The sequence below is a fragment of the Vibrio sp. SBT000027 genome (assembly GCF_963894355.1).
Taxonomy (GTDB): Bacteria; Pseudomonadota; Gammaproteobacteria; order Enterobacterales; family Vibrionaceae; genus Vibrio; species Vibrio splendidus.
The window spans coordinates 922,744-980,414 of sequence record NZ_CAWQGD010000001.1 but is presented as its reverse complement, the minus strand read 5'-3'; the positions used below and the strand labels follow the sequence as shown (position 1 = coordinate 980,414).

Here is a 57,671-nt window from a genome sequence, read left to right as displayed (position 1 = left end):
CAAAAATTCTATAATTGACTCATATTATATAAACAGCTCACATTCTATAAATAACTAGTTGGAGAAAGGCGTTGAACTGGAGAAGGTTAACCCAAGTAAAAAATGTGCCGCCATCTCAGGCGTCTTTGGCACTTGGTGTTATTGGACTAGGACAAGCTTGGGCATTATATCTGCCTGGGGTTGGTGAGATCATTCGCCCTTACCTTGCTGCATTTGGCGCACTGTTATTGCTACCCGTTTTACTTCGTTATCTCACCAGCTTTAATACTTTCATCAATGACATTCGTCATCCGCTTAGTGGAAGCTTGATGGCACCAATGAGCATGGCGTTATTGATTCTATGCGACTATTTAGCCGAAATCTCTCCAGTCATTGCTTACCCAGTCTGGTTCTGCGCGTTGTTATTGCATTTTACCATGATGGTGTTGTTCTTTAGTTTCCAGATCATCAACTTCAAAATGTCGAACATTGTACCGAGTTGGTTTCTGTATCCGGTTGGGTTAATCAGCAGTTCCTTAGCAGGTTCACAATTTGGGCACACCGTTTTTTCAGAAACACTTGCGGCCACTTGTATCGGTATCTATTTCCTAATGCTGCCAGTGGTATTGTACCGCTTGGTATTCGAAGGAAACCTGCCCCGCCGAGCAAGACCAACCTTAGCCATCATGGCAGCACCGGTGAACCTGTCTTTAGCGGCTTACTTGGTTAACTTCGACAACCCAGACCCGATTCTAACAGGCGCGTTGGCTGGCATTGCTATCACCATGACACTATTGATCTACTTGTGTTACATACGATTGATGCGTCTGAAATTCCAACCTTCGATTGCTGCCGTCACTTTCCCTTCCGTGATCAGCGCTATTGCCATGCATCGTCTAACTACGTTTTTCGGCGCGGAATACCCGCAATGGTATTGGCTGCACAAGTTTGGTTTCTTCGAGTTAACCATCGCAACCATCCTAGTGATTTGGGTTGCAGGTGGATACGTGAAAATGTACTGGCCTGAGTTTTTTGATACTGACTACATGTCTAAAAAGGTCAAACGTTCTTAGACCTAAGCTAGAAGAGCTTAGTTTGCTCGATCGAATTCTCCAATATTCGATATGTCAGACAGCAGAACCAAACAAAAAAAGGCCTCACTATGTGAGGCCTTTGAATAGGCAAGGTGTTAATAGTTCAGGCGAGTGTTAATAGAACTAGTGAGAGCTATTAGAAATTAGCGTGAGGGCCAAATACTTCGTAGTGTACGCGTGAGCGATCTACTTTAAGTGCGTCTAACTGCTCTACGATGTTCTTCATGAAACCAACAGGTCCACAGATATAGAAATCACTCTCTTCAAAGCCTTTAGTATCAGAGATAGACGCTAGATCCATTTGACCTTGATGTGTGTTCTCACAAGCAGACTCGTCTTTGTTCATGTACCACGTTTTCGCTTCCCAACCTTTGTCAGCAACAATATCTTTAACACGAGTCGTGAAAGAGTGTTGGCCTACATTTTCACAAGCGTGAAGGTAAAGAACCGGTTCGTTTTTCTGCTCGTTGTTCAAGAACTCAAGCATAGACTGCATTGGCGTTACACCCACACCTGCAGAGATGAGCGTTACTGGCTTGCTGCGCTCTTGATACATAAAGTCACCTGCTGGTGCGTATAGGCTAACTTCATCGCCGATAGCAACGGTATCGTGCATGTGGTTAGAAACAACACCTTGCGTTTCTTGACCTTGGCCTTCACGCTTCACAGAGATACGGTAGTATTTTCCGTTCGGCTTGTCTGACAGTGAATACTGACGAATTTCGCTGTATTGTGCGCCTTCAGGTTTCACTTCAATACCGATGTATTGACCCGGTGTGTAATCCAAAACCTCACCGCCATCTTTTGGCTGTAAGATGAAGCTTGTTACGAGTGCTGACTCTTCGATCTTGTCTGCAATTACGAATGCACGTGCGGCTTCCCAGCCACCAACAGCCTGCTTGCGCTGTAGATAAAGTTCAGCTTCACGGTCGATGAATACTTGCGCTAAGAATAGGTAAGCGGCAGTCCATGCTTCTTCCACTTCTGGAGTAAATGCCTCAGTAGCTAATTCACGTAGTGTTTCAATCAGGTGCAAACCAACAATTTGGTAGTGCTCTGGTTGAATGTTAAAGCTTGTGTGTTTCTGTGCAATACGTTCAACCGCGGTGGTTAACGCTGCTAGGTTTTCAATGTTTTTAGCATAAGCCGCGATAGCTTCAAACAGCGCCACACCTTGGCGACCTGTTCTTTGGTGAGTCATATTGAAGATATCTTTCAATTCAGGGTTATGCGTGAACATACGTTGATAGAAGTGTTGAGTTAAAGCAGGGCCTGCGCTTTCTAAAAGAGGAATCGTCGATTTGATGATGTTGATATGTAGATTGTTTAGCATTGATTTACTCCGAACACTTAGTCTTTTGACCACTTAAGTCAAATTGACTAGTTTTATTTAAAGATGACTTTATACCAATTCATTCTCAATGAGCTCTCTGGCTGCATTTTTTATGAGAATCACGTGGACTGATAAATGGGCATTAATTGATTCAAATCAACTATAGGTCAGTTATTCAGTCATATAGACAACACGTAATGGACACATTGCACAAACGGTGCCAACATGCGAAAGCTTGCTGTGTCTGGCATCCTTTCAAAAATCCACTTCAAACTTTAGTCAAAAAGACCTTTTTTTTGTGTCATAAAGACTCTACCATGTATAAAAATACAAACAGTATGAGCCCTTTATGCAAGATATCTCAGCATCCACTCTCATGGAAATGACCATTGGTTTAGCCAGCGGTGTGAACGATCAAGACCGTTTTAATCGCCTAATCGATGCCATTCGTAAAACCATAACGTGTGATTGCGTCGCGCTTTTAAGCCTTCAAGGCGACACGCTAGTACCCATCGCAATGCAAGGGCTCAGTCGAGATACATTCGGTCGCCGCTTTATCATTTCGGAACACCCTCGCTTTGATGAGATTTGCGCATCACGTTCTCCTGTTCGTTTTGATGCTGATAGCTCATTGCCTGATCCTTTCGATGGCTTACTGATAGACCACGACGGCGATTTACCAATGCATGCCTGCATGGGTTTGCCTCTGCTGTTTGGTGACAAATTGTTAGGAGTGCTAACCCTAGACAGCCTAAAACCTGATGTCTTTGCGAATATTCCTGCTCGTAACCTAGAAGTTCTCGCTGCTATTGCGGCTTCAACCATGCAGATGGCGATGACTTTCTCGCAACTTGAGCATCAAGCAAAACAGTCAAAGCAATTACTGGAAGAGTTGAACGTAGAAGCGTGGGAACGTGACGGCGGCGAGTTAATTGGTAACAGTGACACCATGGTCGCGCTTAAGAACGACATCGCGGTTGTAGCGCCGTCTGAGTTTAATATTCTGATTCATGGTGATACTGGTGTTGGTAAAGAGCTCGTTGCTCGCACCCTGCACCACCAATCGCAACGTAAGCGTAATCCGTTGGTCTACGTGAACTGTGCTGCTATTCCTGAGAACTTGGTAGAGAGTGAGCTATTTGGTCACGTTCGTGGCGCATTTACTGGCGCAGACAAAAACCGCTTAGGTAAGTTTGCTCTAGCCGACGGCGGCACACTGTTCTTAGATGAAATTGGTGAATTGCCTTTAGCAGCACAAAGTAAGTTACTGCGTGCGCTGCAAAACAACGAAATCCAACCGGTAGGCCAAGACAACATCCAAACCATTGATGTTCGTGTTCTGGCTGCAACCAACCGAGACTTAAAGCAAGAAGTTGAAGACGGTCGATTCAGAGCCGACTTGTATCACCGACTTAGTGTGTACCCTATCGCGGTACCTGCATTGAAAGAGCGTGGCGACGACATCAGCTTATTAGCTGGTTTCTTCCTAGAACAAGCACGCCGTAAGCTTGGTATCAACCAAGTTAAGTTCCGTTCTGATGTTTTGGTATTCCTAAACCGTTACGGTTGGCCAGGTAACGTTCGTGAGCTTGAACACGTTATCAGCCGTTCAGCACTGAAAGCATTGGCTCGCAGCACTAACAAAAACCTCGTGACAATCACTAAAGAAGATTGTGGTCCACTCGACCAAGATCAACCGATTGCGACGACACAGGTAAAAAACACACCATTATCGACACCAACGATCGACCTATCTGCTGGTTTACGTGGCGCGACGGACGATTTTCAACGCAGCATCATTACTGAAGTGTTGGAAGATGCCAACTTTAACTGGGCGCAAGCAGGACGTGTTCTGAAAACAGACCGAGCAAATCTGACTCGACTGTCTAAGCGTTTAGGACTAAATGTGGCTAAGTCTCACACGATCGAACGGACAAAATAGATATTAGCGGTTTGTTGCGAGCATCTAGCAAAACTTGTGTATATAATGCTGCAAATTGTAACGCTAATTTTAAATATGTAGAGAGAGTTATGAAGTTTATCCGTTGGTTCTTAGGTCGTGTCATCTTGTTATTGAATTTTGTATTCAGCCCACGTGGTGTGAAACGTTCTCAAGAAGAGCAAAGCAAAGTGAATGAGCAGGCAAAGACGCACACGTTATACCAATTCGAAGCGTGCCCATTTTGTGTAAAAGTGCGCCGCGCGATGAAACGTCAATCGGTTCAATTTGAACTTCGTGATGCAAAGAACAATGATCAACACCGTGCAGAGCTTGAAGCTGGTGGCGGTCGCGTTAAAGTGCCTTGCCTACGTATCGAAAAAGACGGCAAAACTGAGTGGATGTACGAATCTTCAGATATCGTGACTTACTTAGAAAAGCAGTTTGCATAAGCAATAAAACTAAAAGTGTCAGATACAAAAAATCCCTCAAATATGAGGGATTTTTTATGTCTGTTATTTGGATCTCGTCGCTTTCAATTTAGGGAAGAAAGCTCAAATGACTACTTCGACACAATCAGCATCAATTCTACACGGCGATTACACGCCTTGCCTTGCGGAGAAGCGTTAGTACAAGCCGGAACGTATTCACCAAAGCCGCGAGTATAAATAGCACGACTCGAAACATAGTTACTTTCCAAGCGCGCTTTCACTTCTTTTGCACGTAGCTCAGAAAGCGGATCATTAACACGATCACTGCCCGTATTATCAGTATGGCCCTCAATCACCACATCAATGTCTTGGCGTTGAGAAAGGTAACTGCCTAAAGTATCCAGCCATTGATTGTAGGCTGGCTCAGGGAATGCCGAACCCGTTTTAAAGTTCACGTGCTGTTCCAGCTTTACCATCACATGGTTGCCCGGCAGTACTTCAAAATCGATACGGTTTTGTCTTAAAAAAACTTCCAGTGGGTCATTAGTCGAGACACCACGTCCATAGTTGGTTGTGATGGTTTTTTGTTGATGAGTGCTGTTCTGGACTGAGTAACTGCGATTGCTCGCTACAGATGTCGTTTGAACCACACCCCATTCAGGATGCATAAGGTCGTAATCGGTTTGCGGCGCAGTTTCTAGCAGATCGTCACCTAACATACCCGTTGGTAACGTCGTTTCACACCCTGCCAAAGCTATGCTTAACATTATCGCTAAATATCTCATTACTTCACCAACCACTCATGCAGATAAACCATTCACTAATGTCTATATCGGCATCGAGAGAAAAACTTTAGACAAAAACTTTATACGAAAAAAAAGTACATCCAAAAAAAGTGCTTTTGATCACAGTTAACCGTCAACTAGCCTGTCATCACCCGCTAGTTCGAACTGTTTGCATTTATTTACCTTATAATTGTTTTCCAATTCGTACTAAATAGTTAGAATCTCACGATTTCTCAACGCTAGAGCAAACATTATGTTTAAACCATTTACTAAATTCATCACAGCACTCGCTGCCGTACTTATTATTGCAGGTTGTAGTGAAACAGACGAGCCACAGAAAGGCGTTCAATACGAAGCACTTCCTACTGCTCTAACTGAATTTAACCTGTCTCCGATCACTGAAATCTTCTCTCTAAACTGTGGTCACTGTCGTCAAATGGAAAGTGCAATTCCAGAGATTGAGTCGCTAACAGACCAAACTATTGGCAAGATGCATGTAACGTTCAATGAAAGTGCTCAAATCAGCGCAATGATCTACTACACAGCAGTGATGCAACTTGACGCGACACCTGACCACGCGTTCATGGACGACCTATTTGGTGCCGTTCAAATGGGTGCAGATGCAACGCCAGAACAGCGTCAACAAGCACTAGAGACAGCGTTCACTTCTCGTGGTTTGGTTAGCCCATACCAACTGAACAAAGAACAGCAAGTTGCTCTATTTGACTACGTTAAGAAAGCAGAAGAGATCTCAGTAAAAGGTCAAATCAACTCAGTACCAACATTTATCATCAACGGTAAATACCAAGTACTCACAGCAGGTCACCAAGACGTTGCTGGCATCGCAAAAACGATCAACTACCTTTTGACTCAACCCTAATCACGGCTTTAGCCAATTGATTAACACACTCTGTATTAACTGCGAAATTCTGCGTTAACTACCAAATGCAGCATTAACTATGAAATTCAGCATTAACTATAAATAGGTTTTACTATGTCTAAATTTATCATCCCGGTCATTGTCTTTATTTTGGCTGGCTTCATGATCTACCGCACTTGGATGAATCATAAATCTGGCGAAGAAAATATCGAGCAAGGCCAACAGTTCCTTGTCGAAAACGGCGCTAAAGAAGGGGTTGTTACGACTGAAAGTGGTCTTCAATACCTAGTGCTTGAAGAAGGTACTGGTACAGAGCACCCAACTAAGAACAGCAAAGTAACGGTTCACTACCACGGTACACTTATCGACGGCACTGTTTTCGACAGCTCTGTTGAGCGCGGCGAGCCAATCTCATTTGCTCTTAAGCAAGTAATCAAAGGCTGGCAAGAAGGTTTGACTTACATGGTTGAAGGCCAAAAAGTTCGCCTGTTTATCCCGAGCCAATTGGCTTACGGTAAAGGCGGTTCAGGCCCTATCCCACCATCATCAACTCTGATTTTTGATGTTGAGTTAATCTCTATCAAATAACCGATAGTGACTGATATAAGCCCCAACATACGAGCTATGTTGGGGCTTTTTTATATGTGAGCGTTTGAATAGTTGAAGCCACTTTTGCAACGACTGAATATACCGTCAAAAACCGATCACTAGACGACTGGTCTAATTTAATTTATAGTACTGCCCATGAACGAAAAAACGAATGACACACGCCTGCATGTTTTAGATGTTGGCTACCAATTAATAGTGAACAACGGCTTTAACGGCGTTGGCTTATCGCAATTGCTTAAAGAAGCGGACGTGCCGAAAGGGTCGTTTTACCACTACTTTAAATCGAAAGAGCAATTTGGCGAGGCTCTGATCCAACACTATTTTGAGACCTACATCAGCAGGGTTGAAACTATTTTGGTTCATGGTGAAGGCAACCATTACCAGAGAATTATCAGTTATTTCACTCGATGGTCACAGATTGAAAACGGTACCTGTAACGCTCATAAATGCTTAGTAGTTAAGCTCAGCGCTGAAGTTTCTGATCTTTCTGATCCTATGCGTCAAGCCTTACTAAAAGGGGCTGAAAAAGTGACCTCTACGATACAACACTGTGTTGCTGGTGGTATTGAAGATGGCTCCATTAAAGTTGAAGACAGCCAAGAAACCGCTCAAAATCTATATTCTATGTGGTTGGGCGCAAGCTTATTGAGCAAACTAAGCCAGAGCTCAAGCAGCTTAGAATCAGCTTTAAACCTAACCCAACAGATTTTAAAAGGTAAAAACTAACCACGTACTGTGTTTAGTCTTTATTAACGACAGATAACCCGCCCTCTTATCAATTTGATGACGGCGGGATTTTTAGACAACAAGACTAGACGACTGGTCTAATTCCAAATAAACATAATATAAAATTAAGGATATCCAATGACTCTACAAGACAATCGCCGCATCGTATTGGCTTCTCGCCCAGTTGGCGCACCGACTCAAGATAACTTCCGTTTAGAGTCAGTAGCCGCACCAACAATTAAAGACGGCGAGATGTTACTTCGCTCAGTTTATCTTTCTCTAGACCCATACATGCGTGGTCGTATGAGCGATGCTAAATCTTACGCAGACCCAGTTGCGATTGATGAAGTGATGGTTGGTGCAACCGTATGTCAGGTTGAAGAATCAAACCACGCTGATTACGAAGTTGGCGAATGGGTACTGGCTTACACAGGTTGGCAAGATCTTGGTGTGTCTAACGGTGAAGGCCTCATCAAACTAGGCAAAGAACCAACACACCCTTCTTACGCTCTGGGCATCATGGGTATGCCTGGCTTTACGGCTTACATGGGTTTGCTTGATATCGGCCAACCTAAACAAGGCGACACTCTAGTCGTTGCGGCGGCAACAGGTGCAGTAGGCGCAACCGTTGGACAAATCGGCAAACTAAAAGGCTGTCGTGTTATCGGCGTTGCTGGTGGTCAAGAGAAGTGTCAGTACGCGAAAGACGTGCTTGGCTTTGACGAATGTATCGACCACAAAGCTGATGACTTCGCGGAGCAACTGGCTAAAGCATGTGACAACGGCATCGACGTTTATTTTGAAAACGTTGGCGGCAAGGTTTTCGATGCCGTAATGCCATTGCTTAACACCGGTGCTCGTATTCCTGTATGTGGCCTTATCTCTCAATACAATGCGACATCACTGCCTGAAGGCCCGGATCGCATGTCTAGCCTTATGGGTACGCTGCTGGTCAAGCGTATTAAGATGCAAGGCTTCATTATCTTTGATGACTACGCGCACCGTTATAACGAGTTTGCTGTTCAAATGACCGAATGGTTGTCTCAAGGCAAGATGCACTATCGTGAGCACCTAATTAAAGGTCTAGACGAGGCGCCACAAGCATTCATGGGGCTATTAGAAGGCCAAAACTTCGGTAAGCTTGTTATCAAAACAAACGAAGCTAAATAAATTCAAAAACTGAACCCGTTAGTTAACTAGGTAGAATCATGATTACTTTGCATCACCTGAATAAATCACGCTCAAAGCGCATCATCTGGCTGTTGGAAGAGCTTGGGGTAGATTACCAGATCAAGCCATACCAACGAGACAGTGTCACTTTTCTTGCGCCACCAGAGCTTAAGTCCGTTCACCCATTGGGTAAATCTCCTGTCATTGAAGACGATGGCATCGTGATCACTGAATCAGGCGCTATCACGGAATACCTAATCGACAAATACGGTCAGGGTAAGTTCGCACCAACACGCGGCACAGCTGACTACGTAGAATATTCACAGTGGCTACATTTTGCTGAGAGTTCAGGTATTTTGCCGATGCTGCTTAAAATCTTTGTGATGAAAGACGGTTGCGAGACTAATTTCCTTGGTGGCTACGCTGACGATGAAAACCAAAAGATCTTAACTTACGTGAATAATGCACTTGAAGGTAAAACCTACTTGGTTGCAGACACACTAACAGGTGCAGACTTTATGATGTCGTTCATCGTAGAAATCGTTGGTAACTTTGGTGCAACTGCGCTTTACCCTAACATTGCTAAATACGGTAAGCTTTTGGCTGACCACCCTGCTTACCAAAAAGCAGAGCAAGTAGAGCTAGAACACTCGAACTGATCGAGTTTCACTCAAGCTCGTGCGTTCTTAGAATAAGTACGAGCAACTAAATGAAGCCAAAGCCGATTTATCTTTCGCTTTGGCTTCTCATTTGCCTTCATTTCGACAACAATACCGAACTCTAACTGAATAGCCATAGAGTTTGATCTTCATGTCAGCAAACCTTGCTCAATACACACCACTGCACGCTTTAAACCAATCAGCGAACCAAGATTTATCGCTACCCACTCGGTTTACGTTTCCGTATTACTATACCCCGCACCCTACGTGTGAATTAGCTATGCTGCAGCTTCAACAGTCACTCATCGACTGCGGTGTAAACGAAACCTCGCAAGGTAACCTCTATGCCGTGCTTCTTGTTCAGGATCCAACAACCCAAGAGCTAGGGTACCTTTCTGCATTTTCAGGTTTGCAGTTAGATCCGTCTTTGGCCTCTCAGTTAAACAACATTAACTTTGTTCTACCAGCATTCGATTCAGAACAGTTTCAATCTCACAATAGTGCAAACCTCGCTAGCCAATCACAACTAGCAGATGACATTAAGAAGCTACAACAATCGCACAACCTAGACATATTAGTGGCTGAGCTTGAAGAGTTAACAGTCGAATCAGCACAAGCTATCGAAGCCTTTCAGTTGGCGATGACCGTGAAAAAAGCTCAACGTAGCGAACTCAGAGACCAAGCCAATCAAGAAAAGGCATTGGGTAATCTAGAGTCAGCGGCGAATTTGCTCAAACAACTGGGCAATCAAAGTAGCCAAGAGAAACGCGACCTAAAAGCGCTTCGTATCGAATGGAAGCAAAAGATCGCAGAACGCCAATCACAAGTTGATTTGATCGAAAGCGAACTGAAAAACCGTAAGCAAGATCACCAAGCCATTTCAGAACAGTTGGAAACTCAACGTCTCTCTCACTATCGCTTTATCAATCAAGCTCTCGAATCAAAGAGCCTACTTGAATTGTTAGATGGCAAAGACGCTCTTGAAGGCTCTGGCGACTGTTGCCTGCCCAAGCTGCTTAACTTTGCTTTTGAACACGGGTTTAAGCCATTAGCTTTGTCTGAGTTTTGGTGGGGATTACCGCCTACAGATATCATTCGACAACACGCAAACCTCTACCCGGTTTGTCAGAGTAAAAGCTTTGAGATCCTCGACCACCAGCTAACTCATATTGAATTAGAAGATAATCCGCTTATCGTGAACCCTGCGGTTGGTAAGTCGTTTGATATTGTCTATGAAGACGACGAGATCGTGGTGGTGAATAAACCCGAGGAGTTCTTGTCGGTTCCTGGTAAGTTTATCGAAGACTCGGTTTATACACGCATTAAAGCGCATTACCCGAATGCGACAGGGCCTTTGATCATCCATAGATTAGACATGTCGACGTCAGGCTTGTTGATCTTGGCGCTGACGGCGGAGTCAAACAAGCACATTCAGAAGCAGTTCATTGATAGAACCGTCGAGAAACGATACACCGCTCTGTTAGATGGTGAAATCGACGGTAAATCTGGCGATATCAGCCTGCCTTTGCGCGGTGACATAACAGACAGACCAAGACAACTGGTTTGCCATGAACACGGCCGAAACGCAGACACCTATTGGCAAGCTATTGGCACTCATAATGGCAAAACCAAGGTTCATCTGTATCCGAAAACAGGCCGTACCCATCAGCTGCGTGTGCATTGTGCTCACCCATTAGGGCTTGGTGTACCGATTCGTGGTGACGACTTATACGGATACAAACGCGAACGACTTCACCTTCATGCTGGCTACTTAAAACTGATTCACCCAACAACCGGTGAATGGATGGAATTTGAAGTGCCTTCTGAGTTTTAAATGATTTCTATTTGGTAGGGCTTCGTGCCCTACTCTTATTTTCTTTGCCTCTCACCTCTATCGCTACATACGAATAAACTTAGTACGCTGCAATGACCAAGAAGCCAGAGCCCAACAGAGTAACCATCGCGGGAATACCGTCCTTCCAAGTATCAAAGCGTAAGTGGAAATAAAGCGCCCCTATCGAAGTAGCCCCCAATATTGCACCACCCATCAATTGAGTCTGTGCTGGTGAGATGTCACATAGGGCTAAAATCAAGAGAGCCGCTCCGGTCAATTCGACTAACCCCACGAGAAACATGATCTTTCTATTCAAGCCATAGCTTTTAAAGAAACCAAGCTGAATTTCAAAGACCTTCTTTTGCCAACCAAGCGTCTTGATTGAGCTCGCCAACACAAAGAACATCACCATCAAAATACTTATTACTGTACTCATTCCGCCTACCTCTATAAGAATCATTAATTTCAACGATGTTATTTAATCATTCATAATTAAGGTGATAAATGCTAGTTTCATGATAGTAAAGATTCCAAATTGGAATAGATAAACACAAGGTGAGTAAGATGGATAAGATTGAGTGTATTCGTATCTTTGTGGAAACCGCGCAACTGAATAGCTTCACCGCAACCGCCAATAAGTTAAACATGACACAGGGTGCGGTTAGTAAGAAGATCGCATGGTTGGAAAGTGACTTAGGGATGACTCTGTTTCAACGAAACAGCCGCAAGATATCCCTCACTCATGTAGGGAAAGATTACCTAGAATATTGCTCCCATTTGCTCGAAGAGATGTCTGCCATAGAAAGCAAGCTCAAGCGTGAGACAGAATCCGTAGAAGGCGAGCTCAAGATATCTGCGCCAAGTGCCTTTTCATCGATGTTACTCAGTGAGCCGCTTCAAGCTTTCATTGAACAGCACCCAGGTATCCGCATTAACCTCAGTGTCGACGACCGTATTGTTAACCTCAATGAACACAATATAGATGTCGCCATTCGAGCATCACAACTTGAAGACTCAGGGTTAAAAGCTCGCTTTCTTTTCAACAATAGAGTTCACTACTTTGCATCGCCCGATTACTTAAAAAATCACGGAAAACCTAAACATCCGCAAGATCTTAGCCAGCATAAGTGCTTAACTTATTCTCTGATGAACCCTGCAAACGAATGGCGTTTCAAAGACAAAGATCGCCAATGCACCAGTATGGAAGTAAACCAAATTTTCACGTCAGACAGTCCAGAAATGTTGCTTAAAATGGCGAGACAGGGGTTAGGTGTGGTTGCTTTACCGGATTGGATGGGCAAAGAGTTTGTAGAGACTGGGGAATTAACGCAGTTATTAGAAGATTGGAGCAATGACTACTTACCTATGTACGCGGTGTACCATGCAAGTGATTATTTGCCCCAACGAATTCGAGTATTTATTGATTTTATTGCGGAGTGTTTAAGTTCCACAAACAGTTAGAGCTCAACCAGAAATCAATCAACCAATCGATCAATCAATAACTCATCAAGCCTCTATAAACGACCAATCAAACATTAAGATGGTACTTAGCCCATAACATCTGTGCGTTGTTCCACACACTCGTAAGAGCCCATTTCGAACTCACGGCAGATCCATGGTCGGTTTTCGTAAATAGTACACATCAGTGTTTCTCTATCTACCGCAGAGCACCAACCGTCATCTAATCTCAGCATGGTTTCGGCGCCCCACTCGTCATAAGCAATATGCTCTTCAGGAACGCCGGTATCTGTGATGATCATAACCTCTAAACGACAACAGCATGCCTGACAATTGGCACAAGTTACTTCAGGTTCGGTTACGTTCTTTATCTCTATGGTCATAAGTGACTACACTGCTAAATTTTGCGTATAGTAATCGAAACCGTCCGCTACGGCTAATAAAGAAAGTAGGTGACGGTGTTTTCATGGATGTAGAAATAACAATGGGCGTTGTGATTTGCTCACAACGCCCATTAAGTTTTCTCGTTTTAGCTGAATAACGACCCTATTTAGAATAGGCTCGCGAAAAACAACTTAATGTAATCCATCAGACGTTTGAATATTCCACCTTGTTCAACAGCCTCTAGCGCAATCAATGGCTGAGTTTGCACATCTTCACCATCGACTGTGTAATGAACCACACCTAGTGTTTGACCTTCTGCAATCGGTGCCTTCAACTCAGAATCAAGTTCAATCGATGCCGTTAGCTTTTTACTGTCTGACTTAGGCAGTGTGATAAACGTGTCTTCTGCAACACCCAGCTTCAATGTATCTTTGGCACCAAACCATACCTTTTCTTCAGCGACTTCATCTCCACCTTGATGTGGGTTTAGAGTATCGAAGAAGCGGAAGCCATAGCTCAACAACTGTTTGCTGTCTGACTCACGGCTCTTAACGCTTGATGCGCCCATAACAACCGCGATAAGTCTCATCTCACCTTGTGTCGCCGAACTCGCTAAACTGTAGCCAGCGCCAGAGGTGTAACCCGTTTTCATGCCATCAACCGTCAAGCTTCTATCACGCAGTAAGCCATTACGGTTGTGTTGTGTGATGCCGTTGTAACTGAACGAACGTTCGCTGTATAAGCCATAAACATCCGGTAAGTCACGAATAATCGCACGACCTAATAATGCAATATCGTAAGGAGTCGAATAAAGATCGTCAGCGTCTAAACCATGCGCGTTCGCAAAATGGGTGTTTTCTAATTTCAGAGACGTGGCCCAAGAGTTCATAAGATCCACAAATGCATCTTGTGAGCCCGCAACGTGTTCCGCAATCGCTACACTCGCATCGTTACCTGATTGAATAATCAGTCCGCGGTAAAGGTCCATCATTGCTACATCGGTGTTCACTTCGATGAACATTTTTGAAGAGTCAGGGAAGTTCTTCGCCCACGCGTTCTCGCTGATTCGTACCTGATCGTCAGCAGAGATGTTGCCTCGCTTCATCTCTTGCCCAGCCACATAGCTGGTCATCAGTTTAGTCAAACTCGCTGGGTTTAACTTAGTGTGTGCGTTTTTTTCTACCAGCACATCACCAGAATTAAAATCAATTAACACATACCCTTTTGCGCCTAGGCTAGGTGGGCTTGGTACTATAGAAGGTGCTGCGATAGCTGCATTACTTACCATCGCTGCGTTACTTACAATGAATATACTTAATAGAGGGAGAGAGTATTTGGAAAACAGTTTCATTGAATCAAACCTAAGTTAACGTTTTGAGCAGTATAGACAAATGCTAGCAAAAGAAGCGCGAACTTTACGTTGCTTTACGTATTTGTACCATTCGTTACAAATAAAAAAGTATAATCTGCGATCTGACCATATTTTCAACAACTAATATTGACTCAACGAATGCATCCAACGCCTAATTCTATCGCTCAGGCATGCGTCTAAATAACATTTCAACAAAGCCAGTAATACGCTGTTTGCTCTCGCTTGGCTCTAAATCAGATTGAATGCCAGACTGTGCTAATGCTTGCCATTGTACGACCTGAGAGTTAGGTACGAAAAAAGCAATGTACAGCGATCCTTTCTCGGCGACCTTTCCGTCACCATCATAAAATGGCACCCCCGTTGAAAGCTTAATCGCATCGAAAATCGAGTCATCATTTAACTCTGATTCTTCGGCCAATCCAAAACCGACAACAACATCACCAACTGCACCATTTTGATTCAGTTGATAACCTTTCGTAGCGAGTTGATCTTCAATCGCATCACGCACTAGATCGGTTACTACGGTCTCATCGTATTTTTGAGAAAGGTAAACCTGCTCTGATTCAGGGTGCCACGAGTACGTCGTTACTCCGTGTTTCATGAACTCAAAATCACCGCTGGTGACCACACCATAATTATGCGTTGGCGGCATTTCTTGTGTGGTACATGCTGTCAGTCCAATCGCTATCAAAGCCAATAATGCTGCTTTTTTTATGCTTTTTGTTGCACAAATGGGTCGTTTTATCATTCGCGGCTTCCTTACCTATATAAGAATAAATATCAATTAACCTCCCAACATAAATAGTAATTATGTTAATAGAAAGGTCATTAAACGTTTGCGTAATCGCTAACCTTCACTTCTGCCCGTTTTGGGGGTTTAATCACAAAAACAGAGTTGGTATAGTCTACCTCGTTAAACATAACCAGACCATTCGAGGCACGGAGCTTCCTCAATCATCTCATGAAGAGAAGAATTGGTACCGACAAAGTATCGGCAAATTTAAGAGGGTCAAACAATGGAATTCAATATGGTTGAAATTTTAGGTTACGCGGCATCTATTATGGTCGCAATTTCATTAACAATGAAAGATATCGTTCGTCTGCGTGTCCTTAACTTTATTGGCTGTACTCTCTTTACAGCATACGGCGTTATGATTGACGCATGGCCAGTGGTCGCGACCAACGGTTTCATCGCTTGTGTAAACATCTACTTCCTTGCAAAAATGCAAAAGGAAAAAAAAACGGAAGCGATGAAAGCAGCGAAAGCTTAAATTAGCGATTAGCATTTCAAATATTTCTGAAAAAGCCCAAATAGAGCGATCTATTTGGGCTTTTTTGTGTTTGTCGTTCTCAAGAGCATGATTTCCAATCTTCCAACCTCGAAGACATCGATTCTTTCAACTGATCACATATAAGCAACGCGATATTCGTTCTTTTGATACGTCTGAGTGTTGTTACGTCCCCTCTCTTTTGCTTGATAAAGCGCTTTGTCAGCTTTATCGATCGCTGTTTCAATATCGGTGAGCGCTCGATCGTGACAACAGCCAGCACTGATTGTGACAGGTGACACCAAACCTTGCAGTTGCTCTACACTTCGTCTGAGTTCCTCAGACAATTCGAATAACTCACGCTCATCACAATCAAACGTCACCAAAATAAACTCTTCACCGCCATAGCGTGCAATCAAGCGACGACGATTAACAAATCTCTTCAGTGATTTTGCGACCTCACAGATAACCCTATCGCCTTGAGCATGACCATATTGATCATTCACCCGTTTGAAATGGTCAATATCAAGCAAAATGACACCGACATTTGTTAACGGATAAGGCGACCTCTGAGCAATTTTCAGCTTTAACTGCTCGATAAAACTCCGCCGGCTAGGAAGACCAGTGAGGTAATCAAGGCTCGCAACATCCAAGATTTTGAGATGACGATGCCGAAGGTAAAGCACCAACACGATGATAATGCTCAATAGGCTCACGACCAAAGCCATTAAACTAATGAACAGCAAACTATGATTTCTATTGAGCTCCTGCTCTAAAATACCGGCGGAAATGACCCAATTCAGATAGGGGTAAAACTTATAGAAGACGTTTTTGTTAGTCGTACCATTGTCACTGGAAATTGAATAGCTAAAGTGACCTTCTGGCTGGGTTGCGATTCGATCAATGAGCAGTTCGGACGAGTAGCCTATCAAAGCTTTCAATGACTTGTGTTCATAATCAGGATGAAGCACTAAGTTACCCTGAAGATCAATAATGTACACATATCCGCTATCACCGAACGCGTACTTTCTCAGCTTGTCTTTTAAGCCTTCAAGATCGACCAAATACATCAATTCTTCTTTATAGGTCGTCGCGACCAAAGTATTGCCACTCGGTAGCCTCATCGAATAGGCAACTTTTGCACGCCGACTGATCTCATGAGGATTAGCGTGAAAGTATTCGATCATACCAGAGTCGATACTGAGCTGTTTTTGGATATGAGTAAGATGCCCGCGCTTCTTGCCTTGCAAGAAAGGGTGGTAGAGGTGAACGCCTTGCGGTGACATCAAATAGATATAACCTGATTGTCCAATGTGCAGTTCACTGGCGATCTGGCTTACCTGTTCAATTTCTTGTTCCGGTGTGGCATGCCATACATGGGACGCAACGGTATCGGTAATTCCTTTGAGATATGTCTTTATCGCCTCATTAACTGTTGTGTCGACAATATCGTAACTCGCATTCACAATCGTTCGAAAGAATAGCTGGTTGGATTCCAACAGTGACCTTTCAGTTCGGTTAAATTGAAAGGCCGAAAGAATCATCGACACAATGGCGAGCGCAATGGAAAAACTAAGAATGTATTTACGTCTGACTTTCAAGATTACCCCATAGATTTATAATTTTAGGTAACGCTGTGACTTCTCTTATATACAGACTGTTTTATATCATGGTTTTATTTTTTACTGAACGAGTGTCGATATTTTTAAGGGTTTCTATACGCAATCTGTGACTTAAAGCAAAAACGCCGAACTGGATTCAGTTCGGCGTTTTAATTTTACGTTGAAGTTGATGACTTAAATCACACTAAAACCCTGATAAATAGACTTAAAAGCATTCGTATTTACTGGCTATTACTGCAATCTATTGTCTATAAATGGATTAGTTAGCATTAAATTAAGAACAAACCTGAGTCCAGCTACCATCACTACCCGGTTCAGAACTTGTCCACCAGTTCGCTTGGTAAATACTACCGTTATGAACCACTTGGTCGCCAGTGTTTGCATGGCTTGGGTTACCCGCCCAATCTTTCTGAGGTAAGTCTGGGTAAACCGCTAAACCGGCTGTATCGCATGTACCTGGGTTTGTGCCACCATCGCCAGGGTTACCGCCACCTGAACTGATATCACCTAATGGTAGGTCTGGTTGCTCAAAGCTAAAGGCATAATCGATACCGTTCACGCTTACTGCATAGTTAGCAGGGCCTGAGATTGGCAAGTAATACACCATATCTAGCTCATACACGTCACCAGCTGGAAGCTCTTCCCATGTAGGCAAAGTAAACGCCACTCGGTGCATGGTTCCATCTAATCCACCAATGTTATCCGCACGAGTATGACCCGAAGCAATCACAGTTAAACCACCACCCGATTGATCTTTTGCATTGTCAGGCGCTGACACTGGGATATCGAATTGGAACTCGGTACCGCCCGGAAGTGCTTGACCTGTGTTGTTTGTAAACGTGATCTTAGGGTTAATTGGGTAGTTTTGGTCACCGACTTTGAAGCCACCAACCGATACCGTAATATCTAGCGCTTCTGTCGGGATAGCGCCCGTCGCTACCTTGTTTCCGTATGGGGTCGCAGACTTAAACTTGTCGTAGATAGCTTTCGTCATGGTGTTACCCATGTGGAACTCACCGTTACCGCTGTTACACGCTTGTTCTGTCGTATCGATAGACGTTCGGTTGCCACTTGCATCGATTACATAACAGTTGTAATCCCCTGCCAGTTCCCAGAACATGATACCGCCGATCTCTTTGTCGATAACGTAGTCTGCTTTCACGTTGATAGAATCTTTATCTTCCGTTGAAAGGAATACGCCCTTCTCTGCGTTCCACAACCAAGGGGCAACCGCTACGCTGTCGTAGTTACGCGTGTAAGTTCCCGTTAGAACATCAGATGGATCATTCACAGGATCAAGCTTGTAAGCCTCTGCATAAGAACCCCAAATGCCTTTCTCTAGGTTCTTCGCGTGCCACATTGGGTTAGAGCCCGCGCCCATTTCGTTGCCTTTCGGATCGGTATCGTGCCACATATTGTCGATACCAATTGCGCCATGACCACAGTTATTCTTCTCACCTTCCCCCGTACCTGCTGAACATTCAGCTTGGTTTGGAAGTGCAGCTCGGCCCCAAAGACCATTTTCGCCTCCGGTTACACCTTGCCAACCACGTGTGTAGTAAGGCACACCGATGTTAATACGACCTGCTGGCATAGAACCACGGAAGTAATGGTAAGCCCAATCCGTGTTCAGATAACCGATACCACCGTAAGCCGCAGTGCCGTAAACATTCCACTGTGCTAACTCAGAATCTTTACCGGTATCAAACAACGCTGCGTTATGACCTACGTGATCATTCCACGCACCGTGAAGGTCATAAGACATGATGTTCACGTAATCGAGATACTTAGTCACATCGAATGTTTCCATACCGCGTAACAGGTAACCAGAAGAAGGCGCCGCGATCGTTAACATGTAGTGATTGCCATCTTGCGCAGAGGCAGCATCAAGCTTCTCACGTAGCACTTTCATCAAGACTTGGTACGAAGCCCATAAGTATTGACGACGTGGCTCCATGAAGTCTTTGTCGTACGGATTACCGGCACCCGCCATAGAAGTTGGGTATTCGTAATCGATATCCAGACCATCGAACTGGTATTTACGCAGCATTTCCACCGCGGAAGTGGCGAATGTCTCGATACCTTGATGGTTAATCGAACCGTCGGCGTTGGTCGTCATGGTGTAAAAACCACCATCAGCCACTCGGCTACCGTCTGTCGCGAAATGACCACCGGTTTCAGCCCAACCACCGATTGAGATTAAAGTCTTAACATCGTGTTTTTTCTTAGCGGTCGCTAATGCACCGAAGTGACCTTTGAAGCCTAAGGTAGGATCAACTTCAACGCCCGGCCACTCTTTACCAACCGCTGCGTTATTCGGATCGTTCACATCACCCACGTTTACTTTGCCATCTGAGCCAATGCTCACGAAAGCGTAGTTAATGTGTGTAAGTTGTTCCCAAGGGATGTCATTTACTAGGTAAGCAGCTTGTGGGTCGTCCCCTGCACGCCAGCTGGTGAAGTAACCAATGACACGACGTGGGTGATCCGCGCCCATTTTCTCACGGCCTTCATCATCGTAAATAGTACAGTAAGGAACATCGACACCTTGAGTTTGATATAAGCCATCAGGTCGACAAGTGCTCACCGTTGGTACGCCATTCACCGTCAAAGAAGCCAGCGCTGAATCTGTCGTTGCGCCTTGATTGTCAGTCGCTTTTGCGTAAACCGCTAAAGAACCCGCTTGAGTGGTTGTGTAATCAAGCGTGTAAGGGGTAGTTGCAGCTGTGCCAATAAGAGCGCCTGCCACATAGAAATCTACTTTATCAACCGTGCCATCGCTGTCTGCTGCTGTTGCGGTAAGCGTTACTACACCACCAACATCGACCGAAGCTACTGAAAGCGCAACCGAAACTGTCGGTGCTTCATTTCCTGGCAGAACTGAATCAACAACCACTGAAACTTCACTAGCAAGGCTTGCCGCGCCTTCGTTATCTGTCGCGACAACAGAAACCTGATGATTACCCGACGTTGCAGCCCACGTTGCTTCAAATGGTGCCGCTGTCACAACCGCGACCGAAGAACCATCAACAAAGAATTCTACGGAAGCAACACTACCATCAGCGTCCAGTGCTGTTCCGCTTAATACGACATTGTCGCCTTCAACAATCACATCTGATGCTGTAGGCGTTGTTAATGAAGCCGTTGGTGCTTCGTTTGGTGTACCACCACCGCCATTACCACTACACACATCGACTTTCTTCCATTGTGCGTAATCGCCTTCAAATTGGCTTGGGTTGTTATTTTGATTCCAGTAGTTTGCTGAGTACGCGCTGCCGTCATGTGAAACCTGATCACCACCGGTATATACAGTGGCAGAGTCCCACGTTTCTAACGTTGAGCAATCCACAGCCGCATAGCTATTGAACGCCATTAAGCATGACGCGGTGAGAGTACTGAGTGTAAAAACCTTCTTGGCCACTCTTCCTTGGTTTAGGTGCATGTTAGCTATCCCTTAAGTTATTGTTTCAAGATGTTTAATTTAAATGGGACTTTACTCACCACTTAAATCTCTTCGCAAAACAACTGTAGGTAACAACGCAAATTTAACACCTAAAATATTCTCTATTTATAAAATGACTCGCATTAATTTGTTTATAGCATGCAATGAGTCGACACTTATTTTGCACCAACAACTAATATTAATTTATTTCGGAAAGCTAAAAAATAATGTCTCAAAAATCAGAAATGTGACTCAGCGTTTAGAAAAAAATTCGTATCAAAACTAACCAAAAAGTAGAGATTTACAGTCGATTTGGCTTTCTTTTTGGAATTCGCCCACCTTTTGATAACAAATGTGTTAGTATCTGCGGCTTTTTTGACGAACCTCACACTTCTATGCAAGTGTGGGAGAAATACATAGGCTTGAAAGAGCCAAATATAGCGAAGAAATAATGTCCAACTTGACGCAAGTCGCCAACGAAAACATCAACGCAGAAGCTACTTCTATCGATTTCAATAAAGCTCAATCTTTGGGTGAAAAACTGGAACTCGGAAACCCAGTATTTTGGCTTAGTGGGAGTTTTTTAACCCTCTTTGTCGTCCTTGCTTTCACCAACACCTCCGTGTTGTCCGAACTTGTAAACATCGGCTTTAGTTACTCAACTAAGTGGTTCGGTGCTTTCTGGCAAGTCCTACTACTACTCAATTTCATTATCGGCTTAGTGCTTGCACTAGGACGCACAGGCCACGTTCGTTTAGGAACGCTTGCTCTCCCTGAAATGACCACCTTTAAATGGATGTCTATCGTCCTATGTACGCTGCTAGCCGGCGGTGGTGTGTTCTGGGCAGCCGCAGAGCCTATTGCTCACTTTGTTTCAGCTCCGCCACTTTATGGCAACGCTGATCCTCAAGCGATGGCGTTCAACGCCCTATCACAATCTTTCATGCACTGGGGCTTCCTTGCATGGGCAATCTTAGGTGGTTTGTCTTCCATCGTATTAATGCACCTGCATTACGACAAAGGTCTTCCTCTTAAGCCACGCACGCTGCTTTACCCAGTACTTGGCGATAAAGCAATCAACAGCTGGATTGGTAACGTAGTCGACGCGTGCAGCATCGTCGCTGTAGCCGCAGGTACTATTGGCCCTATCGGTTTCCTTGGACTGCAAATCAGCTACGCGTTGAGCGAACTGTTTGGTATTTCCGACAGCTTTGCAACTCAAAGTGTGGTTATCGTTTTCGCTATCGCAATGTACACACTGTCTGCATTGAGTGGCGTGAACAAAGGTATCCAACTGGTTAGCCGTTACAACATCATCTTATCAGTGTGCCTAATCGGCTACATTCTGCTAGTAGGCCCAACGAGCTTCATCATTGATGGCTACCTACAAGGTATGGGCGAAATGGTGGATAACTTCATCCCAATGGCACTGTACCGCCAAGATACAGCGTGGCTAGGTGGCTGGACGGTATTCTTCTGGGGTTGGTTCTTAGGCTATGGTCCGATGATGGCGATCTTTATTGCTCGTATCTCACGTGGCCGTACGATTCGCCAAATGATCGTTTCTATCAGCATCGTTGCACCGCTAGTAACATGTTTTTGGTTCAGCATCGTTGGTGGTAGTGGTCTAGCGTTTGAATTAGAGAACCCAGGCGTAATTTCTAGCGCGTTCGAAGGCTTTAACCTTCCTGCTGTGCTACTGGCAATTACCGCTCAACTGCCGTTCCCTACTTTGATTGCGATTCTGTTCCTTATCCTGACGACCACGTTCATCGTGACGACAGGTGACTCGATGACTTACACAATCAGTGTTGTAATGACAGGCACTACAGAGCCAAACGCAGCCGTACGTACCTTCTGGGGTATCATCATGGGTGCAGTAGCCATTGCTCTTATCTCAATGGGTTCTGGCGGCATCTCCGCTCTACAGTCATTCATTGTAATCACTGCGGTTCCTGTATCGTTCATCTTGTTGCCGTGTCTATGGCACGCACCGAAAATCGCGAAACAGATGGCCAGAGATCAAGGTCTCGCTTAATGCCTGACCCGATTTAGTTTCGGGTAGCGTATAAAATTAAAAAGCCACTCAAGTGATTCACCTGAGTGGCTTTGTTTTATCTATTCGCTGTCTAATTGATTAGCTGATTAGCGTTTATACGACCAATTACTTCTACCGATATTTCGGCTTATTGAAACTTTTCACCCGCAGCAACCATAAACGACATCTCAACCAATAGCTCAGGGTTTGCCAGTTCTGCTTTCACACATGCACGGCTTGGCGCACAGCCTTCAGGGAACCACGATTCCCACACTTCATTTAACGCGTCAAAATTGGCAAAATCTGTTAGGTAAATCGTTACCGACAATACGCGAGATTTGTCACTGTCTACCAAGCTCATCATTTCTTCAGCTTGATCAAAAATTTGCTGAACCTGACTCTTAATTCCTGCCGTTGTATCCGTCTCTGGTACTTCCACAAAGCTTGCGATGCCATTAAATACAGTTACATCTGACCAACGTTTGGTCGGGTTAATTCTATGGATTTTCACGAGCGATTCTCTTCTTATAATTAGGGATTTGCGTCAACGTAATCTAATCCAAATCGTGAGTATTGAAAACAAAAATTGGAAAGCTCGCTGTACCTTTTGAACAGCACTATCGCCTAAACATTGCTTCGGTTCTCAACATCACCAGTATTTAAGTTCATATCGAGACAATAAGTCTCTACCTGTAAAATCTCTAGATAAATATATTAATTATTATTCTCAATGCGAAATTTAATCTGAACTCCTGCGGTCATATTCAGGGATTTTATTAAATGGAGTACTTTTATGCATGTTCAAACCTATGATTTAAAACAGAGTAATGTCGGATACAACCTAGGCGTGGTTGGCGTAGCATTAGTGCTCGCTTGGATTGGTATTTATAAGTTTACGCCAACCGAAGCGATGCTCATTGAACCGCTAATCGCAAATCATCCTGCAATGAACTGGCTTTACAATCTGTTCTCAGTACAAGCTGTGTCTAACATGGTGGGTGGCGCGGAGATCATTGTCGCGATTGGACTGATCGTTGGATTTAAGAAACCAACAATTGCTTTCTATTCAGGCATTGCTGCAGCGGCCATCTTTGTTGTGACACTCAGCTTCCTAATTACAACGCCAAATGCTTGGAAAGTATCGGATGGCATCTTAGTCACTAACTTCTTCCTAGTGAAAGATATTCTATTTTTGGCGATCGCGATTAGCGTAATCGAACGTAACAAACCTCAGAAGTAACCGTAAATCTATAAGCGGCCGTAACTAGAAGTAACCCTAAACCTTGAAATAAAAAGACTCGAAGCTGGCTAGAAGGACGCTGCCAGCTTCTAATGGATTAGATGTTTCTACTCAACTTTTACTTTCAACTCTTCGCACGCTAAGCCATCCAAAAAGCCAATAATAATATCATTCGTACTTTGCTTCGCGAGATTAGAGCCATAATCACTTAAATCCATATGTTTAGAGTTTGGAATCTCAACAACACAACTACCATATTGCTTTTGCTCTGATTCAGTCGGTAGTACCCCCTCTTTAGTAGGGTATTCAGTTGCTCGAATGGAAAGCACTCGGATACTTTCACTTTTAGGTAACGTGACTCGTTTATGGTCGAGCGTAATTAACTGAGAAACATAACTTTTATTTTCGTTACTCAACCATGTAGAAATATCGCCACCATTCGAATGCCCGACCAAGGTTAACTTGTCAAAATCATAAGTAGGGAAACGACTCGCTAGCTCATGTTGAAGTACGTTGAGAGTTTGTGCCCCTCGCATCCAATTCTCAATTCGTGTCTGATACAAGTCACCAGTCTTCGATAGAGGAGGATCACTTGGTAGTTCGTGATCGACATAAATGGTCATGTACCCCCTATCGTTGAGCATTTCTCCAACAAAACTATATTTGGTGAATAGAACTCGATTACCGGCACTAATAAAAGCCACGTCACACTGTTCTTTCGTTGTGCAACTATCAGAATCCTGCGGTAAAACAATCTCTAGAGGTATAGAGCGATCTCTTGTTGAATCAACAATGACCATTGACTGCGCTGTCGCAGACATAGATAAGGCACCTAAGAAAACACCTATTAAACACTTCATATCACCTCGAACTCATACACATAAGTAATGCAGCCATTAAGACAAGAGAAACTATGCCTCGAATCTTCAAAACTGCCCTGTCAAATTTGCGGCTAGTATTACTCATACAAGTTCACATCCCAAGCTGCCAGTGGCGAGAGTTTAGACTATAAAGCCCAACTAAAACAACAAGTTAAAATACCAATTAACTTCGTAGAGTAAATGTAACCTATAACAAAAACTTGAACTCTTGAGACGCCTTGGTTGGCAACATCTCGATGACTTCATACTTAGCGATATTCTCTCGATGAAAGGGGTCCTCGGTCAAAATCATGTCTAACTGTTCCCTGTTATTAAGCGTGGATAAAATAACACCACCAGTTCGAGGGTTCTTACGACCCGACAACTGAAAGTGCCCGAGTTCATACTGCTTGTTTAAAAACTCAACATGTTCTGGAATGAAGCGATCTACTTCTTCCAAAGGCACTTGGTATTCAAGAGAAACAATAAACATAATCTTTCCTTACTATAAGACGAGTTAACATCGAAAGTATTCAGTTACACAGATAACGCTTTGCGATAATAATGAGCATCTTGAGCCTTCCCTTTGAACACGGCGTAACTTTCAACGCGTTCAACTAAATCAAATCCTGTATTGGATAAGATTTTGTTTGAACCAACATTACCCACTAACGCATAGGCATCAACATATTTAAGGGATGAGTGCTCGGCCAAGTAGATAAGTAACTTCCTCACCGCGTTAGACGCAATACCCTTAGAACCAAATGCGTGACCTACTCGATAACCTAGTTCTCCACTTCCAGCGTTCTGGTCAATATCACGAACATTGATTCGCCCACAAATAGTGCCATTAGCGTCTTTGATCAACATAGGAATCATCTCGCCATTGTCATACTCTGTTAGAAAGCTTGTCACTTGCTCGACGACGCCCGTATTAGAATAGAAACAGCCTTCCCGAGCTGGGACAAATTGCTCAAACCACTCTCTATTTTCGACTTCAAACTCCAATAAAGCACTGGCATCGCTTGGATGAAGTACGTGTAAAAATACATCCATAATAAATACCCTGTCGCTTATCTAAAAAGCCGCACCTAATGATTCATACAGCTCAGCTTGTCTTATGAATCTAAGGTAAGTCTCTTAACTTCTTAGCAGGGTTGCCTGCATAAATACCTTTCTCAGTGATGTCTTTTGTCACCACACTGCCCGCGCCGATTACCACCCCTTCGCAAACACTGACAGGCAACACTGTCGCATTAGAACCAATAGTAACGTTATCAGCGATAACAGTTCGCCCCCAACTGTCTGGGTTTGGATCTGGTTTTCCCTCTTTGAACAAGTCATTGGCAAACATTACTCCATGCCCGACAAAGCAGTCACTTCCGATAGTCACATACTCGCAAATAAAGGTGTGAGATTGAATCTTACTTCTCTCGCCTATCACGGTGTTCTTTTGAATCTCAACAAAAGGACCAATGAATACATCATCTTTTAGCTCACAGCCATAAACGTTGCTTGGCTCGATGATAGTGACATTCTCGCCACAGGTAATGTCAGTAATCTGTACCTTTAACACTCTTGGACTGGCCATACTTCACTTCCTCTCGACGTTAGCGTCACAACTCTACATAAGCGATTGTGCCGTAACCATTTAAGCACAAGCAAGTTGGAGTAGAGAGAGTTGGCAGTGGATCAAACATTCCACGAGTCTGTTTACTAAAACAACCCAACCAGCAAAACTGACAATAACACTCCACTGATAAAACTTGGGGCATGAAATGGGCGAGCTTTAGATTTTACGTACTCTTTCTGAAGATCTTCTTGATAAGTTTTAACAGCGAGTTCTTTTACGTAGTTATTTTGCATAATAAGCTCCTTCTTAATCAGTAAGAGAAGCTTAAGACTTGAAGTTAGGTTGAGGTAAAGCAAAAATTCAGATTAATTGAACACTTTAGTTTTGTTACTCGAGGATTACCCTGAACACATCGTTATTCACACCGCCAACATCCACTAACTCTCCCGGCTCCATATGAAGCGAAGTGTTGAGCTGTCTAGTCGATTGACGCGTTTTATCTTCTCGAATCACTAACATATCGACAAAGTAGCCTGAGTTTTGCTTTGATATTGCGCCCGAGAAAGTAACACTCTCCTTTCTATTGGCTAGCACCGAACTAAATGTTTTATCCTCTAAAACACCTGCAGAGATGGATGTATCACCATAAAATAGCGTGATGGTTGTTGGGTTGGGTACCAACTCTTGATTGGACGAACACCCTATTAGGGTAAGGCATAGCAGTAAAATGGCTCGAAATTGCATAAGCTGGTTTTCTTTATTACGTTAAGCGTCTGTTTTTCATATTAAAACACTTCAACCTTATAAATACCATATTTACGGGATAAGCTTAGGTGTATCGCTTCGATGGACTTGAGTAATGAGGTGAACGGATCAGATCTCGGCCTGTTGAGTTTGCTCCCTATTTGGAAGCTAAACCGAGATCTGATCGATATTATCGAGAAGGGTTCAATTGATTTATGCAACCACGTCTTGTGGTGGCGTGCCTTCGCAGTTAGAAACGACGGCATCAATTTGAATGAGAGCATTCATAGGAATTTCTGAAACTCCTACTACCGTTCTTGCCGGTAAATCAGCATTAAAGAATGTGGTGTAAACCTCGTTCACCGCCTCAATATCTGAAACATCTTTAAGCTGAATATTGATCTTCACGGTATCGTCCATGCTATGGTCAACACTTTCAATTATCGCCTTAATATTTTTTAAACATTGTTCCGCTTGTTCTTTTACCCCACCAGAAACAATTTCATTTGTTTTCGGGTCTAAAGGTAATTGGCCTGAAATATGATTATAGTGAGAGAAAGCAACGGTGTGCGAATAAGGCATAAATGGTGCAGCAACAGTATTATTAGCTTCAATAACCAACAAACGAGTGTCTTCAGGCAATTGCGGCGGTGTACCGTCGCCATGTGAAACGGATGTATCAATTTGAATTAAAGCGCCCATTGGTAGTTCAGCGGCATTAACAACCGTTCGCGCTGGTACATAACTTGGGAAGAACTTAGCGCAAACTTCATTTACCTTTTCAGCATCTTCAACATTTTTAAGGTAGATAGTGGTTTTAACCACATCATTCATGACATGACCGATACTCTCTAGAATCGTCTTAATGTTTACTAAACATTGTGTCGTTTGCTCTGTGATACCACCTGAAACCAACTCACCTGTATTTACATCGATAGGCAATTGAGCCGAAAGGTTGTTGTAGTGAGAAAAAGCCGCTGTCTGCGTCGATACAACACTCTGAGGTGCATTATCTGTATTTCTTGATACCTTAACTAGTGCGCAAGGTGCTTGTGGTTTAGTGCCTTCGCCGTTAGAAATCAGAGCATCCATTTGCACTAGCGCGTCGTTGTTTGGCAGCGCAGCTACACCCACAACGGTACGTGTAGGCAGGCTGTTGTTAAAGAAGCTTTTGTAAACTTCATCGATAGCATCAATATCAGAAATATTCTTAACGAAAACATTAATCTTCACCACATCATCCATAACATGGTCGATGCTCTCAACAATGGCTTTAATATTATTTAAGCATTGTTCTGCTTGGTCTTTAATATTACCGATTACGACTTCACCTGTTTTAGGGTCAACAGGTAATTGAGCTGAAAAGTTATTATAATGAGAAAAAGCGACCGTTTGTGTAGATACAGAATTAATTGGTGCGTTTTCAGTATTTCTTGAAATTTTAATGATATCGCTACTCATCGGAGTGATCCTTTTAATAATATAGGAATACGTATTTATATTTAACAATCGTATTGGAAAGAATGATTAAAGTAGCGCCATGTTAAGTGAATTATTTTAGGGTGAACGTGATATCCATCAGACTCTCAGTTGACTATAAATCAGCAAGTTACAGAATAATTAGTCATCAAACGACTAATTATCCGTCATACTAGGCTTTATCAACTGCTAAATTCTCTTTAATTTCAAGTCTATTCAATAATCCTGAATACTCTCTCTGAGAATACGGTGAGTAATTACCGAATTTTAGATAATATTTGATAGGTTGTTCACACTAAAACTTCGTTATTAGCTGAATTAGTTAATTTTTCCCTATACCCGTGCATAAACTTTTAGGCTATTTAATTAATTATTTTAGCGGACTCATCACACATAAAACCGGTTAATAATATATTCGACAATCCAATACCAACAAACTGACAATACCTATAATTAGATACATTTACTCATATATTTAAACAAGTGTGAGGTTGAATGGTGTCTACGTGATGAAGATGGCATCAAAAAGAACGATCGACGCCATAGACATTTGTTGGTTGTACTACTCAACACCAAATGGTTTAGTCGAAGACTGCATATAATTCATTGAATCGATGAACCGCTGTGCCTTTTCTAAGCTTCTCGTATAAAAACGCTTAGTAACACGTTTCTCATCATTTTTTAACTGGATGATAAACCAGTCCCTTTTGCTATAGAGTTCTAAAGCAGATATCGAATTGAAATAATACCTTGAATTTATGTCTGATAACTTTACGTTTGCAGATAAGACCACCAAATTTGAAGCGTCACTATAATTGCCAACTGCCACAACTTTAGAATTATAACCTTCAGATAAACCTAAATAAGAATTGGTAACAACAAGGCCTTCAGGTCTAAACTTTGTTGGCTGCTCCATCACAACCTGCTCAATCACATTCGCAGCAACCTTTTTGTTTACCACATCTAAAGGTGAATAAGGCACCTGCTTAGCAGCACACCCTGTTAACAATAAAACTATAAATATAAAGCATTTTTTCATTTACAAACGACCTATTTTTGTAGCAATTTTCTCGTGGTTTTTATATCGCAGTACAGCTAAAAGCATTAGAAAGAAAGTTTCTATATTGGAGTGAAGGTTTCTATCTAGTTTCTCAAGACCATTTGATAGTATTCTGTTCGGTCTATAAATAACAGTGATTTAGATTGTATTTCTCTTAGTAAACAAGAAAGAGCAGAAAGAATCGACACAACATTAATGCCGCACGTTTCGGGACATAAATATTGAGTAAGGGCTAAACAGCTCTTGGAGTAGTATTGAAGTGGCGCTTAAATTCGCGGCTGAATTGGGATGGGCTCGAGTAGCCGACTCGGCGAGCAGCATCGCTGATGCGAAGGCCTTCTAGCTGAATCAGTTCTTTGGCTTTGTTGAGTCTTACCTTCTTCAAATATTGAAGAGGTGATTCAAAGGTGACATTACGGAATGCATTGTGGAAGGCAGACACGCTCATGTTGGCTTCGTCGGCAAGCGATTGAACAGTGATGGTTTGGTCGTACTCTTCATGCACTTTAGACAGTGCTTTAGCGACACGTGCGTAGTGACCGTCGTGATGAGCTAAATCAAACAGCACACGCCCTTCTGAACCTGTTAGTGCGCGGTAGACAATCTCGCTGACCATGGCATCGCCCAATATATTGGCTTCAATGTCACAATGTAGAGTTTTGACCAATCGAGTAAAGCTCTCCAGCATTTGCTCTTCCATTGGCGTCGATTCTAAGCCGCTCGAATTCTGCTTGTGCTTGTTGCAATAGCTCTCAAGAAAACCTTGGTCTTCCAGCTTTTTGACTAAGCTGTGCAAGCGCTGAGAATCGATGCTTATCGACAAACCAAGCAATGGTTCGCCATTTACAGGCAAGGCTTCACACTCCAATGGCATTGGCACGCCTACCACAAGATAATCACCAGCAGCGTAAGTAACGGGTCTGTCGCCAATATAGATGTTCTTTTTGCCCTGCCCGAGCATGATAATACCCGACTGGTAAGTGAATGGCTGACGCTGATTCCCACCACTGCTTCTATACAACCACACACCGCCAATTTCAGTTTCTCTGATCCCTTCGAGATCATCCCAACCTTTGTGTTCTACATAAGACTGTAACAACTGCGCGAGTGTTTTCATAAGTGGCGACTTTCCATTCCAAGTGCTAAGAGTAAATAAGCTAAAGCAGAGAAAGAATATCAACTTTGTAGAAATAGGCAATTTATTTGGAGGATCAGCTCTTCATCACCCTAGATTACTGTACTAATATGCAAATATAGAAATTGAGCAATCAAATAAAATAACAAATTGAGCTTTACACAAGGAATCTCTAATGCAATTCACTTATGTTAACCCTACAGTTATCCACTTCGGCCAAGGCCAAATCAACGCTATCAGCCAAGCGGTTGATACTTCGAAGAAAGTACTAGTCATCTACGGTGGCGGTTCAATCAAAAGCAACGGTGTTTACGACCAAGTTGTCGCTTCTCTAAAGGATCACGCTTGGATTGAGTTCGCTGGTGTTGAAGCTAACCCAACGAAAGAGACGCTAGATAAAGCCGTCGCTCTTGTTAAAGAAGAAAACGTAGAGTTCATTATCGCTGTTGGCGGTGGTTCAGTAATCGACGGTTCTAAATACGTTGCTGCGGCAGCTAAATACGACGGCGACGGTTGGGATATCCTAGCGGGCAAACACCAAGTTACTGAAGCAACTCCTATTGGTGCGGTACTGACACTTCCTGCGACAGGTTCTGAATCTAACATGGGTGCGGTAATCACTCGTAAAGAAACTCAAGAGAAACTGGCATTCATGAACCCTGCGGTACAGCCTAAGTTTGCGGTTATGGACCCAGACGTAATGAAGTCTCTGCCAGAGCGCCAACTGATCAACGGTCTAGTTGATGCGTGGGTTCACGTATGTGAGCAATACATCACAATGCCAACAGACGCGATGGTTCAAGACGGTTACGCAGAAACACTGCTTAAGAACCTATTTGTACTGGGTAAGCAATACGACGAGCGTGACAACGACGCATGGCGTGCAAACCTAATGTGGACTGCAAACCAAGCGCTTAACGGCCTGATTGGTACTGGCGTTCCTCAAGATTGGGCAACACATATGATTGGCCATGAGTTCACAGCACTATGGCACGTAGACCACGCGCGTTCTCTTGCGATTGTTCAACCTTCACTACTTCGTAATCAAATCGAAGCGAAGCGTGGCAAGCTAGAGCAAATGGGTCGTAACGTATTTGGCCTAGAAGCGGGTGCTGATTTAGCCGAGCGTACAATCGCGGCAATCGAAGCCTTCTACCACAGCCTAGACGTTCCAACCATGTTCGACGGTTACGAAGCAACTAAAGCGGCAGCAATCGACAACGTTGTTGCTCAACTTGAATCACACGGTTACCTGCAACTTGGCGAAAACCAAGCAATCACGCCAGAGAAAACGCGTGAGATTTTAGAGTCTGCGATTCACTAAGAATTGCTAAAGTGGAGAGAAAGCAAAGACAATAGTCACACAAAGATGATTTTTTACATCTGACTGAACCCGTTACTTATTTCTTTCGTATAAACAAAGCAGCGTTCATTTTGGGCGCTGCTTTTTAATTTGCCCTACAAGATGCTATTAAATTCTCATAAGTCCTTAATTTTATGTGCATTCAGATTTCTATATTGGTAAGGTAAACCTGTCTCTTTACTAGGTATGAACAACGATTTGAACAATCTCAAGGAAATGGTTAAGTTTAAGTCACTTAACAAGTGGTATGGTGATTTTCATGCCCTAAAGGATATCGATTTAAATATTGAACAAGGAGAGATAGTGGTGATTTGCGGACCATCAGGTTCGGGTAAATCAACCTTAATCCGTTGTATCAATCAGCTAGAACCTTTCGAAAGCGGCGAGCTTTGCGTGTTAGAACAAGTGCTTCCGAGTAAATTCAACACACCTGGCCAAGTCGGAATGGTGTTTCAGCATTTTCATTTATTCCCCCATCTTACCGTGCTCGAAAACCTAACTCTGTCGCCGATTCGTACGCTTAAAAAAAGCAAACGAGAAGCCGAGAAGCTTGCAATGCACTATCTCGAGCGCGTACACATCGCTGAACAAGCCAACAAATACCCAGTGCAACTTTCTGGCGGTCAACAACAACGTGTAGCTATCGCCCGTTCGCTGTGCATGAAGCCTGAATTACTGCTTTTTGATGAACCGACTTCAGCGCTTGATCCGGAGATGATCAACGAAGTGCTCGACGTGATGGTTGAACTGGCGAGCGAAGGTATCACCATGGTGTGCGTGACCCACGAAATGGGCTTTGCGAAACAAGTGGCCGACCGCGTTATCTTCATGGATGAAGGACAAATTGTGGAATCGAATACGCCACAAGCGCTCTTTGAAAACCCTCAACATGAACGTACTCAAGCGTTCCTAAATCAGATCCTGACTTATTAATGTTGATTCGAATTATTAAACCCGCCCTATCTGCTTTGGTACAGATTGTTGTACTGGTGGCTGCTGTTGTTTGGATTCTCGACTCTGGTGCACAAACCATGGGATACAGCTGGCAATGGGAGCGTGTGCCGGACTATATTGCTTTCTATGAAGATGGTGAATGGTGGCCTGCAGAATTAGTTGAAGGGCTACTGGTTACCATCAATATCTCTTTGATTTCTTTGGTTGCCACACTGATCATTGGTTTAACGACAGCACTATTGAGAAACTCAAATTCGGTGGTTGGACGCACCTTAGCCACCAGCTATGTTGAGTTGATTCGTAACACGCCGTTATTAGTACAAATTTATTTGCTCTATTTTGTATTTGGCCCCGTATTAGGGCTCGATCGCTTTAGTACTGCCGTTTTAGCCTTAGCACTTTTCCAAGGCGCTTACACCGCCGAGATATTTCGTGCCGGTTTAAATGGTATTGCGAGAGGACAATTTGAAGCAGCTCAATCCTTGGGCTTATCAAAGACCTATACTTACTGGGATGTGATTCTTCCTCAGGTGGTGCAACGTACCTTGCCACCTTTGACCAATGAAGTGATCTCTCTTATTAAAAACTCTTCAATTGTAAGTGTCATGGCTATTTTTGACCTGACGACTGAAGCCAGAAACATCGTTTCTGAAACCGCGATGCCATTCGAGATTTGGTTCTCTGTGGCGATCATTTATCTTGCTCTTACACTTTCACTTTCTGCCGTTGCTGCTTGGCTTGAGCATAAGCTCGGGGCTAACTGGCGAACACAATAAGGATTTATCAGCATGAAGCTATTTAAAACCGCGATTACAGCCCTACTTGCGCTTGCCGTAAGTTTGCCTGCACTTGCTTCTGAAACGCCTAACCTCGATAAAATCAACGAACGTGGCTCACTGCGCGTTGGTATGTCGACATTTGTTCCTTGGGCGATGCGTAACAAACAAGGCGATCTCGTTGGCTTTGAAATCGACGTGGCGAAACGCCTTGCCGAAGATTCTGGTTGGAAAGTCGAATTTGTACCTACGGCATGGGACGGTATTATCCCTTCTCTATTATCGAAAAAATTTGATGTAATCATCGGCGGTATGTCTATCACTGAAGCTCGTGCTAAAAGCGTATTGTTCACTGAACCTTACTCGCACTCTGGCGTTCAACTGGCGGCTAACAAAGAGCTAGCGGAAGGTTTTACTCAGATCTCTGATTTTGATTCTCGCCGCGTAAAAATTGCAGCACGTCGTGGAGCATTCACGGTTCAAGTCGCTCGTGAAACCTTCCCTAAAGCGAAAGTTCTACAGTTCGATGACGATGCTCAAGCATTCCAAGAAGTATTGAACGGCAACGCACACGCGGTTATCGCGTCTAGCCCGAAACCAGAACACGAAACGATCAAAAACGCAGACACGCTATTTATTCCATTTGAAGAGCGTCTATCAAAAGGTAACGAAGCATTTGCAGTTCGCCTAGGTGAAACTGACAAGGCAGAATTCTTCAACGAATGGATCAAAGCACGTACTGAAGATGGTTGGTTGAAAGAGCGTTACGAGTACTGGTTCTCTACTCTAGATTGGCAAGACCAGATTGCTCAAGGTCAGTAATCTGAACTTTTGCTAGTGAATCGAGGCAGTGCGTTGTCTGCACTGCCTTCTCGTCGGCAACTTGATTCGCTTTATTGATGATCTAAAACTCAACAAAACAGCCTACTAATTATTATTGTTTAAACAGGAATGACGTGAGTAGTACTAGCGCATTAACAACACCTAAGCCCAACGTTTATATGAAGCCTTGGTATCAACGCCTTAACCTTTTGGATGGCGTGTTACTCGCTGTCATTTGTGTGTTTGCAGGCTGGCTTTATTATCGTTCCGCTGTTGGTATTAACTACCAGTGGCGTTGGGAAGATGCGTTTACCCTGATTTTCATTCCGCCTTCTCAAGGCAATATTCCTTACTTTTTCCAAGGCTTGATCGCTACACTGCGCTTGAGTGTCTGGAGCATGGTGTTAGCTCTTTCTTTTGGGACATTGTTAGGTGTGGCAAGACACTCAAAGATCGCTTTCTTCAAAACACCGGCACTGATTTTCATTCAGTTGGTTCGTAATATTCCGCCGCTGGTGTTTGTCTTTATCTTTTACTTCTTTGTTTCTAACCAGCTGATCCCATTGCTTGGTTTAGAAAGCATTTTACGTGAACACAACGGCGAGATTAATGCTGTTAAAGATTTCCTGTTCGGCCCAGCTAACCTTTGGGAAAACTTGGCGTCTGGTGTTATCTGTATTGGCTTGCTCTCTTCTGCTTATATTGCTGAAGTAATTAGAGCTGGCTTAGAAGGTATTCCTAAAGGCCAATGGGAAGCGGCCGATTCACTCGGTCTGTCTGCATTGTCTAAGTATCGATTTGTGGTCGGCCCGCAAGTATTAACGGCCATTACACCGCCATTGGCTGGCCAAGCAATATCTTTGGTTAAAGACACGTCGATTGTGTCTCTGATTTCGATCCAAGAGATGACGTTTGTTGGAACTGAAATGGCAAACTCCTCAGGTTTGATCTTCGAGATCTGGCTGATTGTAGGCTTCGTATATTTTGCTTTATGCTTTGCGCTTTCGCGTCTGTTCAAAGTGATTGAGCAACGCTCTAGTGCTTACCTTAACCATCAGTGACGTCATTAATAGTACCGACTCGCCCGACCATTCATTGCCCTTATCAATCTCACCTGATTGGTTTAAGTTGTTGACCAATCGGGATTTATCCCTTCATATTTCTTCTTAGAAACACAGCAAAAAACTCGTCTAATCACTATACTTAACGTATCGAACTACGTTGATTCTTCTCAAGGACATCACTCAACATGGACAATCATAAAGAAAGAGCTTTTTACGCCGTTGTCGGCGCCTTGGTTGGAGACGCCGCTTCCATGGGGTTGCACTGGCTGTATGACCAAGAGAGGATCTTACACGTGGCTGGTTTCGAGCCAGAATTTCGCTCACCGAATCAGTTCGATTATCAAGACAAGGGCTACTTTGCGCACCAAGGAAAAACCGCTGGCAACCAATCGCAATACGGTGCTCAGTTATTGGCTATGGTCGATAGTTTAGTCGACAACCAAAAATACGATGAAGCGAGCTACATTCAACATTTCCGCAACTGGTTTGATTTTGGCGGCAGTTGGCAAGGCTACATTGATAAAGCGACGCGCATGAGCTTGCTGAATATCCATCAATTAGAACTAGAGGACGCCCCGATTACTGCCAGTGGTGCAGATGACACGCAGCTCCCCGCAGTTTCAAAGATCATTCCATTAGTAGCCTGTACTTACACGTCTCACACTTTGCCAGCCATGGTAGAGAGTGCGGTACGAGTTACTAACAATAACGACAAAGCCGTGGAATGGGCGCAAGCCATCACCCTTTTGATTCAAGCAGCAATTCAAGGCAACTCACCATTGCAGTCAGTAGAAATGGTGCGACAAACTTGCAGCAGATTTATACATGATCAAATCGATGAAGCATTGGCTGAACCTGAGCTTTCAATAACAGATGCCGCGAAGAAGTTTGGATTGCATTGTGAACTGAGTGCTGCGTTTCCACTGCTGATTCGCATCATTGCGGGTGCTCAAAATTATAAGCAAGGCATTCGCGACAACATCTTATGTGGTGGTGACAGCTGCGGGCGTGCGATTGTGATTGGCGCGGTATTAGCGGCGTGTTTCTACGAAGAAGATGGCGGAATTCCAACCGAATGGCTAAAACAAGTCGAACTCAATGGTGGTGTGCTGTCTTTGCCTATTGAGTGATTCAAACAATAATAAATAAAACTAAAGCGCCTCTCGACTTCTTGCTCAAGAGCTCGAAAGACGCTTTTCTTTTCACTAGCCACCTAAAGTAATCAATTAAAAGAATGCTTTAAACGACTGACTTAAAGGAATAGCTTCAGTTTTGGGCGCTAAACTTTGCGGATCCCTACGACCGCCAGTTTATTGCGCTAACCAAACCTAAACGCTAAAGCCTTCTCTAGAACTGATAAGCAGCAGAAAGCTTGTAGTTACGGCCTGGTTCATAGTCATCCAAGGTAAAGCCTCTTGCCGTACCTGAACGAGAAGCGTGTGAGGTGTATTGCTCATCAAACACGTTATCGATACCAAAGGTGACAGACAATCCATCCACATTTGATGGCACCCACTGAGCATACAGGTTATGAACGTCATAGCCTTCTTTGATCGGCTGACCATCGAATACGTTGTCTTCGTCTTTAACAAACATCGAATTCCAACCAAAGATAGTCTCAAGCGCTTCAGACTGATAATCGAGTGTCAGCGTAATGCTGTCACCCATATCAATACTTCGACCATTGCCACCTGCGACTGCACCGCCTGTATCTTTATTTTTAGTCTCTGAAAGCGCATAGGACAGCTTACTGTTAAACATCTCGTAGCCATAAGATAGGCTAGCCTCGAAGCCCTTTATCTCAACGTCACCTAGGTTATAAATCAAATAACTCTTACTTGCACGTTGATACTTTTCGGCAATATAGTCATCAATATTAGTTTGGAATACTGTCAGGTTGGCACCAATAAAGTGATTATCCAAGCGTTTATCGAAACGGACACCACCTTGCGTGTTCTGCCCTGTCTCAGCCTTCAGATCGTTAGCCAAATAAGCGACATCTTGGTAAGCAATAAAGCTCTCCATCAACTCAGGGCCTTTGAACAACGAACGTGTACTCGCGAACAGCGTCCAATCTTGAGTAACATCCCATTGAGTGGCCAACGACCAAGTTACATCGTCAAAATCTTCGCTACCGACTTCTGCTTTACGTTGGTAATCATCAAAACGAAGCCCTGCCGTGACCGAGAATGCTTGAGTAAAGTAGAACTGATCTTCAACAAAAAGTGCGGTAGAGATTGCTGACTCGTTCATAAACTTGCTGCTGCCGTAATAGCTGCTCGATGACTTGTCCATGTAGTCAAAGCCATAAGTCGCGATGTTATCAAACGACATCAGGCGATAATCGGATTGGAACTTTGCGTTGAGACCAAAGTTTTGGTTTTTAGCCGTGTTTTTGGATAAGCGATTAGAAGGCCAACGTGGTGCCATAACACTTTCATCTCGCTGAATCTCAGTTTCCGTGTTGTATAGAGTCACGTTACCTTGATGACTTTCACCACGCAGCTCATAGCTGGCCGTGATGGTGTCACGGTTGTAATCGGTGGGAATGAGGATGTTTTTAGACAAACCCACGTTCGTACCACCCGACATATCAGGGCGTGGACTGTAATCACCGTTATCACGGTACATATCATAAGAGAGTTCAAAACGGTGTAAGTCACTTGGCTCAAAACCAATCTTACCTAGAATATTGTATACATCCCCTTCTGAGCCAAAGGTTTCAGTACCATCACCATCTTCAAAGTTGTCACGGCTCATGTAATGACTGTAAAGCATGGCATCGACGTTATCTGACAACAAACCATACACAGTAAGTGAACCTTGCTGGCTTGCATTCGTGGTATACCCGCCATAAACACGAGCGCCAAAAGTCTCGTCGTAGCGAAGTAGATCTTTGGCATCTTTGGTTTCAAACAGCACTGAACCGCCTAACCCATTTTGCGTCACCGAGTTGTTACCTACTTGGATATCAGCTGATTTCAATATGTCAGGGTTAAGAGTCAAATTACCAATATGATGGAACATGTTGGCGTGCTGAGAAGCGCCATCTAATCGAATGTCTAAGTCAGTTTCGCTTAGGCCGCGAATCGTAATTCGCTGGTTGATCGAGTGCGTTCCCCCAACATCAACACCGGGGATTTCGCGCAGCAAATCTGACATATGGTCAGCTTGCTTCAGTGACATGTCATCTGCAATGATCGATTCAGTGTTGCTTGAGACTTTCGTTCCCCAAACCACAACTTCATCGAAGTGCGATGTACTTTCTTCGGCCATAACAGAGCTACTAAACGTGCTGGCAATTGCGATATAGAGGGCTGAAAGCTTAATTGTTGATCTGACTGGGCTTTCCATAGATTCAATCCTAGATGTAAATGATAATAATTATCAATCATGATAGAGTTGTAACCTATAAATGCACAGATGATTTGCTTATGCAAAAACGCACAGATGTTATGAGGAACGGTCAAATGGGTGAAGTAACATCAAAGCAGACTAAACTTGCCGAAACGGCTGTGGCAAAAGCAAATGTAATAGCCAAAAAGTCGACATTAACTAAGAAAATAGCCCTGACCAAAAAACTAGAACAGACGGAAAAGCAGATCATCGTGACGCAAGGCCAAACTAAGCAAACGTCACTTGCTGAGGGGAAATTCCTTTCTTACCAATACAATGACCAGATTTTTGTACATGGCGGTCGTTGTGTTGAATTGGTCGACAGCAATATCGTATCGACCGCCCACTCCGCCATCCTGATTACGATTCTTCTTGAGGGAAAGCTCACCTTTGGTTACGACGATCTCGAGTTCGATCTCGATGCCAACTCTGGCCCACAAGGTGTGGTGGTTAACCTTGCCAAGCCTGCCAACTTTAGGCGCTCTTTAATCCAAGATAATAAAATAAATAAGATCAACATCTTGGTTAAGCCGCAATGGGTCGAGACTCGTTTAAGTGACCACTGTTCTAGCAAATCATTCCTCGATTCACATAAGGCGTTTTACAACGTAAAGATTAACGCTGACATCATTCAACTCACGAACGCACTTACCAGCCAAGCCACACCAACCAACTTCCAAGACAAGTTAGTAGTCGAAACGCTCACCCAACAATTGCTCGCTCAAACCCTGTCGCAGATGCCGATTCAATGTTGTCAGCTATGTACTTCCGATGATGACCTCACAAATACAGAGAGCACAGATCCAGTCATCGCCTCACACAATACAAACTCGAGTGTAAACCTTGATATGGCCAGTACATCAAAGAGTTTCGATGCCAAGATTGAAGACATCATCAGCTACATTGAAATCAATCTGGATCAACAACTCAGCCTTGAAAGTATCGCAAGTAAGTTCTCGATGAGCATTTCCAATCTTCAGCGTCGATTTAAGCAATCTTACAACCTGACTATTAACGGCTATATCCGCTACCGACGTCTGGATATCGCGCGCCAACACTTAGAGCGTGGCTTGGTTTCAATAACCGAAGCGGCCTATGAAGCGGGTTATCAGCACCCTTCTAACTTCACCAGCGCCTTTAAGAAAACCTTTGGTGTTCCGCCCCATGAACTTGCCAAAAACTTTGTATCCAAAACGAACTAGAGTCTGACATAAGACAAGCCAACTTCTAGGTCGGAGGCTATCGTTCCTATAAGGTTGGAACACACTGCGATAACTCATTTTTCAGCCAAACCACAAACGGACTTTCTGGCTCATCGCAGTTGTCATCTTTTGTGAGCAATATGTACTGATGACCGGAAGGTACAAAGCCAAACGGTGCGATTAAGTTGCCTCTGTTCAAATCATCAACCACTAATGGATAAGAACCAAGAGCTGCTCCTAGCCCATCAACGGCCGCTTGAAAGCAAAAATAGAAGTGTGCAAATGTCTGGCTTGAAATAGCTTGCGACACCATTCGGCTATCAAATTCACTATCTTTGGTGATGGATGCCCAGTGGCTCCAAGCGTTTAGTCGCGTGCTGCTGTGCAATAATTTGACATCGGCTAGCTTGTCTTTGACCTGTTGCCAATAATCAGGTGAGAACACAGGGCCAACCCATTCTTCGACTAACGGAATCTGTTTGTAGTGCTCGGTTACGTTGAAGTCGTCTCGGCGAATGGCCATATCTAATCCAGTTGCGCCTAATGTCACAGGCCCACCTGCGGTAGACAAGCGAACATCAATTCCGGATTCGTTATAGAAATCACCGAGCCGAGGCATTAACCAACGCATGGTCAATGTGGGTTCGCATGAAACTTCCAACGCTTGATGATTGAGCTGATTAAGCTTATGGACTCCAGTTTCCAAGGCTTGGAACGCTTGTTCTGTGTAACCTTTGAGTAATTCCCCTTCTTTGGTGAGACACACATTCCTACCCTGTTTGTAGAACAAAACTTGGGATAAGTGATTTTCCAATACCTTGATCTGCTTACTCACTGCGCCATGTGTGATATTGAGTTTATCCGCCGCATCACTGTAACTGCTCGAATGCGCTGCTACGTGGAAAATATGAAATGCTTTCAAATGTCTCATGTGTGATTTTTTCTCACAGATAGGTGGAATTCATTTCGATTATAGGCAGCAATAAAAAACCATACAATGCTGGCTCATCAAATATAAAGAGTTGGAGTCATTATGGAGTGGTTAAGCCTAGCAGTATTGGGATTATTGATTGTTATTAGTCCAGGCGCTGATTTCGTTTTAGTTTTGAAAAACAGTGTCAATCAAGGAAGACAAGCCGGGATTTGGACTGCAATAGGTGTGAGTTTAGCCATTTGTGTTCACATCAGTTATTCAATGCTTGGGATCAGTTACTTAATCTCACAGAATGAACAGCTGTTTGACATGATCAGATACGCAGGTGCAGCCTACCTTATTTATCTAGGACTAAAAGGTATCTTGAGTGCGGACAACAAGCTTGCACCTATGGAAGGTGCAAAGCAAAGCACCAGTGTTTGGCGCTATTTAGCCCAAGGTTTTTTATGTAACGTGCTCAACCCAAAAACCATGGTGTTCTTCTTGAGCATCTTCAGCCAAGTCATCTCACCTGATGCAGAGAACCAACATGTCGCACTCGGCTATGGGCTTTACATGATCGTTCTTCACGGCTTGTGGTTTGGCGTTGTCGCTATGCTGTTTACTTCGAGTACATTGCAAAAGCATCTATTGAGAGCAAAGAAAAGGCTTAATCAAGCGTGTGGGGTTGGATTGGTATCTTTTGGCTTAGCGCTAGCATTAAAATAACCCGATGGGTCACAGTATCTATGGCAGCAATAAAAGCTGCCATAGTGATGAACTTATTTAGCCTTCAAAGCCACCCACTTCCCATTTATTACTCACTTCGTTCGTTAGTAGATTCTGGAAATGCACAACATCTTGCGATTGCCAAATACCAACGTTTAAAGCAAAAGACCGATCTTCATCTTGAGTCGCTTGAATGAAGTTTGAAGACATCGTTATTGTGTTCGCCTTGATGGTATGTTCAGTTTCTAGGTCAAGACTGAGATACGACCTGCCATCGTTAGCAACAAGGCCACGACGCATATTGCATCGAAACTGAGTTAATACATAGTCGCCCGGTTTGATACCATCAAACAGTGCGTACTTCGTGTCTTCATACACAAATACACGTAAGGTTTGTGGTTCAGAGTCAACTAATTTACCATCAACTTTTTCTTGTATGTCAAACGAAAATGTTTCGCATGGGTAACTTGAGTCGTACTTAGAAATGTTGGTCGCAATAGCTAACGCCCCGTTACCTTGAGGTTCTGACAATGTGTCCGTAGCCGAATTAGGAATACTTTTGCACCCTGAGATACTCGCAGCCGCAGATAACGCAACAATCAGAAACTTTTTCATATAAAGCCTTAATTCTTATCAATATAATTATTCGGCGACCCTATCATTAAAAAACCGGACCGAAAACACAGATTCATAAAATATTGATATGGTTGGCATTATTTTATAATTCAACTGACAATTCTCTTATTTACATGACCTCTGTTGGCAGATTATGGCAACTATCTGATAGAGATACAGGCTAAAAGGAATGAGTTCATCTCTATTATTACTAACTATTTGCGACACATATAGACAAACTGATCGTTTTGCGAGGTGATTTCGAAGCCAAACCTCAAGTACAACTCCCCAACTCGATTACCTTGCAGGTAACAAAGTTCGACGGGTTTATTGAGGCTGTCAGCCTTAGTTAAGCAATCTTTCAATACTTGGCTGCCAATGCCCTTTCCATGATACTCAGGTAGTAAGAAGAATCGGCAAAAATAGAAGTGCTCGCCTTTGTCTTGCAACAACACACTACCAATCGCTTTACCTTGATATTCAATGATTTCAGGGCGCTCTTCTGCCCACTCTTCGGCGTGTATATCTCGTTGAATTTGTTCATCCCAGCCAAATACGGCCTTGATTGGTTCAAACTCAGCGGCCTTCTTAAGCTCGAACAGAAATTCATAATCTGATGACTGAGCAGATCTTGTTGAATAATTCAAAATACCTCCAACAATAATTGGCTATGGCTTCATTTTCGTTTAAACCGGGACATAGTAACCCCGATAAAACCCAAAAATGCCACGCTTAAATGTTCATTTTGGTTCTAGTTGGTAACGTAAGACTTCGTGTTTATCTTGCTCTGAATAAAAGGTACTCAGAAATTGTCCACCGCACTTCTCAATGACCTTTTGCGAAGCTATATTGCCCCTCTCACACGTAATAATAGCGCTTTCGGACAATACGTGCCGTTGAACCCAAGACAACATATGACTTGCGATACCCCGCCCTCTCGCTTGTGGCAAAGTCTCGTAGCCGATATGTCCTATGACATCGTGAATGTACGGACTGGTGCCATGACGAACTCTTATCACTCCAAGAATACGCCCAGACTCGAAACAAAAATAAGTAGAAGCAGGCGTCCACCCTTCTGGCAAGCCCTCACCTTTTGAATAAGCAATTCGTTTTTCCAAATAGGCATCACTGCCATCAGAAATGCCCGTGTAAATATCTAACCCATCTTCAACACAGGCGTTCACATAGTGATGAAAGGCAGTTGAATGCGAAAGAGCAGCTTTAACCATGTCCATATAATGTTGATTCTCCAACGGCTTCTACGCTATTTAATTCAGGAGAAACTCGCAATTTTGACCTATTATCGACTATTGCTTCTTAACGTACTTCGCGGTAACGAGCATTTCACCGCCACCATCCAGCTTGCAATCTAGCTGATGATCTTTGCCTTCATTAATTCGTCTAATTACCGCTTTAGTACCAATTTTCAATACGCTAGAACTTCCTTTAATTTTTAGATCTTTAATGAAGGTAACTTTATCGCCACTTTCCAATACAACGCCATTCACGTCCTTAACACGCGCGGCTTCTCTTTCTAAACGCTCTTCTTCTGGGTTCCATTCGTAGGCACACTCAGGGCAGATTAGATTGTTTTGGTCTGGGTAGACATATTCAGATTGGCATTGCGGACAAGGAGGTAGAGACATACGTTAATACTTCATTAAAATAGAATTTGTTCCATTTTAATGGCTCTTGTTAGGCTTAGCGAGCATAAATCTAACAAGTTTTACGAAGAGTTAATTGTCTTAAAAAAGATCCGTACCTAAAACGAACAAACACAACCGCTAAGCTGTGTTTGTTTAAAAATTTGAGAAGCGGAATTTAACGTTCGACTTTTGGTGAGTAAATCGAGTAAGCGGTGATTTGCCCTGCCACGATTGCAGAGAACATGAATAACGCCGACAAACCAATACTAGGAATAGGCAGAATCGACTGTTCAAACACCGACTGGCTGGCACTTACTAATACTCGGCTACCCGGAACCAAGATGATGATCCCTTGCACGATATAAATAGAGCCCGTGAGCTCCATCTTCTTGGCAATCCAAGTCCCGTACAAAGTAATAAGAACCGTCGTAACCCAAGTACCGACAACCCAACCACTATCAAAACCTAGATAGAACGGGCCCCACATACCGAGAACCGCTACTGGTAAACCAAGTAAGATGTCTTTAGGTCGCGCATTGAACATCACACCGATAGAAACAGAGATCAGCACCAAGCCAGATATGTGCATCCACATTGGTACCGCATTGGTATAGTCGATGGAAACCGCTTGTCCCCATATCGCTTCACCGATGTTGAGACCCATGATAATCCCAACAAACAGCTTGATCAGCGTTAACGCACTCTGTCCTAGTAAACTAGTACCAGAGACGAGATCATTAAACGCCAAACATTCTAATGCGTTGGCTATGGATAACCCGGGGACAAACAAGACAATCGAGGCGATACACAACGCCCACACCGGAATCGGCAACCCTGTGCTTGCCAAAAACGCCACGAAAATACCCGTTAACAGTGCCGAGATGAATTCAACCGCGATAGCACGACGTGAATGAAGGACTTGCTGACAGACCCAAACCATCAAACCCAATAACGCAGAAAAACCCACCGCTTCCAACGTACTGCCCACCAGCATCAAATACGCAGGCGGAATCCCCATATTGGCTAGTGCAGTCACAAATTTAGAGTAACCGACAGGCTCTGGTACAGGCTCACTGCTCGGTTGGTTAATACGAATGATCGTATTGGCCAACAAACTCAGGTTAATTGAAGCAGGCTTTAGACGCTTTAGAATCACAGCGTTGTTATCGTCTGGAAACTGATAATTAATCGCGGTTGGCGTTGCTTGGATCATCACATCCACACCATGCTTTTTAGCATAATATTGTGTATATTTTTCAAGCTTATACGGAGCGCAACCACTGCGGTGAAGAGTATCACCAATTTCAACAATTTTGTTAATTCGGAACTGAGAAGGCATGGGTATTTTAGCGGAGACAAAATGTGCGGCAAATGTACCAAACGACAGACGGAATGACGAGGCTTTTGCGTGAATTATCAACTGAACTCGTTACTTTTTTCTGCAAAGGCTTAGAAGTCTCTATAACTCTACTCATTTGGGATTAGTTTACTGAATGTTTTGACCGGTTGATAAGTTAAATTTATGCATTCAGATTGTTATTAACGGATGCTAAAACACGAATAAAAATCAGTTTATGTTAACACTCCAAATTCCTTAATTTTCATGAAATTTATGACAACCAAGCACTACTAAAGCATTTTTATAAATTGACGCGGGTTTATCGCCAAAAGCAGCATGACATTTACTAATATTTCTCGCCCTCCTTTTAACGAGATTTTAGTCACGTTTTATTCACTCTGAAAACGCCGAACATGATTGAAAAACTAGCGGTGTGGTGGTTATGCGAGCACTTAGAATAAAAATGAAAGAAAAAGGTTTCGTTTTCAGTTAGATGTGGCATTATCAATCTCGTTAAGACGATGTGCGTACATCGTATAATGGCTATTACCTCAGCCTTCCAAGCTGATGATGCGGGTTCGATTCCCGCTGTACGCTCCAGTCTTCTTGATGCCTCAGTCTTACTCTTAAGACAGTGTGCGTGCATCGTATAATGGCTATTACCTCAGCCTTCCAAGCTGATGATGCGGGTTCGATTCCCGCTGCACGCTCCAACTTCTCCTTAAGCTCCATGACATGCTTTCTTCCAGCGATATCCTATTCAAAAACTTTCTCCGTTCGATAAATCCATAGTCATTAAATCTATACTGATTAAACTAATTTGGTTTAAGCTTAGATTGACGAATCAACGCTAAGTGACCAACCAAAGCTATTAACTCCTTAAATCGCTTCGTATTTCTGACACCTATCCAAATCACACATTGCAGTTCAGCTTTTAATGATTTTCAAAATTGTTCCAATTTAATAATCTTGGTCAATATCCGAAAAAACAGTTGTGTTAATGTGCGCGCATTAGCAACAACCCATAAATAATAAAAATGTTTAAAAGCAATGAGTTAACAATTAATATCGATGCAATTAATATCGCACTGTCAAAAGTAGAAAATGCGAACAAAATTCAGCTAGATACATTGAAAGGTTATGTGAACAGCGAGCCTGAACAGGCTGTACTGGCTTTTCGATCGCTGAATGAAGCAGAGTCAATCGATGACAAGTTTAAAAAGATCATGGCAGAGCTACCGCACCTGAGCGGCGAAGCACACCACCTGCTTGAAACTTCTATCTTGCTACAGTGATTCTAACTACAGATAAGCCTCAGCCAATACAAGTTAGTTCATGTATTCCTGAACAGGTTGAGACTTATCTTTAACTGGTCACAATGTTTAACCAATGACTTAGCTGCCACACAAAGCTGTGCTGATAGGTTGAAATGAGTTGGTGATGTAACGCCCTCGTATTACTCCCAGAAGTTCCACCACTTTTTGCTGTTTTCTTCACGCTGCTGTTGGCCTTTCTCTGACCCTTTTCCTTCTTCTTTACTCTCTTGTTCCGCTTTCTTGTCTTTCTGCTTTTCTAATCCCGACTTTTCTTCTTCATTATCCATATCATCTTCAAGCTTTTCTTTCTTATCTTTGAGCTTCTCTTTACTCTCTTCGAGGGCTTCTTTCTCGTCTTCCAAATCGTCGAGTTCTTTATCTAGTTTCTGCTTATCTTTTTTGTTCTTACTTTTTTTCGCTTTCTTATTTTTCTCTTCGATCATTGAATCAAGCTGCTTCTCACGATCATCAATTTCGCCTTCAACTTTTTTAGCCTCAGCGAGCGTTTTCACTTCTTCTAAATCGGGCTTACCTTTACCAGCCCACTCAGGTTTAGCAGCAATGCTGTGGGTCGACCACGTTATTAAAGCACCCGTTACTGCAAGTACTAGAACTGTCTTATTCATCCTTAAACTCCTATTCCTATAGTCTTTTAAAGCTAATACCTAACTAGCACTAAAACAAGGTAGCCATACCTAGCACTCATCCCTTTGAACTAGATATGGCTTGTGTATCACCTTATAGCGTTAACGACTTCACCATACCCGCTTCAGCGTGACCAGGAATATTACACGCGAACTCTACGTTATTATCACCATGGAAATGCCACAATAATTGCTTCGCTTTACCCGGCTTAACCGTAACTGTGCTACCCGAGTCATGAGCGTGATTACCCATCTTTTTCATCATTTCTCGATGATCTAACTGCTCTGAGACAGAACCAATCGAGAATTCGTGATCAATCTTGCCTGTGTTCATCACAACGAACTGCACCACGTCGTTCGGCTCAATATCAACCTTGTTCTTAAATGTGATTTTCATATCGTCACTTAGCAGAACATGAACCACTTTATCCGGCTTTGCGCCTGTCGCAGGCATACCCACTTCAGACATGCCTTCCATATTCATCATCGAATGGTCCATCTTTCCACCCTTCATCATGTTGTGATCCATCTTCGAGTGGTCCATTTCTCCACTCTTCATCATCGAATGATCCATATTTAAGTGATCCATTTCAGCAAAAGCCGTTGCAGTGGTCAGTGTTAGAGCGATAGCAATTAGTGTCTTTTTCATGATCGTTCCTTAGATTAATTCTGTTTTTTTGTTAGTTTCACATGTTCATGTGGTGCGCCCTTACTCACTCTGTTTTGGCAAGTAAGGGCTAATAATCAATACGTTATTTTTTTGTCTCGTTTTGGCTATGCGTAATCTCACGCTGTTTCCAAAGCTTAAAGATTGCAGGCAAAACCAGTAGGGTAAGCAACAGTGCAGACGCCATTCCGCCTATCATCGGCGCAGCAATTCGCTGCATCACTTCAGAACCCGTTCCCTCGCCATACATAATTGGAATGAGGCCAATAATCACCGTAAGTACTGTCATCATAACTGGGCGAACACGCAGTCCTGCACCCTCACGAATCGCATCCGTTAAGTCTTCACTCTGAAGTGCTTGCTGGTTCTGCTCCGTATCCAATTTTTTGTAGTGCCATGCTTGATTTAGGTAGACCAACATAATGACGCCTATCTCAACAGCTACCCCGGCAAGGGCGATAAAGCCCACACCCACCGCAATCGAGAAGTTGTAATTGAGGACATGCATCAGCCATAGGCCACCAACCATCGCGAGTGGCAATGTCAGCATAATCATCATCACCTCACCGACACGGCGGAAGCTGAGGTAGAGCAATAACATGATGATGGCGATGGTAATTGGCACAACGACACTTAAACGTTCTTTGGCGCGCTCCATGTATTCGTATTGACCAGACCATGCCAGTGAATATCCGGCAGGCAAGACGATTTGATCGGTAACGACTTTTTGCGCCTCTGCCACATAAGAACCAAGGTCGCGACCTTCGATGTCAACGAACACCCAGCCATTAGGACGCGCGTTCTCCGTCTTAATCATTGGTGGCCCATCTTCATAGCGAATATCCGCGACATCAGACAAAGCAATTCGCGCTCCATTTGGTGTCACTAACGGCAGGTTCTGCAGCTTAACGACAGAATCACGATAGCTTTGTGGGTAACGGACATTGATTGGGTAACGCTCTAGCCCCTCAACGGTTTCGCCCACGTTCATGCCACCAACCGCAGTCGAAATAACCTGTTGCACTTCTTTAATGCTCAAACCATATCGCGCAGCAGAACGACGTTTGATGTCTATCGTCACATAACGACCACCCGCAACACGCTCGGCGTAGACAGAGGCCGTGCCATTGACACCATTCAAGATAGGTTCAAGTTGAGAGCCAATATCCTCAATCACGCTCAGATCTGGGCCGGCGATTTTGATACCAATTGGCGTTTTAATACCGGTCGCCAACATGTCGATACGCGTTTTGATTGGCATGACCCAAGCGTTGGTCAAACCGGGGAATTGAATCAGATCATCAAACTCTTTACGCAGAGACTCCGTAGTGACACCGTCACGCCACTGTTCTCGCGGTTTAAGCTGAATAACCGTTTCAATCATAGTCAGTGGCGCAGGATCGGTTGCTGTCTCTGCTCGGCCAATTTTGCCCCACGTGGTTTCGACTTCTGGAATGGTTTTGATGAGCTTGTTGGTTTGTTGCAACAACTCACGAGCCTTACCTATTGAGATACCCGGATACGTGGTTGGCATGTACATCAAATCCCCTTCGTCCAAAGGAGGGATGAATTCACTACCAAGCTTACTGGTTGGGTAATAAGCAGACGCCATTAAGCCAAGTGCGATAACAATCATCACCTTTGGATATTTTAGGCTGAGATTTAGAAGCGGCTTGTACATCGCCACTAGGCTGCGGTTTACTGGGTTTTTGTGTTCAGGTAGCACGTTGCCACGAATGAAGTAACCCATTAGCACAGGCACAAGCGTGATAGCCAAACCGGCTGCAGCGGCCATTGCATACGTCTTGGTAAACGCAAGTGGCGAGAACATCTTGCCCTCTTGCCCTTCTAGCGCGAACACAGGCACAAAACTCAAGGTAATGATAATCAGAGAGAAGAACAGCGGCGCGCCAACTTCTTCTGCTGCCTTACCAATCACTTGCCAACGGTTTTTGTCAGTGAGCGGAGTCCGTTCAATGTGTTTATGAACGTTCTCAATCATCACTATGGCACCATCCACCATGGCGCCAATCGCAATCGCGATCCCGCCAAGAGACATAATGTTGGCGTTAATACCCTGCCAATGCATAACGATGAATGCGCCTAAGATACCGACAGGCAGACTTAGCGCGATAACCAGTGATGATCGGATATGGAACAAGAACAGCGCACACACGACGGCGACCACGATGAACTCTTCAGCCAGCTTCTTCCAAAGGTTTTCAACGGCTGAATCAATCAAAGTAGAACGGTCATAAGTTGCGACAACCTCGACACCATCAGGTAAGCCAGCTTGCAGTTCAGCGAGCTTGGATTTGACTGAGTCGATCACTTCACTGGCATTTTCACCAAAGCGCATCACGATAACGCCGCCAACCGCTTCTCCTTCACCATTAAGTTCAGAGATACCACGACGCATTTGCGGGCCAAGGTTAATGTCAGCAATGTCACCCAGTAGCAGCGGAGTCCCTTTGTCGGTCACTTTTAGCGGCAGAGATTGAATATCTTCAATGCTTGTCAGGTAACCGGTTGTACGAACCATGTGCTCGGCTTCAGCAATCTCGACAACAGATGCACCGGTTTCTTGATTACCATCTTGGATTGCCTTGTTGACTTGCTGAAGCGTCAGGTCATATGCACGTAACTTGGCAGGATCAATCTGTACTTGATACTGCTTCACCATGCCGCCAACGGTCGCCACTTCAGACACGCCTTCTACGGTTTGCAATTCATACTTCAAGAACCAATCTTGCAAACTACGAAGTTCCGCTAAGTCGTGCTGACTTGTTTTATCTTGCAACACGTAGCTGTAAACCCAGCCCACACCGGTTGCATCTGGTCCTAGTGTTGGCTTGGCACTCGATGGCAAGTTAGGTGCAACTTGGCTTAAGTACTCCAACACTCGTGAACGCGCCCAGTACATATCGGTATCGTCATTGAAGATGATATAGACATAGGAATCACCAAAGAACGAGTAGCCACGAACCGTTTCAGCACCCGGTACAGCTAACATGGCGGTGGTTAATGGATAAGTCACCTGATCCTCGACTACTTGCGGCGCTTGCCCCGGATAACTGGTTTTGATGATCACCTGAACATCTGACAAATCAGGAATGGCATCGACAGGTGTATTTTTAACGCTGTATAAGCCGCCAAATACGATGGCTGCAGTAGCAACCAGCACTAAGAAACGGTTGCTAATAGACCAGCGAATCATTGCATTGATCATAGTTCGCCCTCACCCGTGCTATTCGTCGGTTCGAGAGATTTGAGCACATAATCAGAACCTTGCTTCGCCACTAGAAACCGAATGGTTTGACCCTCGGCAAACTCAGATAAATCAAGGTCATCACTGGCTTGGAAATTCATTTCACCCGCTTTCCAATTCCACTCAGGGACTGGCTGATGTTTTACAGTGATCATGCCAAAATCTGCCATCAACATGGTGATATCACCCGTTACCCAAACTTCGCCGGCGATCTTGTGTTTGTTGACCTTGTAATCAACAACCTCGTACTGCCCTGACTCTGACTTTCTCATCTCAAAATCAATCGCCTTACCACGTTTCACATCACTCATGTCTAAGCCTTCCGCAAAGGTGAAATTCATCACCATACCCGGCCAATCCCATTCAGGAACAGGCTGATGGTTAATCGTCACCATGCGACTGCCTTGTATAACATCGGAAATTTCGCCATTTGCCCACACGGTTTCAGCTTCTTCCTCAACACCATTGATGCGTGACAGATCAGCAGATTGGCTCGATTCAGAATCCAACATGAAGTGCGCAGAAGTGACAATGTTTTCGCCTTGCTCTAGCCCTTGAAGCACCTCTATTTTTTCGCCAGCTTCACGACCAACCTCAATACGAGCAGAACGATACTTGCCAGAACCTTCTGACATCACCACTCGAGTCATACCACCGGAGTGAATCACCGAAGATCTTGGGATAGTAAGAACGGCTTCATCACTAATAGGTTTCAACGCAATATTGGCGAACATATTTGGCTTAAGCTCGCCATTTGGATTGGAGAACTTCAAACGAACGCGCAAGGTTCGAGTTTTTGGGTCAAGGATTGGGTACACGTAATCGACATTACCCAACCACTCTTTGCCGGGAATGGCATCTAGCGTCATCACCGCATTGCTGCCTGACGAGATCCAGTGCGCTTGACGCTCAAACACCTCAGCATCAACCCATACTTCGCCTAATGGGCCAGCACTGATCACCGCTTGTGCAGGTGAAAGGTAACCACCTTCTCGGATATTCAAACTTGCGATGACACCATCGGCTGGCGCTTTGACTTCAATGGTTTGTGAGGCTTTGCCTTTGCGCGTAATAGCGCGGATTTGAGTCTTATCAACACCCAAGGTAATTAAGCGTTCAGTCGAACCCTTGATCAAACCTTTACGACCCGTTTTATAAGCACTGATCAACTCTTCTTGTGCTTTAACAAGGTCTGGAGAATAGAGTGTGAAAAGCACATCACCTTTGTTTACCTTCTCACCCACTGCGTTGATGTAGAGCTTCTCAACCCAACCAGAAACACGCACGTTGGTTTGCCACAATGTACTTTCATCGAACGCCACATAACCCACGGTTTCAATCCGAGGAGACAGCGCTTCGAACTTAACTTTCGCTGTTTTGACACCCAGATTATTTTCTACCGACGAATCAATGAACACGGTACCGGGCTCATCTTTAGCACCACTTGAGTCATCCGCGTAAACAGGGATTAAATCCATCCCCATAGGTGACTGACCCGGCTTGTCTCGCTGATAATTTGGGTCCATCGGAGCCACCCAATACAGAGGTTCATCCTTGGTTTGTTTACTTACTTCGGCGTCAATACTCGTTGCCACTGCTGACATGTTATGTGCTGACCCAACGACAAAGTGATTCACACTAAAACCCAATGCTCCACCGACCAATAAAGCGATAGTCGCTACTTTTACTGTATTCATTGTCTATTCCCTTATTGATTGGCTGTGTGTTTAGTTGCGCTTGAGTTGAGTTGTGGTTGGTTTACTTGGTATTCAAAGCCACTGACTAACGCCGCCAGTTTGCTGTTAACGATATTGAGATCGGTGGTCAAACGTTGTTGCTCTAACTTAAGCGCTAGCTCATCGGTCGTTGCTAAAATGACATCGTTAAACTGAGCGGTATTGTTTTGATAGCCCCTCTCAACCGCGCTGATTCGCGCTGCGGTTTGAGGAAGCAAGGACGTTTGATAGCGATCTAATCGCTGGAACAGATTTGATCTGTCCACCAGCAATGCGTTCACTTGCGCGTTCATTTGGGAAAGTAAGGTGTCTTTTTGAGATTTAGCCGCACCAACTTGATACTGAGCAGCCGATAAGTTTTTATCTTGTCGGTTCCCTGTAAACAGCGGGATGTCGACTGTCAGATAAGCACTCACCAGATCAGAAGCTGGTTCACCCGCCATGTTATTGGCTTGACGGTGTGCATACATCACTTCCACCCCAAATTGTGGGGTATAAGCTTGCTCGGCTAACTCAACCTGAGTTTGATTAGAGGAAATACTGACATCGGAGATCTTAACCAAAGGATGGTCAGTCAGTAGCTGGTAGTGCTTGGTTGAATCGATATTGGTCGCTAATTTGCTTTCCAACAATGACCAATCGATTTGGTTAGTTGCATTCAGTGTGCCCTGAGAATCAAGAACCTGAGAGCCTAGCCAATCAGAACCCAACCATTCAGAAAGCTGAGAGATTAGACGACGCTGAACCTGCTGGTTTGCCTGAAGTTTCTCATCAAGCTTGCTCACTTGGAGCTGAGCATTAAGCAGATCTTGCGCTTCGCTTTTACCAATCGAGTAATTGGTTTGTACATAGTTTTCAAGCTCAACCAACAAACGACGATTTTGACGAATCACCGACTCAGCCTTTTGCTGATAACCTAACTCAAGCCAAAGCTGCGTCATGCTATTCGCAACCGTCAATTCTCTTGCTTGCACCTGCAAAGCTAAAGCATCAGCCTGCTGGCCTGCCTTTTTCTGTTGGAGGTTAAGCGTATCGCCACGCTCAAACTGCTGCATCAGCCCTACCGATATATTAGTCATCGGGTCTTCGTCGAATTGAAAGCTATCGACAGGCAAACCGCCAAATCCAACTTTCAATTTCGGGTCCATTAAGGTCGAGCTGGCAATGCCCGTTTCTCGCATCGCTTGAGACTGAGCAAAGTACTGTTTGCGATTTCCATCTTCGCTTAAAGCAATCTCAATCAGTGTATTGAGTTGCTGCGTCGAGCTTGCTTGGTTATGTGCTGAAATGTGTTGAGCATTTGAAGCTGACGCCGTGGTTGCCGCGAGCGTAGCACTTGAAAACAAGGCTATAGGCAAGGCAGCAGCAACCACTAAGATCGTGTTCGTGACAAACACAGAGGTTGTTGGTTTCATATTCACAATGAATGTCCATATCTAGCGCTAATTAGCGCATAAAAAAGAATGGCTTATCAGATTTATCTAACTGATAGAGCTGTATTTTTAGATATAGATTTATGCGGAAGGTGGGCGTAGCAAAGATTGAGCGCGTGCGACTTTCTGGCCAATCGTGACCGATTGAAAACGAGCTAATGAAAAGGAAAGTTGATCAACGGCTTGAACAGCCTGAATTGGATAGGGACTTGCAGAACACATTGAGGCACAGCAATCGGCACTCGAACAATGGTTACCCATCATCGGACTGCCGTCTTCGCTCATTGAAGACATATCGAATTGAGCCATCAAAGCATGGGCACTCATGTTAGAGTCTTCAGCGTGTACTTCTTCACTCATCACATGACACCCTGCCATTGAATCATTAACCGAAGTATCGCTGTGGTAACAAGCCGACTTGCTCGACCCCATTTCCATCATCATTACTTCAGTCATCAAGGCTGAGGAGCTTGAGGCATAGCTAGACATCAACATCGCAATGATGCTGAAAACAATAATCCAAGTTTTTCGGAATGTGTTTGTCATAGCTTACCTTTGAATTTACAACGCAACTATAAACGTTCCCCTTAGGGTAAGGTCAATGCCATTGTGCCGATATTTACCTGACCGTTGAAAAAGTATTCAGCCTATCTTTCATCAAAATGAGATAATTCTTCGACTTTGCAGTTTTTTCTTTAAAAATTATCCAATTAGCTAGCGAAACCTCTATCTGTGTATTTTACTTAAGATAGTGCAACCACGATTCACGGATGATAAAAATGGCTAACAAAAAAAACGTCGAAGCAAACAAGAAAAATACAGAAATCAAAAATAAGAAAAGTAACAAGCTAGAACAAAAGAAACCAACACAAAAAAAGAAGCGCAGACTGCATTCACATCTAAAAGTGAATATCCCACTTTTTCAGTCACTCATGATGATTTTGCCATCATTGGCTAAACACGCTGCTGCAGAAAGTATAGACAATGCCAGCGACGCTGCAGATCAAGTAACCGCAAATAACGTGACCGAAAAAGATGTCACCGATGACCATAGCAAGGCGGACTCATCAGCGGTTGCTCTCCAAGAAGCTCAGACGAGTGACAGCGACGTAAACTCCACCTTAAGTGCAAGTCATGCCGCCCATGGTTCGAGCTCTCACTTGGTTCCTTCTCATCATTTATCGACGCTTTCTCACCCGCAAGTCCATTACATTCCTTCGGTATCGATGCCGACTATCTCCTCAGGAAGTAACGGTCAGCCGATTCATTCGAATGCGCCTACGACGCCCGCTTTACCCGTCACCTTTATGCCAGAAGTCATAAAAGGTACGTACGGAGAGCTTCATGTTGATGCAAATGGTCAATACACATTCGTATTGAATCCAAATTCTCCTCAATACATCCTGTTAAATCAGCACCAACCAGGTACTGACCATTTTGCGTTACATCTATCTAATGGCTCGAGCATCATTGTCCAGATACCAGTAACAGGTAAGCAAGACACGCCAAGTATTTCTGGAGACTTAACAGGTGTCGTAACAGAAGATCACAATATTGATTCACAAGGCTTGTTACATGCCAACGGCAAAATCGATGTCATAGACCCTGACCAAAATGAAAGTTCGGTTACACCGGAAGTTATCTCAGGTAAATATGGTTCATTAACTATCGGTGCTGATGGACATTGGCAGTATCAAGTTGATAACTCGCTCTCTAATGTTCAAGCTTTAACCGCAGCCACTTCACTGCACGAAAGCTTCACTATTCACACCAAAGACGGCACACCGCAAACCATCGATATGACGATTGGTGGGAACGACGACAACGCCGTTATCACAGGTGTGGATGCAGGCACGTTAACTGAAGATTTAACGACACAAGTTCAAGGGCAGCTTTCGGTAACAGATTCAGATCTTGGAGAAGATCATTTTCAGGCATCACAAGTAACTAGCAATTTCGGTACGCTAAGCATCACCAAAGACGGTGCGTGGACATACAATTTAGACAACAATAACCCAGTAGTTCAAAGACTTGGCCAAGGTTCAACTGCGACAGACATCGTCACTGTTCACTCAGCTGATGGTACAGCGCATCAAGTTATGGTTACGATCAATGGCACCAACGACCATGCAGTAATCACGAGTAGTACAGCAAATTCACCAAGTTCGTTTTTCGCTATCGGGAAAAGTAATGGCTCAAGCCAAGTTACTGAAGATAAAGACCTAACGGTTTCGGGCCAACTCAACATCACCGATATCGACTCAAAAGAGGCGCATTTTTCTAATTCCGACCTCAAGGGGACACTGGGTACTTTACACCTTAAAGACAATGGCGATTGGAGCTACGACCTAGATAATAAAAAACCACAAGTTCAGGCTCTTGGTCAAGGTTCTTCAACAACAGATATCATAACCATCCACTCCGCCGACGGCACTCCTCATCAAATTGTAATTACCGTTAACGGCACCAATGATAAAGCCGTGATAAGCGGAACCAGTGCCGGCGTGGTAACCGAAGAGTCCCAACTTCAGACCTCGGGCATACTGACTGTTACGGATGTGGATACCGGTGAAGCGCACTTCGCTACTTCATCCACAGGAAGTACCGATATTGCAGGCTCGTTTGGTACGCTTCATCTGACCGATACTGGTTCTTGGACGTACGATCTTGATAA

General features: G+C 43.9%; 54 protein-coding genes and 2 tRNA genes (1 of these 56 running past the window's edge). 25 read left to right on the top strand and 31 right to left on the bottom strand.

Features of this window, described 5'->3' with window-relative positions; translation table 11 throughout:
- Window positions 1-104: 104 nt before the first annotated feature.
- Window positions 105-1,052: a TDT family transporter gene (locus AACU28_RS04130; RefSeq protein WP_004731381.1), complete on the top strand. Its 948-nt coding sequence runs from the start codon at window positions 105-107 to the stop codon at window positions 1,050-1,052.
- Between the two features lie 157 nt (window positions 1,053-1,209).
- Here the strand turns inward: AACU28_RS04130 and hmpA are convergent, their stop codons facing one another.
- A complete protein-coding gene (hmpA, locus tag AACU28_RS04125; protein WP_017078299.1) occupies window positions 1,210-2,406 on the bottom strand; it encodes an NO-inducible flavohemoprotein in 1,197 nt (398 codons plus the stop codon).
- A gap of 349 nt (window positions 2,407-2,755) precedes the next feature.
- Between hmpA and norR the strand changes: the two genes are divergently transcribed.
- Both norR and AACU28_RS04115 read left to right on the top strand, forming a co-directional pair.
- Window positions 2,756-4,348, top strand: coding sequence for a nitric oxide reductase transcriptional regulator NorR (gene norR / locus AACU28_RS04120; RefSeq protein ID WP_004731373.1), 1,593 nt, complete (start codon window positions 2,756-2,758; stop codon window positions 4,346-4,348).
- Between the two features lie 89 nt (window positions 4,349-4,437).
- On the top strand, window positions 4,438-4,797 hold the full coding sequence (locus AACU28_RS04115; RefSeq protein WP_004731371.1) for a glutaredoxin family protein: 360 nt from the start codon (window positions 4,438-4,440) through the stop codon (window positions 4,795-4,797).
- 110 nt (window positions 4,798-4,907) lie between these two features.
- Here AACU28_RS04115 and AACU28_RS04110 read toward each other — a convergent pair whose 3' ends face one another.
- On the bottom strand, window positions 4,908-5,543 hold the full coding sequence (locus tag AACU28_RS04110; RefSeq protein ID WP_029222001.1) for an OmpA family protein: 636 nt from the start codon (window positions 5,541-5,543) through the stop codon (window positions 4,908-4,910).
- A gap of 271 nt (window positions 5,544-5,814) precedes the next feature.
- Between AACU28_RS04110 and AACU28_RS04105 the strand changes: the two genes are divergently transcribed.
- From AACU28_RS04105 to AACU28_RS04080, 6 genes are all read left to right on the top strand, one after another.
- Entirely contained in the window at window positions 5,815-6,441 is a 627-nt protein-coding gene (locus tag AACU28_RS04105) for a thioredoxin domain-containing protein (protein ID WP_004731367.1), read from the top strand.
- A gap of 114 nt (window positions 6,442-6,555) precedes the next feature.
- The gene (locus AACU28_RS04100; RefSeq protein WP_004731366.1) at window positions 6,556-7,029 is read left to right on the top strand and encodes an FKBP-type peptidyl-prolyl cis-trans isomerase; all 474 of its coding nucleotides are present in this window, start codon (window positions 6,556-6,558) and stop codon (window positions 7,027-7,029) included.
- A 156-nt stretch (window positions 7,030-7,185) separates the two neighbouring features.
- Window positions 7,186-7,776: a TetR/AcrR family transcriptional regulator gene (locus tag AACU28_RS04095; RefSeq protein ID WP_029222534.1), complete on the top strand. Its 591-nt coding sequence runs from the start codon at window positions 7,186-7,188 to the stop codon at window positions 7,774-7,776.
- A gap of 138 nt (window positions 7,777-7,914) precedes the next feature.
- On the top strand, window positions 7,915-8,946 hold the full coding sequence (locus AACU28_RS04090) for an NADP-dependent oxidoreductase (RefSeq protein WP_121602414.1): 1,032 nt from the start codon (window positions 7,915-7,917) through the stop codon (window positions 8,944-8,946).
- A 38-nt stretch (window positions 8,947-8,984) separates the two neighbouring features.
- Window positions 8,985-9,605, top strand: a complete 621-nt coding sequence (locus AACU28_RS04085; RefSeq protein WP_004731417.1) for a glutathione S-transferase family protein — start codon at window positions 8,985-8,987, stop codon at window positions 9,603-9,605.
- A 151-nt stretch (window positions 9,606-9,756) separates the two neighbouring features.
- Entirely contained in the window at window positions 9,757-11,439 is a 1,683-nt protein-coding gene (locus tag AACU28_RS04080) for an RluA family pseudouridine synthase (RefSeq protein WP_121602413.1), read from the top strand.
- 79 nt (window positions 11,440-11,518) lie between these two features.
- Here the strand turns inward: AACU28_RS04080 and AACU28_RS04075 are convergent, their stop codons facing one another.
- Window positions 11,519-11,899, bottom strand: a complete 381-nt coding sequence (locus tag AACU28_RS04075) for a DoxX family protein (protein ID WP_121602412.1) — start codon at window positions 11,897-11,899, stop codon at window positions 11,519-11,521.
- Between the two features lie 104 nt (window positions 11,900-12,003).
- Here AACU28_RS04075 and AACU28_RS04070 point away from each other — a divergent pair, with 104 nt between their 5' ends.
- Window positions 12,004-12,900: a LysR family transcriptional regulator gene (locus AACU28_RS04070; protein WP_017091845.1), complete on the top strand. Its 897-nt coding sequence runs from the start codon at window positions 12,004-12,006 to the stop codon at window positions 12,898-12,900.
- 86 nt (window positions 12,901-12,986) lie between these two features.
- Here AACU28_RS04070 and AACU28_RS04065 read toward each other — a convergent pair whose 3' ends face one another.
- The 3 genes from AACU28_RS04065 to AACU28_RS04055 form a co-directional block, all read right to left on the bottom strand.
- Window positions 12,987-13,280, bottom strand: coding sequence for a YkgJ family cysteine cluster protein (locus AACU28_RS04065; RefSeq protein ID WP_121602411.1), 294 nt, complete (start codon window positions 13,278-13,280; stop codon window positions 12,987-12,989).
- 167 nt (window positions 13,281-13,447) lie between these two features.
- Window positions 13,448-14,632 carry a D-alanyl-D-alanine carboxypeptidase family protein gene (locus AACU28_RS04060; RefSeq protein ID WP_102487314.1) on the bottom strand — a complete coding sequence of 395 codons (1,185 nt, stop codon included), beginning with the start codon at window positions 14,630-14,632 and terminating at the stop codon, window positions 13,448-13,450.
- A 178-nt stretch (window positions 14,633-14,810) separates the two neighbouring features.
- Window positions 14,811-15,401: a DUF4136 domain-containing protein gene (locus AACU28_RS04055; protein ID WP_121602410.1), complete on the bottom strand. Its 591-nt coding sequence runs from the start codon at window positions 15,399-15,401 to the stop codon at window positions 14,811-14,813.
- A gap of 268 nt (window positions 15,402-15,669) precedes the next feature.
- Here AACU28_RS04055 and AACU28_RS04050 point away from each other — a divergent pair, with 268 nt between their 5' ends.
- On the top strand, window positions 15,670-15,924 hold the full coding sequence (locus AACU28_RS04050) for a YgjV family protein (RefSeq protein WP_010430226.1): 255 nt from the start codon (window positions 15,670-15,672) through the stop codon (window positions 15,922-15,924).
- Window positions 15,925-16,058: 134 nt separating this feature from the next.
- Here the strand turns inward: AACU28_RS04050 and AACU28_RS04045 are convergent, their stop codons facing one another.
- Both AACU28_RS04045 and AACU28_RS04040 read right to left on the bottom strand, forming a co-directional pair.
- Complete coding sequence (locus AACU28_RS04045) at window positions 16,059-17,522, bottom strand: sensor domain-containing diguanylate cyclase (protein WP_017082077.1); 1,464 nt, start codon at window positions 17,520-17,522, stop codon at window positions 16,059-16,061.
- 295 nt (window positions 17,523-17,817) lie between these two features.
- Window positions 17,818-20,985 (bottom strand): chitinase C-terminal domain-containing protein, encoded by a 3,168-nt coding sequence (locus AACU28_RS04040; RefSeq protein ID WP_121602409.1) that lies wholly within the window; start codon window positions 20,983-20,985, stop codon window positions 17,818-17,820.
- A 451-nt stretch (window positions 20,986-21,436) separates the two neighbouring features.
- Between AACU28_RS04040 and AACU28_RS04035 the strand changes: the two genes are divergently transcribed.
- Complete coding sequence (locus tag AACU28_RS04035) at window positions 21,437-23,023, top strand: BCCT family transporter (RefSeq protein WP_004731433.1); 1,587 nt, start codon at window positions 21,437-21,439, stop codon at window positions 23,021-23,023.
- Window positions 23,024-23,171: 148 nt separating this feature from the next.
- Here AACU28_RS04035 and AACU28_RS04030 read toward each other — a convergent pair whose 3' ends face one another.
- Window positions 23,172-23,534 carry a RidA family protein gene (locus AACU28_RS04030; protein WP_004731436.1) on the bottom strand — a complete coding sequence of 121 codons (363 nt, stop codon included), beginning with the start codon at window positions 23,532-23,534 and terminating at the stop codon, window positions 23,172-23,174.
- A gap of 282 nt (window positions 23,535-23,816) precedes the next feature.
- Here AACU28_RS04030 and AACU28_RS04025 point away from each other — a divergent pair, with 282 nt between their 5' ends.
- Entirely contained in the window at window positions 23,817-24,263 is a 447-nt protein-coding gene (locus AACU28_RS04025) for a DUF417 family protein (RefSeq protein ID WP_076646849.1), read from the top strand.
- A gap of 107 nt (window positions 24,264-24,370) precedes the next feature.
- Here the strand turns inward: AACU28_RS04025 and AACU28_RS04020 are convergent, their stop codons facing one another.
- The 9 genes from AACU28_RS04020 to AACU28_RS03980 form a co-directional block, all read right to left on the bottom strand.
- On the bottom strand, window positions 24,371-25,123 hold the full coding sequence (locus AACU28_RS04020) for an alpha/beta hydrolase (RefSeq protein WP_121602408.1): 753 nt from the start codon (window positions 25,121-25,123) through the stop codon (window positions 24,371-24,373).
- 208 nt (window positions 25,124-25,331) lie between these two features.
- Window positions 25,332-25,616 carry a YciI family protein gene (locus tag AACU28_RS04015; protein WP_054543156.1) on the bottom strand — a complete coding sequence of 95 codons (285 nt, stop codon included), beginning with the start codon at window positions 25,614-25,616 and terminating at the stop codon, window positions 25,332-25,334.
- 44 nt (window positions 25,617-25,660) lie between these two features.
- A complete protein-coding gene (locus AACU28_RS04010) occupies window positions 25,661-26,179 on the bottom strand; it encodes a GNAT family N-acetyltransferase (RefSeq protein WP_121602407.1) in 519 nt (172 codons plus the stop codon).
- Window positions 26,180-26,249: 70 nt separating this feature from the next.
- Window positions 26,250-26,714, bottom strand: a complete 465-nt coding sequence (locus AACU28_RS04005) for an acyltransferase (protein WP_121602406.1) — start codon at window positions 26,712-26,714, stop codon at window positions 26,250-26,252.
- Between the two features lie 125 nt (window positions 26,715-26,839).
- Window positions 26,840-26,989 (bottom strand): hypothetical protein, encoded by a 150-nt coding sequence (locus tag AACU28_RS04000; RefSeq protein ID WP_004731446.1) that lies wholly within the window; start codon window positions 26,987-26,989, stop codon window positions 26,840-26,842.
- A gap of 94 nt (window positions 26,990-27,083) precedes the next feature.
- Window positions 27,084-27,440: a hypothetical protein gene (locus tag AACU28_RS03995; protein WP_121602405.1), complete on the bottom strand. Its 357-nt coding sequence runs from the start codon at window positions 27,438-27,440 to the stop codon at window positions 27,084-27,086.
- A 213-nt stretch (window positions 27,441-27,653) separates the two neighbouring features.
- Window positions 27,654-28,901, bottom strand: coding sequence for a RidA family protein (locus AACU28_RS03990; protein WP_102454549.1), 1,248 nt, complete (start codon window positions 28,899-28,901; stop codon window positions 27,654-27,656).
- 580 nt (window positions 28,902-29,481) lie between these two features.
- Window positions 29,482-29,958 (bottom strand): hypothetical protein, encoded by a 477-nt coding sequence (locus AACU28_RS03985; RefSeq protein WP_017082065.1) that lies wholly within the window; start codon window positions 29,956-29,958, stop codon window positions 29,482-29,484.
- Window positions 29,959-30,211: 253 nt separating this feature from the next.
- Complete coding sequence (locus AACU28_RS03980; protein ID WP_009845512.1) at window positions 30,212-31,096, bottom strand: AraC family transcriptional regulator; 885 nt, start codon at window positions 31,094-31,096, stop codon at window positions 30,212-30,214.
- A gap of 193 nt (window positions 31,097-31,289) precedes the next feature.
- Here AACU28_RS03980 and AACU28_RS03975 point away from each other — a divergent pair, with 193 nt between their 5' ends.
- The 6 genes from AACU28_RS03975 to AACU28_RS03950 all read left to right on the top strand — a co-directional run bounded on the left by AACU28_RS03975 (window position 31,290) and on the right by AACU28_RS03950 (window position 37,223).
- Window positions 31,290-32,438, top strand: coding sequence for an iron-containing alcohol dehydrogenase (locus tag AACU28_RS03975; protein ID WP_121602404.1), 1,149 nt, complete (start codon window positions 31,290-31,292; stop codon window positions 32,436-32,438).
- A 225-nt stretch (window positions 32,439-32,663) separates the two neighbouring features.
- The gene (locus tag AACU28_RS03970) at window positions 32,664-33,410 is read left to right on the top strand and encodes an amino acid ABC transporter ATP-binding protein (protein WP_017082064.1); all 747 of its coding nucleotides are present in this window, start codon (window positions 32,664-32,666) and stop codon (window positions 33,408-33,410) included.
- Window positions 33,410-34,207, top strand: a complete 798-nt coding sequence (locus AACU28_RS03965) for an amino acid ABC transporter permease (RefSeq protein ID WP_009845515.1) — start codon at window positions 33,410-33,412, stop codon at window positions 34,205-34,207. The genes AACU28_RS03970 and AACU28_RS03965 overlap by 1 nt, the downstream gene beginning before the upstream one ends.
- Before the next feature lie 12 nt (window positions 34,208-34,219).
- Window positions 34,220-35,029, top strand: a complete 810-nt coding sequence (locus tag AACU28_RS03960) for a transporter substrate-binding domain-containing protein (protein WP_012600468.1) — start codon at window positions 34,220-34,222, stop codon at window positions 35,027-35,029.
- A gap of 134 nt (window positions 35,030-35,163) precedes the next feature.
- Window positions 35,164-36,090, top strand: a complete 927-nt coding sequence (locus AACU28_RS03955; protein ID WP_121602403.1) for an amino acid ABC transporter permease — start codon at window positions 35,164-35,166, stop codon at window positions 36,088-36,090.
- Between the two features lie 188 nt (window positions 36,091-36,278).
- A complete protein-coding gene (locus tag AACU28_RS03950; RefSeq protein WP_121602402.1) occupies window positions 36,279-37,223 on the top strand; it encodes an ADP-ribosylglycohydrolase family protein in 945 nt (314 codons plus the stop codon).
- Between the two features lie 217 nt (window positions 37,224-37,440).
- On the opposite strand, the gene AACU28_RS03945 is transcribed toward AACU28_RS03950, so the two are convergent.
- Window positions 37,441-39,447, bottom strand: coding sequence for a TonB-dependent siderophore receptor (locus tag AACU28_RS03945; protein ID WP_121602401.1), 2,007 nt, complete (start codon window positions 39,445-39,447; stop codon window positions 37,441-37,443).
- Window positions 39,448-39,467: 20 nt separating this feature from the next.
- Here AACU28_RS03945 and AACU28_RS03940 point away from each other — a divergent pair, with 20 nt between their 5' ends.
- On the top strand, window positions 39,468-40,691 hold the full coding sequence (locus AACU28_RS03940; protein ID WP_121602400.1) for an AraC family transcriptional regulator: 1,224 nt from the start codon (window positions 39,468-39,470) through the stop codon (window positions 40,689-40,691).
- Between the two features lie 46 nt (window positions 40,692-40,737).
- On the opposite strand, the gene AACU28_RS03935 is transcribed toward AACU28_RS03940, so the two are convergent.
- Window positions 40,738-41,622, bottom strand: a complete 885-nt coding sequence (locus tag AACU28_RS03935) for a LysR family transcriptional regulator (RefSeq protein ID WP_017082058.1) — start codon at window positions 41,620-41,622, stop codon at window positions 40,738-40,740.
- 102 nt (window positions 41,623-41,724) lie between these two features.
- Between AACU28_RS03935 and AACU28_RS03930 the strand changes: the two genes are divergently transcribed.
- Window positions 41,725-42,333 carry a LysE family translocator gene (locus AACU28_RS03930; protein ID WP_121602399.1) on the top strand — a complete coding sequence of 203 codons (609 nt, stop codon included), beginning with the start codon at window positions 41,725-41,727 and terminating at the stop codon, window positions 42,331-42,333.
- 57 nt (window positions 42,334-42,390) lie between these two features.
- Here the strand turns inward: AACU28_RS03930 and AACU28_RS03925 are convergent, their stop codons facing one another.
- The 5 genes from AACU28_RS03925 to AACU28_RS03905 form a co-directional block, all read right to left on the bottom strand.
- A complete protein-coding gene (locus AACU28_RS03925; protein ID WP_121602398.1) occupies window positions 42,391-42,948 on the bottom strand; it encodes a hypothetical protein in 558 nt (185 codons plus the stop codon).
- Window positions 42,949-43,163: 215 nt separating this feature from the next.
- Window positions 43,164-43,595 carry a GNAT family N-acetyltransferase gene (locus tag AACU28_RS03920; RefSeq protein WP_121602397.1) on the bottom strand — a complete coding sequence of 144 codons (432 nt, stop codon included), beginning with the start codon at window positions 43,593-43,595 and terminating at the stop codon, window positions 43,164-43,166.
- Window positions 43,596-43,688: 93 nt separating this feature from the next.
- Window positions 43,689-44,183, bottom strand: coding sequence for a GNAT family N-acetyltransferase (locus AACU28_RS03915; protein ID WP_121602396.1), 495 nt, complete (start codon window positions 44,181-44,183; stop codon window positions 43,689-43,691).
- 72 nt (window positions 44,184-44,255) lie between these two features.
- Window positions 44,256-44,594, bottom strand: a complete 339-nt coding sequence (locus tag AACU28_RS03910; protein ID WP_004731484.1) for a zinc ribbon domain-containing protein YjdM — start codon at window positions 44,592-44,594, stop codon at window positions 44,256-44,258.
- 175 nt (window positions 44,595-44,769) lie between these two features.
- Complete coding sequence (locus AACU28_RS03905; RefSeq protein WP_017058966.1) at window positions 44,770-45,933, bottom strand: threonine/serine exporter family protein; 1,164 nt, start codon at window positions 45,931-45,933, stop codon at window positions 44,770-44,772.
- 525 nt (window positions 45,934-46,458) lie between these two features.
- Here AACU28_RS03905 and AACU28_RS03900 point away from each other — a divergent pair.
- The 3 genes from AACU28_RS03900 to AACU28_RS03890 all read left to right on the top strand — a co-directional run bounded on the left by AACU28_RS03900 (window position 46,459) and on the right by AACU28_RS03890 (window position 47,228).
- Window positions 46,459-46,533: transfer RNA gene (locus AACU28_RS03900), tRNA-Gly, on the top strand.
- 38 nt (window positions 46,534-46,571) lie between these two features.
- Window positions 46,572-46,646, top strand: a tRNA-Gly gene (locus tag AACU28_RS03895).
- Between the two features lie 324 nt (window positions 46,647-46,970).
- Complete coding sequence (locus AACU28_RS03890; RefSeq protein ID WP_121602395.1) at window positions 46,971-47,228, top strand: hypothetical protein; 258 nt, start codon at window positions 46,971-46,973, stop codon at window positions 47,226-47,228.
- A 161-nt stretch (window positions 47,229-47,389) separates the two neighbouring features.
- On the opposite strand, the gene AACU28_RS03885 is transcribed toward AACU28_RS03890, so the two are convergent.
- The 6 genes from AACU28_RS03885 to AACU28_RS03860 form a co-directional block, all read right to left on the bottom strand.
- Window positions 47,390-47,875: a hypothetical protein gene (locus AACU28_RS03885; protein ID WP_121602394.1), complete on the bottom strand. Its 486-nt coding sequence runs from the start codon at window positions 47,873-47,875 to the stop codon at window positions 47,390-47,392.
- A gap of 112 nt (window positions 47,876-47,987) precedes the next feature.
- Window positions 47,988-48,542: a copper-resistant cuproprotein CopI gene (gene copI / locus AACU28_RS03880; RefSeq protein ID WP_121602393.1), complete on the bottom strand. Its 555-nt coding sequence runs from the start codon at window positions 48,540-48,542 to the stop codon at window positions 47,988-47,990.
- Window positions 48,543-48,645: 103 nt separating this feature from the next.
- Window positions 48,646-51,789 carry an efflux RND transporter permease subunit gene (locus AACU28_RS03875; protein ID WP_121602392.1) on the bottom strand — a complete coding sequence of 1,048 codons (3,144 nt, stop codon included), beginning with the start codon at window positions 51,787-51,789 and terminating at the stop codon, window positions 48,646-48,648.
- On the bottom strand, window positions 51,786-53,525 hold the full coding sequence (locus AACU28_RS03870) for an efflux RND transporter periplasmic adaptor subunit (protein WP_121602391.1): 1,740 nt from the start codon (window positions 53,523-53,525) through the stop codon (window positions 51,786-51,788). Before AACU28_RS03870 ends, AACU28_RS03875 begins: the two co-directional genes overlap by 4 nt.
- An 11-nt stretch (window positions 53,526-53,536) precedes the next feature.
- Window positions 53,537-54,979, bottom strand: coding sequence for a TolC family protein (locus tag AACU28_RS03865; protein WP_121602390.1), 1,443 nt, complete (start codon window positions 54,977-54,979; stop codon window positions 53,537-53,539).
- Window positions 54,980-55,078: 99 nt separating this feature from the next.
- Window positions 55,079-55,543 (bottom strand): hypothetical protein, encoded by a 465-nt coding sequence (locus AACU28_RS03860; protein ID WP_017059270.1) that lies wholly within the window; start codon window positions 55,541-55,543, stop codon window positions 55,079-55,081.
- 233 nt (window positions 55,544-55,776) lie between these two features.
- Here AACU28_RS03860 and AACU28_RS03855 point away from each other — a divergent pair, with 233 nt between their 5' ends.
- Window positions 55,777-57,671 carry the 5' end (the start) of a VCBS domain-containing protein gene (locus AACU28_RS03855; protein ID WP_183091172.1) on the top strand. The gene runs 12,379 nt beyond the window's last position, so only the first 1,895 of its 14,274 coding nucleotides appear in the window; the start codon lies at window positions 55,777-55,779; its stop codon lies off the right edge, out of view.

Coding starts and splice junctions, on each gene's coding strand:
- hmpA (WP_017078299.1), bottom strand. CDS start 2,406: ATGCTAAACAATCTACATATCAACATCATCAAATCGACGATTCCTCTT.
- AACU28_RS04025 (WP_076646849.1), top strand. CDS start 23,817: ATGCATGTTCAAACCTATGATTTAAAACAGAGTAATGTCGGATACAAC.
- AACU28_RS04055 (WP_121602410.1), bottom strand. CDS start 15,401: ATGATAAAACGACCCATTTGTGCAACAAAAAGCATAAAAAAAGCAGCA.
- AACU28_RS03945 (WP_121602401.1), bottom strand. CDS start 39,447: ATGGAAAGCCCAGTCAGATCAACAATTAAGCTTTCAGCCCTCTATATC.
- AACU28_RS04095 (WP_029222534.1), top strand. CDS start 7,186: ATGAACGAAAAAACGAATGACACACGCCTGCATGTTTTAGATGTTGGC.
- AACU28_RS04090 (WP_121602414.1), top strand. CDS start 7,915: ATGACTCTACAAGACAATCGCCGCATCGTATTGGCTTCTCGCCCAGTT.
- AACU28_RS03960 (WP_012600468.1), top strand. CDS start 34,220: ATGAAGCTATTTAAAACCGCGATTACAGCCCTACTTGCGCTTGCCGTA.
- AACU28_RS03990 (WP_102454549.1), bottom strand. CDS start 28,901: ATGAGTAGCGATATCATTAAAATTTCAAGAAATACTGAAAACGCACCA.
- AACU28_RS03995 (WP_121602405.1), bottom strand. CDS start 27,440: ATGCAATTTCGAGCCATTTTACTGCTATGCCTTACCCTAATAGGGTGT.
- AACU28_RS03925 (WP_121602398.1), bottom strand. CDS start 42,948: ATGAAAAAGTTTCTGATTGTTGCGTTATCTGCGGCTGCGAGTATCTCA.
- AACU28_RS03965 (WP_009845515.1), top strand. CDS start 33,410: ATGTTGATTCGAATTATTAAACCCGCCCTATCTGCTTTGGTACAGATT.
- AACU28_RS04080 (WP_121602413.1), top strand. CDS start 9,757: ATGTCAGCAAACCTTGCTCAATACACACCACTGCACGCTTTAAACCAA.
- AACU28_RS04020 (WP_121602408.1), bottom strand. CDS start 25,123: ATGAAGTGTTTAATAGGTGTTTTCTTAGGTGCCTTATCTATGTCTGCG.
- AACU28_RS03940 (WP_121602400.1), top strand. CDS start 39,468: ATGATAATAATTATCAATCATGATAGAGTTGTAACCTATAAATGCACA.
- AACU28_RS04050 (WP_010430226.1), top strand. CDS start 15,670: ATGGAATTCAATATGGTTGAAATTTTAGGTTACGCGGCATCTATTATG.
- AACU28_RS03935 (WP_017082058.1), bottom strand. CDS start 41,622: ATGAGACATTTGAAAGCATTTCATATTTTCCACGTAGCAGCGCATTCG.
- AACU28_RS03865 (WP_121602390.1), bottom strand. CDS start 54,979: ATGAAACCAACAACCTCTGTGTTTGTCACGAACACGATCTTAGTGGTT.
- AACU28_RS04100 (WP_004731366.1), top strand. CDS start 6,556: ATGTCTAAATTTATCATCCCGGTCATTGTCTTTATTTTGGCTGGCTTC.
- AACU28_RS04005 (WP_121602406.1), bottom strand. CDS start 26,714: ATGGCCAGTCCAAGAGTGTTAAAGGTACAGATTACTGACATTACCTGT.
- AACU28_RS04010 (WP_121602407.1), bottom strand. CDS start 26,179: ATGGATGTATTTTTACACGTACTTCATCCAAGCGATGCCAGTGCTTTA.
- AACU28_RS03985 (WP_017082065.1), bottom strand. CDS start 29,958: ATGAAAAAATGCTTTATATTTATAGTTTTATTGTTAACAGGGTGTGCT.
- AACU28_RS03890 (WP_121602395.1), top strand. CDS start 46,971: ATGTTTAAAAGCAATGAGTTAACAATTAATATCGATGCAATTAATATC.
- AACU28_RS03870 (WP_121602391.1), bottom strand. CDS start 53,525: ATGAATACAGTAAAAGTAGCGACTATCGCTTTATTGGTCGGTGGAGCA.
- AACU28_RS03975 (WP_121602404.1), top strand. CDS start 31,290: ATGCAATTCACTTATGTTAACCCTACAGTTATCCACTTCGGCCAAGGC.
- AACU28_RS04035 (WP_004731433.1), top strand. CDS start 21,437: ATGTCCAACTTGACGCAAGTCGCCAACGAAAACATCAACGCAGAAGCT.
- AACU28_RS03885 (WP_121602394.1), bottom strand. CDS start 47,875: ATGAATAAGACAGTTCTAGTACTTGCAGTAACGGGTGCTTTAATAACG.
- AACU28_RS03875 (WP_121602392.1), bottom strand. CDS start 51,789: ATGATCAATGCAATGATTCGCTGGTCTATTAGCAACCGTTTCTTAGTG.
- AACU28_RS04115 (WP_004731371.1), top strand. CDS start 4,438: ATGAAGTTTATCCGTTGGTTCTTAGGTCGTGTCATCTTGTTATTGAAT.
- AACU28_RS04110 (WP_029222001.1), bottom strand. CDS start 5,543: ATGTTAAGCATAGCTTTGGCAGGGTGTGAAACGACGTTACCAACGGGT.
- AACU28_RS03950 (WP_121602402.1), top strand. CDS start 36,279: ATGGACAATCATAAAGAAAGAGCTTTTTACGCCGTTGTCGGCGCCTTG.
- AACU28_RS03930 (WP_121602399.1), top strand. CDS start 41,725: ATGGAGTGGTTAAGCCTAGCAGTATTGGGATTATTGATTGTTATTAGT.
- AACU28_RS04075 (WP_121602412.1), bottom strand. CDS start 11,899: ATGATTCTTATAGAGGTAGGCGGAATGAGTACAGTAATAAGTATTTTG.
- AACU28_RS03905 (WP_017058966.1), bottom strand. CDS start 45,933: ATGCCTTCTCAGTTCCGAATTAACAAAATTGTTGAAATTGGTGATACT.
- AACU28_RS04060 (WP_102487314.1), bottom strand. CDS start 14,632: ATGAAACTGTTTTCCAAATACTCTCTCCCTCTATTAAGTATATTCATT.
- norR (WP_004731373.1), top strand. CDS start 2,756: ATGCAAGATATCTCAGCATCCACTCTCATGGAAATGACCATTGGTTTA.
- AACU28_RS03860 (WP_017059270.1), bottom strand. CDS start 55,543: ATGACAAACACATTCCGAAAAACTTGGATTATTGTTTTCAGCATCATT.
- AACU28_RS04000 (WP_004731446.1), bottom strand. CDS start 26,989: ATGCAAAATAACTACGTAAAAGAACTCGCTGTTAAAACTTATCAAGAA.
- AACU28_RS03910 (WP_004731484.1), bottom strand. CDS start 44,594: ATGTCTCTACCTCCTTGTCCGCAATGCCAATCTGAATATGTCTACCCA.
- AACU28_RS03970 (WP_017082064.1), top strand. CDS start 32,664: ATGAACAACGATTTGAACAATCTCAAGGAAATGGTTAAGTTTAAGTCA.
- AACU28_RS03980 (WP_009845512.1), bottom strand. CDS start 31,096: ATGAAAACACTCGCGCAGTTGTTACAGTCTTATGTAGAACACAAAGGT.
- AACU28_RS04015 (WP_054543156.1), bottom strand. CDS start 25,616: ATGTTTATTGTTTCTCTTGAATACCAAGTGCCTTTGGAAGAAGTAGAT.
- AACU28_RS04040 (WP_121602409.1), bottom strand. CDS start 20,985: ATGCACCTAAACCAAGGAAGAGTGGCCAAGAAGGTTTTTACACTCAGT.
- copI (WP_121602393.1), bottom strand. CDS start 48,542: ATGAAAAAGACACTAATTGCTATCGCTCTAACACTGACCACTGCAACG.
- AACU28_RS04070 (WP_017091845.1), top strand. CDS start 12,004: ATGGATAAGATTGAGTGTATTCGTATCTTTGTGGAAACCGCGCAACTG.
- AACU28_RS04105 (WP_004731367.1), top strand. CDS start 5,815: ATGTTTAAACCATTTACTAAATTCATCACAGCACTCGCTGCCGTACTT.
- AACU28_RS04065 (WP_121602411.1), bottom strand. CDS start 13,280: ATGACCATAGAGATAAAGAACGTAACCGAACCTGAAGTAACTTGTGCC.
- AACU28_RS04085 (WP_004731417.1), top strand. CDS start 8,985: ATGATTACTTTGCATCACCTGAATAAATCACGCTCAAAGCGCATCATC.
- AACU28_RS03915 (WP_121602396.1), bottom strand. CDS start 44,183: ATGGACATGGTTAAAGCTGCTCTTTCGCATTCAACTGCCTTTCATCAC.